Annotated in this window: 58 protein-coding genes and 1 other annotated feature; of the genes, 38 read left to right on the top strand and 20 right to left on the bottom strand. The window is 52.6% G+C overall.

Translation table 11 applies throughout. From position 1 onward, the window contains the following. Window positions 1–15: 15 nt before the first annotated feature. Complete coding sequence (locus A6395_RS05320; protein WP_071398191.1) at window positions 16–459, bottom strand: MerR family transcriptional regulator; 444 nt, start codon at window positions 457–459, stop codon at window positions 16–18. A 314-nt stretch (window positions 460–773) separates the two neighbouring features. Here A6395_RS05320 and A6395_RS05315 point away from each other — a divergent pair, with 314 nt between their 5' ends. From A6395_RS05315 to A6395_RS05290, 7 genes are all read left to right on the top strand, one after another. Next, window positions 774–986, top strand: coding sequence for a hypothetical protein (locus tag A6395_RS05315; RefSeq protein ID WP_071398190.1), 213 nt, complete (start codon window positions 774–776; stop codon window positions 984–986). Between the two features lie 73 nt (window positions 987–1059). Continuing rightward, window positions 1060–1200 (top strand): YvrJ family protein, encoded by a 141-nt coding sequence (locus tag A6395_RS15690; protein ID WP_016510821.1) that lies wholly within the window; start codon window positions 1060–1062, stop codon window positions 1198–1200. A gap of 27 nt (window positions 1201–1227) precedes the next feature. Further along, on the top strand, window positions 1228–1440 hold the full coding sequence (locus tag A6395_RS05310; RefSeq protein ID WP_071398189.1) for a hypothetical protein: 213 nt from the start codon (window positions 1228–1230) through the stop codon (window positions 1438–1440). 30 nt (window positions 1441–1470) lie between these two features. After that, on the top strand, window positions 1471–1683 hold the full coding sequence (locus A6395_RS05305; protein ID WP_071398188.1) for a DUF2922 domain-containing protein: 213 nt from the start codon (window positions 1471–1473) through the stop codon (window positions 1681–1683). Window positions 1684–1804: 121 nt separating this feature from the next. Beyond that, window positions 1805–3643, top strand: a complete 1839-nt coding sequence (locus A6395_RS05300) for a methyl-accepting chemotaxis protein (protein ID WP_071398187.1) — start codon at window positions 1805–1807, stop codon at window positions 3641–3643. Window positions 3644–3834: 191 nt separating this feature from the next. Continuing rightward, the gene (locus tag A6395_RS05295; protein ID WP_084812954.1) at window positions 3835–5538 is read left to right on the top strand and encodes a methyl-accepting chemotaxis protein; all 1704 of its coding nucleotides are present in this window, start codon (window positions 3835–3837) and stop codon (window positions 5536–5538) included. Window positions 5539–5642: 104 nt separating this feature from the next. Next, window positions 5643–6392, top strand: a complete 750-nt coding sequence (locus tag A6395_RS05290; RefSeq protein WP_070328482.1) for an SDR family NAD(P)-dependent oxidoreductase — start codon at window positions 5643–5645, stop codon at window positions 6390–6392. A gap of 68 nt (window positions 6393–6460) precedes the next feature. On the opposite strand, the gene A6395_RS05285 is transcribed toward A6395_RS05290, so the two are convergent. Continuing rightward, window positions 6461–7342: a tetratricopeptide repeat protein gene (locus tag A6395_RS05285; RefSeq protein ID WP_233589648.1), complete on the bottom strand. Its 882-nt coding sequence runs from the start codon at window positions 7340–7342 to the stop codon at window positions 6461–6463. Window positions 7343–7470: 128 nt separating this feature from the next. On the opposite strand from A6395_RS05285, the gene A6395_RS05280 reads away from it, so the two are divergent. Beyond that, the gene (locus A6395_RS05280) at window positions 7471–7695 is read left to right on the top strand and encodes a DUF3221 domain-containing protein (RefSeq protein WP_149038972.1); all 225 of its coding nucleotides are present in this window, start codon (window positions 7471–7473) and stop codon (window positions 7693–7695) included. A 19-nt stretch (window positions 7696–7714) separates the two neighbouring features. Then, window positions 7715–7879, top strand: a complete 165-nt coding sequence (locus tag A6395_RS16070; RefSeq protein ID WP_173647375.1) for a hypothetical protein — start codon at window positions 7715–7717, stop codon at window positions 7877–7879. A 17-nt stretch (window positions 7880–7896) separates the two neighbouring features. Here A6395_RS16070 and A6395_RS05275 read toward each other — a convergent pair whose 3' ends face one another. Then, window positions 7897–9225, bottom strand: coding sequence for a S1 family peptidase (locus tag A6395_RS05275; RefSeq protein WP_149038971.1), 1329 nt, complete (start codon window positions 9223–9225; stop codon window positions 7897–7899). A gap of 155 nt (window positions 9226–9380) precedes the next feature. Between A6395_RS05275 and A6395_RS05270 the strand changes: the two genes are divergently transcribed. Genes A6395_RS05270 through A6395_RS05250 form a run of 5 tightly spaced genes read left to right on the top strand, consistent with a single transcriptional unit; the run spans window position 9381 to window position 14467 of the window. Continuing rightward, complete coding sequence (locus A6395_RS05270) at window positions 9381–10508, top strand: AI-2E family transporter (RefSeq protein ID WP_071398184.1); 1128 nt, start codon at window positions 9381–9383, stop codon at window positions 10506–10508. 1 nt (window position 10509) lies between these two features. Beyond that, on the top strand, window positions 10510–11628 hold the full coding sequence (locus tag A6395_RS05265) for a M20/M25/M40 family metallo-hydrolase (protein ID WP_071398183.1): 1119 nt from the start codon (window positions 10510–10512) through the stop codon (window positions 11626–11628). A gap of 19 nt (window positions 11629–11647) precedes the next feature. Continuing rightward, window positions 11648–12487: a YitT family protein gene (locus tag A6395_RS05260; protein WP_071398182.1), complete on the top strand. Its 840-nt coding sequence runs from the start codon at window positions 11648–11650 to the stop codon at window positions 12485–12487. Window positions 12488–12508: 21 nt separating this feature from the next. Continuing rightward, complete coding sequence (locus A6395_RS05255; RefSeq protein WP_071398181.1) at window positions 12509–13678, top strand: hypothetical protein; 1170 nt, start codon at window positions 12509–12511, stop codon at window positions 13676–13678. Between the two features lie 12 nt (window positions 13679–13690). Next, window positions 13691–14467: a VLRF1 family aeRF1-type release factor gene (locus A6395_RS05250; RefSeq protein ID WP_071398180.1), complete on the top strand. Its 777-nt coding sequence runs from the start codon at window positions 13691–13693 to the stop codon at window positions 14465–14467. 31 nt (window positions 14468–14498) lie between these two features. Here A6395_RS05250 and A6395_RS05245 read toward each other — a convergent pair whose 3' ends face one another. Further along, complete coding sequence (locus A6395_RS05245; protein WP_071398179.1) at window positions 14499–15410, bottom strand: cation diffusion facilitator family transporter; 912 nt, start codon at window positions 15408–15410, stop codon at window positions 14499–14501. A gap of 123 nt (window positions 15411–15533) precedes the next feature. Here A6395_RS05245 and A6395_RS05240 point away from each other — a divergent pair, with 123 nt between their 5' ends. Next, window positions 15534–16094: an AAA family ATPase gene (locus tag A6395_RS05240; RefSeq protein ID WP_070328491.1), complete on the top strand. Its 561-nt coding sequence runs from the start codon at window positions 15534–15536 to the stop codon at window positions 16092–16094. A gap of 114 nt (window positions 16095–16208) precedes the next feature. Continuing rightward, entirely contained in the window at window positions 16209–16460 is a 252-nt protein-coding gene (locus tag A6395_RS05235) for a dihydroxyacetone kinase (protein ID WP_035386313.1), read from the top strand. 55 nt (window positions 16461–16515) lie between these two features. Here A6395_RS05235 and A6395_RS05230 read toward each other — a convergent pair whose 3' ends face one another. From A6395_RS05230 to A6395_RS05210, 5 genes are read right to left on the bottom strand one after another with little or no spacing between them, the layout of a single operon-like run. Beyond that, entirely contained in the window at window positions 16516–17211 is a 696-nt protein-coding gene (locus A6395_RS05230) for a carbohydrate deacetylase (protein ID WP_071398178.1), read from the bottom strand. Continuing rightward, window positions 17204–17500 carry a PTS sugar transporter subunit IIB gene (locus A6395_RS05225; RefSeq protein WP_071398177.1) on the bottom strand — a complete coding sequence of 99 codons (297 nt, stop codon included), beginning with the start codon at window positions 17498–17500 and terminating at the stop codon, window positions 17204–17206. Before A6395_RS05225 ends, A6395_RS05230 begins: the two co-directional genes overlap by 8 nt. Then, entirely contained in the window at window positions 17497–17796 is a 300-nt protein-coding gene (locus A6395_RS05220; RefSeq protein WP_035386318.1) for a PTS sugar transporter subunit IIA, read from the bottom strand. The genes A6395_RS05225 and A6395_RS05220 overlap by 4 nt, the downstream gene beginning before the upstream one ends. A 29-nt stretch (window positions 17797–17825) precedes the next feature. Next, window positions 17826–19145, bottom strand: coding sequence for a PTS cellobiose transporter subunit IIC (gene celB, locus A6395_RS05215; protein WP_071398176.1), 1320 nt, complete (start codon window positions 19143–19145; stop codon window positions 17826–17828). Beyond that, on the bottom strand, window positions 19142–20461 hold the full coding sequence (locus A6395_RS05210) for a 6-phospho-beta-glucosidase (RefSeq protein WP_071398175.1): 1320 nt from the start codon (window positions 20459–20461) through the stop codon (window positions 19142–19144). The genes celB and A6395_RS05210 overlap by 4 nt, the downstream gene beginning before the upstream one ends. A 173-nt stretch (window positions 20462–20634) precedes the next feature. Here A6395_RS05210 and A6395_RS05205 point away from each other — a divergent pair, with 173 nt between their 5' ends. The 5 genes from A6395_RS05205 (at window position 20635) to A6395_RS05185 (ending at window position 23584) form a co-directional block, all read left to right on the top strand. After that, window positions 20635–21351, top strand: coding sequence for a GntR family transcriptional regulator (locus A6395_RS05205; protein WP_071398174.1), 717 nt, complete (start codon window positions 20635–20637; stop codon window positions 21349–21351). Window positions 21352–21495: 144 nt separating this feature from the next. Then, entirely contained in the window at window positions 21496–21717 is a 222-nt protein-coding gene (locus A6395_RS05200) for a DUF6440 family protein (RefSeq protein WP_071398173.1), read from the top strand. Between the two features lie 33 nt (window positions 21718–21750). Next, window positions 21751–22455: an ABC transporter ATP-binding protein gene (locus A6395_RS05195; RefSeq protein WP_071398172.1), complete on the top strand. Its 705-nt coding sequence runs from the start codon at window positions 21751–21753 to the stop codon at window positions 22453–22455. Continuing rightward, a complete protein-coding gene (locus tag A6395_RS05190; protein ID WP_071398171.1) occupies window positions 22452–23225 on the top strand; it encodes an ABC transporter permease in 774 nt (257 codons plus the stop codon). Before A6395_RS05195 ends, A6395_RS05190 begins: the two co-directional genes overlap by 4 nt. Further along, window positions 23222–23584: a VOC family protein gene (locus tag A6395_RS05185; RefSeq protein ID WP_071398170.1), complete on the top strand. Its 363-nt coding sequence runs from the start codon at window positions 23222–23224 to the stop codon at window positions 23582–23584. Before A6395_RS05190 ends, A6395_RS05185 begins: the two co-directional genes overlap by 4 nt. Before the next feature lie 44 nt (window positions 23585–23628). Here the strand turns inward: A6395_RS05185 and A6395_RS05180 are convergent, their stop codons facing one another. Genes A6395_RS05180 through A6395_RS05170 form a run of 3 tightly spaced genes read right to left on the bottom strand, consistent with a single transcriptional unit; the run spans window position 23629 to window position 24849 of the window. Then, window positions 23629–24186, bottom strand: a complete 558-nt coding sequence (locus tag A6395_RS05180; RefSeq protein ID WP_071398169.1) for an isochorismatase family protein — start codon at window positions 24184–24186, stop codon at window positions 23629–23631. After that, a complete protein-coding gene (locus tag A6395_RS05175; protein ID WP_071398168.1) occupies window positions 24183–24527 on the bottom strand; it encodes a DMT family transporter in 345 nt (114 codons plus the stop codon). The genes A6395_RS05180 and A6395_RS05175 overlap by 4 nt, the downstream gene beginning before the upstream one ends. A gap of 13 nt (window positions 24528–24540) precedes the next feature. Continuing rightward, window positions 24541–24849: a DMT family transporter gene (locus A6395_RS05170; protein WP_070328504.1), complete on the bottom strand. Its 309-nt coding sequence runs from the start codon at window positions 24847–24849 to the stop codon at window positions 24541–24543. A gap of 136 nt (window positions 24850–24985) precedes the next feature. Here A6395_RS05170 and A6395_RS05165 point away from each other — a divergent pair, with 136 nt between their 5' ends. The 7 genes from A6395_RS05165 to A6395_RS05135 all read left to right on the top strand — a co-directional run bounded on the left by A6395_RS05165 (window position 24986) and on the right by A6395_RS05135 (window position 30408). Next, window positions 24986–25276 (top strand): hypothetical protein, encoded by a 291-nt coding sequence (locus A6395_RS05165; RefSeq protein ID WP_071398167.1) that lies wholly within the window; start codon window positions 24986–24988, stop codon window positions 25274–25276. Window positions 25277–25305: 29 nt separating this feature from the next. Next, entirely contained in the window at window positions 25306–25563 is a 258-nt protein-coding gene (locus A6395_RS05160) for a hypothetical protein (protein WP_252100514.1), read from the top strand. Window positions 25564–25817: 254 nt separating this feature from the next. Next, window positions 25818–26828 (top strand): siderophore ABC transporter substrate-binding protein, encoded by a 1011-nt coding sequence (locus A6395_RS05155; RefSeq protein ID WP_071398166.1) that lies wholly within the window; start codon window positions 25818–25820, stop codon window positions 26826–26828. Window positions 26829–26840: 12 nt separating this feature from the next. Next, window positions 26841–27845 carry an ABC transporter permease gene (locus A6395_RS05150; protein WP_084812953.1) on the top strand — a complete coding sequence of 335 codons (1005 nt, stop codon included), beginning with the start codon at window positions 26841–26843 and terminating at the stop codon, window positions 27843–27845. Beyond that, the gene (locus tag A6395_RS05145) at window positions 27842–28903 is read left to right on the top strand and encodes an iron chelate uptake ABC transporter family permease subunit (protein ID WP_071398165.1); all 1062 of its coding nucleotides are present in this window, start codon (window positions 27842–27844) and stop codon (window positions 28901–28903) included. Before A6395_RS05150 ends, A6395_RS05145 begins: the two co-directional genes overlap by 4 nt. After that, window positions 28900–29652 (top strand): iron ABC transporter ATP-binding protein, encoded by a 753-nt coding sequence (locus tag A6395_RS05140; RefSeq protein ID WP_071398164.1) that lies wholly within the window; start codon window positions 28900–28902, stop codon window positions 29650–29652. The genes A6395_RS05145 and A6395_RS05140 overlap by 4 nt, the downstream gene beginning before the upstream one ends. Window positions 29653–29673: 21 nt before the next feature. After that, on the top strand, window positions 29674–30408 hold the full coding sequence (locus tag A6395_RS05135; protein WP_071398163.1) for a ferredoxin--NADP reductase: 735 nt from the start codon (window positions 29674–29676) through the stop codon (window positions 30406–30408). A 94-nt stretch (window positions 30409–30502) separates the two neighbouring features. On the opposite strand, the gene A6395_RS05130 is transcribed toward A6395_RS05135, so the two are convergent. The 8 genes from A6395_RS05130 to A6395_RS05095 form a co-directional block, all read right to left on the bottom strand. Further along, window positions 30503–30943 carry a small multi-drug export protein gene (locus tag A6395_RS05130; RefSeq protein WP_071398162.1) on the bottom strand — a complete coding sequence of 147 codons (441 nt, stop codon included), beginning with the start codon at window positions 30941–30943 and terminating at the stop codon, window positions 30503–30505. Window positions 30944–30997: 54 nt separating this feature from the next. Then, complete coding sequence (locus A6395_RS05125; protein WP_071398161.1) at window positions 30998–32041, bottom strand: Fic family protein; 1044 nt, start codon at window positions 32039–32041, stop codon at window positions 30998–31000. A 287-nt stretch (window positions 32042–32328) separates the two neighbouring features. Then, window positions 32329–32907 carry an anthranilate synthase component II gene (locus A6395_RS05120; RefSeq protein ID WP_071398160.1) on the bottom strand — a complete coding sequence of 193 codons (579 nt, stop codon included), beginning with the start codon at window positions 32905–32907 and terminating at the stop codon, window positions 32329–32331. Next, window positions 32904–34235 carry an anthranilate synthase component I gene (gene trpE, locus A6395_RS05115; RefSeq protein WP_071398159.1) on the bottom strand — a complete coding sequence of 444 codons (1332 nt, stop codon included), beginning with the start codon at window positions 34233–34235 and terminating at the stop codon, window positions 32904–32906. Before trpE ends, A6395_RS05120 begins: the two co-directional genes overlap by 4 nt. Before the next feature lie 55 nt (window positions 34236–34290). Further along, window positions 34291–34513, bottom strand: a binding site (T-box leader). A gap of 41 nt (window positions 34514–34554) precedes the next feature. Further along, window positions 34555–34842, bottom strand: a complete 288-nt coding sequence (locus tag A6395_RS05110; protein ID WP_071398158.1) for a hypothetical protein — start codon at window positions 34840–34842, stop codon at window positions 34555–34557. 12 nt (window positions 34843–34854) lie between these two features. Then, window positions 34855–37089, bottom strand: a complete 2235-nt coding sequence (locus A6395_RS05105) for a C40 family peptidase (RefSeq protein WP_071398157.1) — start codon at window positions 37087–37089, stop codon at window positions 34855–34857. Window positions 37090–37268: 179 nt separating this feature from the next. After that, complete coding sequence (locus A6395_RS05100) at window positions 37269–37961, bottom strand: DUF4956 domain-containing protein (RefSeq protein WP_071398156.1); 693 nt, start codon at window positions 37959–37961, stop codon at window positions 37269–37271. Then, window positions 37958–38698: a polyphosphate polymerase domain-containing protein gene (locus A6395_RS05095; RefSeq protein WP_071398155.1), complete on the bottom strand. Its 741-nt coding sequence runs from the start codon at window positions 38696–38698 to the stop codon at window positions 37958–37960. Before A6395_RS05095 ends, A6395_RS05100 begins: the two co-directional genes overlap by 4 nt. Window positions 38699–38815: 117 nt before the next feature. Here A6395_RS05095 and A6395_RS05090 point away from each other — a divergent pair, with 117 nt between their 5' ends. The 10 genes from A6395_RS05090 to A6395_RS16255 all read left to right on the top strand — a co-directional run bounded on the left by A6395_RS05090 (window position 38816) and on the right by A6395_RS16255 (window position 51556). Next, complete coding sequence (locus A6395_RS05090; RefSeq protein ID WP_071398154.1) at window positions 38816–41149, top strand: CotH kinase family protein; 2334 nt, start codon at window positions 38816–38818, stop codon at window positions 41147–41149. Between the two features lie 15 nt (window positions 41150–41164). After that, window positions 41165–41539, top strand: coding sequence for a nuclear transport factor 2 family protein (locus A6395_RS05085; RefSeq protein WP_071398153.1), 375 nt, complete (start codon window positions 41165–41167; stop codon window positions 41537–41539). Window positions 41540–41712: 173 nt separating this feature from the next. Beyond that, complete coding sequence (locus tag A6395_RS05080; protein WP_071398152.1) at window positions 41713–43020, top strand: Ig-like domain-containing protein; 1308 nt, start codon at window positions 41713–41715, stop codon at window positions 43018–43020. A 177-nt stretch (window positions 43021–43197) separates the two neighbouring features. Beyond that, on the top strand, window positions 43198–45852 hold the full coding sequence (locus A6395_RS05075) for a S8 family peptidase (protein WP_071398151.1): 2655 nt from the start codon (window positions 43198–43200) through the stop codon (window positions 45850–45852). Window positions 45853–46656: 804 nt separating this feature from the next. After that, entirely contained in the window at window positions 46657–49395 is a 2739-nt protein-coding gene (locus A6395_RS05070; RefSeq protein ID WP_071398150.1) for a hypothetical protein, read from the top strand. Window positions 49396–49525: 130 nt separating this feature from the next. Beyond that, window positions 49526–49981 (top strand): JAB domain-containing protein, encoded by a 456-nt coding sequence (locus A6395_RS05065; RefSeq protein WP_071398149.1) that lies wholly within the window; start codon window positions 49526–49528, stop codon window positions 49979–49981. After that, window positions 49978–50289 carry a hypothetical protein gene (locus tag A6395_RS05060; protein ID WP_071398148.1) on the top strand — a complete coding sequence of 104 codons (312 nt, stop codon included), beginning with the start codon at window positions 49978–49980 and terminating at the stop codon, window positions 50287–50289. The genes A6395_RS05065 and A6395_RS05060 overlap by 4 nt, the downstream gene beginning before the upstream one ends. A 1-nt stretch (window position 50290) precedes the next feature. Further along, window positions 50291–50551, top strand: a complete 261-nt coding sequence (locus A6395_RS05055; RefSeq protein ID WP_071398147.1) for a hypothetical protein — start codon at window positions 50291–50293, stop codon at window positions 50549–50551. A gap of 322 nt (window positions 50552–50873) precedes the next feature. Continuing rightward, entirely contained in the window at window positions 50874–51266 is a 393-nt protein-coding gene (locus A6395_RS05050) for a phage integrase N-terminal SAM-like domain-containing protein (RefSeq protein WP_071398146.1), read from the top strand. Between the two features lie 29 nt (window positions 51267–51295). Further along, entirely contained in the window at window positions 51296–51556 is a 261-nt protein-coding gene (locus A6395_RS16255) for a site-specific integrase (RefSeq protein WP_159429447.1), read from the top strand. Window positions 51557–51725: the final 169 nt, after the last annotated feature.

The raw sequence follows: 51725 nt of genomic DNA, 5'->3' as shown, positions 1-51725 counted from the left end.
GCTTTTTATGTGCACTCATGCGAGCGAACTTTCTCGCTCGGCTAATTCGTATTGGAGTATGTACGTCAATTCTACATGTACTTGATCTGAAAAGTTAGTCTTTCTGACGTGCGTACGTGGTCGTAATCCACATTCCAAAGCAATATCGATGATTGTCCGGATCTGATTTTCCGTATAAAAACGTTTGCGTCCCATCGTGAACGGGGTCGGCGGTAACACGCCGTCCGTCTCCCATTTGATCAACTGTTGCTGGCTGCGTGGGATGCCGGCAACGGTGAAGGCGCGACTCAATTCTTTAAGCGGATAGACAATTAAATGGCGCCCGTTATATTGAAATGGTTTACCTAGTTCGGGACGATATGCATCCCATTCGGTCGCAAAGAACGTTAAATCGATCGTGTCAACTTCAAATTGAGCGGAAGGAATTGGCGTGGCGAGTGCGATGTCTAAGTTGTTCATCTAGTGTTAGCTCCTTCTTCAAGTCTGCCGGGTAGTAGTACCCTCCCTCGTATAGTACCCTATTTTCAAAAATTTAACTGTTCATTTTTTGAAAGCGTGGCAATGAATTTATGGGACTTTCGATGCGGTTGTAAAATTTACACAACGTCTATAAAAATACCCTAAATGGTATGGTGATGCAAGTCATAGGAATGATTTGAGACAAACATAGCGACTGCTTGGCGATGTGGTTCAAAAGTCACGGTTGGAACATTTACGATTTTTGAGCAAAACGGTTTCTTCATCGGTTAATAAGGGCGAAGGAGGTGAGACATATGGCAGTGTATCGAGAATATGCAAGCGTTTTTTATCTCGACACGAAACGGCTCGTTGACGGCAAGGAAAAACGTCAGCTCGTCCGCTTCGGTCCGCTCGGTGCGCGGATGGAGACCGAGGAGATCAAACAGTTTGGCGACTTGTTGATCCCGTTCCTCGCGGTTGAATCCGCTACGTACGTCGTGTCGCGTGAGTTCCACGTGACGGTCTAAATTGGAGGCTCCCACTTATGCTAATACCCCCTCGTCCCGCCGCTCACAATCGGCACGATGAGCAGGTGGTCACATGAGCTGGCCCGAACTCATCTCAAACCTCGGATTCCCGATTGTCGTCTCGCTCTATCTGCTCCATCGGATCGAGACACGTCTTGAGCGGATGATTCAGCTGCTCGAACGTCTGGATTCCACCTATCCATCTGAATCGTAACCACTCCCCGAAAGGAGCCATCCCCTTATGGCACAGCTGACAGAAAAGAAAGCCACGCTCGTCCTGACGACGCACCATGACCTCGAAAGTTTGAAACCGACGAAGAAGACGCAACGATTCGGTCCGATTCGCGCTGCGCTCACGGCAGATGTTGCCGACTCATACGGTCAGCTCATGCTCGATCTTCTCGAACATGAAGATTTCACCGTATCGGTCGTCCGCGAATACGACTTAGCCTAATCCACTCACATTCTAAGGAGGAAATGAATCATGACTGAGACAAAACTAGAGATTGCCTTTTTGGACACGTTTAACAAAGTTGCCCGCTTCCGTTTGAACAACGTCAAACAACCGGTCGACCCAGCGAAAGTGCAAGCGCTCGCCGACTTCATGGTCGCGAACGACCCTCTCGGCAAAAACGTCGTCAAGTGGACCGAAATCAAGATGATCGAAGGTACGGAGACTGTATTGAACATCCAATAACCGAACCCGGAAGGTGACTGAGTTTTCAGTCATCTTTTTTTATTTTGGTCAATTCACTTTAAACTTCTCGACTTCAAGACGATAAATAATGAAACGTTGTACTTGAGAGGGGAATACATACATGGCATGGAAAGAAAAATGGGCAGCGGCTGTACGCCGATTGAACCTGCGTCGCATCGATGTCCGCCGCTTTACATGGAAACCGAAACAACGGAAACGACAAAAAGTAGAAGTACCCGCGTCTTCGGGGAAAGGCCTGACGATTCGCAAAAAATTATGGGGACTCGTCATCCTCGCACTCGTCATGGTCGCCGGTGTCGGCGGCTACTCGCTGTTGTCACTCGCCGACGCGAACCGTCAAGGCGACGATGTCGTCAACAATTGGAATAAAGGGCTCGACTACGCCCACGAACTGAACACGCTCGCCGCGAACTATCGTGCACTCGAACTCGAGCATATCGTGACCGAGGACGCGGCCGGAAAAGAAGAATTGATGGCGAGACTGAAAGAGATTCGGACCCAAATCAATGAACTCGCTCCGAAATATGAGGCGACAGCGTCAGGTGAGACCGATAAAGAACTGTTCGCCAACTTCGCTCGCCAATGGGAGATGTATCAACGCGTGTCAGACAACATGCTCATTTTTAGTACATCGGGCAACAACGGCATGGCCCGCTCGTACTACGATGCCCAGTCCCGGTCTACATATGATAATTTTACGCAACGCCTGACCGAACTCGTCGATTACAACTCAGAAGGCTCGCGGCAAGTCGGGGCGGACATGGAGCGCGAGTTTCAACAAGCGCTCATCGCCTTGCTGGCCGTGACGGTTGGAGCGATCGTGATCCTCTTGTTCCTTGGGATGAGTCTACTTCGTTCAATCATCAAGCCGATGCGGATGCTTCAGACGAAATTCGATGAACTGGCATCGCAAGGCGGCGATTTGACGGTGTCGATCCCGGTCACGTCGAACGATGAGATCGCGCAAGTGAGCCGTTCATTCAACGTTTTTCTCGCTTCGCTTCGTGAGATTATGATCGATGTCGACGAGACGGCAAAAGTCGTGCTCACATCGTCGCGAGAAGTCGCCGCGGAAGTGACCCAATTGAGCCGTTATATGGAAGAGACGTCAGGTACGGTCGAAGAACTGACGGCCGGGATGGAAGAGACGGCTGCTTCGTCGCAAGAGATGAGTGCCTCGACGACCGAGATGGGCAGCTCGATCGATACGATCGTCGATCTCTCGAACGATAGTGCCAAAACAGCTGGACATGTCGAACAGCGTGCCCACGCGATGCGCACGCAAGCCATCGCCTCGAAGACGGAAGCGAACGCCATCATCCAGAAAAAACGCGTCGAGCTCGATGAGGCGATCAAAGGTGCCCAGTCGGTCGAAGAGATCCGCGTCTTGACGAGTGCGATCCTCACAATCGCCGACCAGACGAACCTGCTCGCCTTGAACGCATCGATCGAGGCGGCCCGGGCCGGTGACGCCGGGCGAGGCTTTGCCGTCGTCGCGTCAGAGATCCGTAAGCTCGCCGAGAACTCGCGTCAAACTGTGAACGAGATTCAAGCGGTGTCGAATACGGTCATCGATTCGGTCGAACGGCTCAATACGAGCTCGGCAGATATGCTCACGTTCTTGAACACGAACGTGCTCGCCGACTACGACCGGCTCGAGGAATCGGCAACGCAGTACGAAGAGGACGCTACCGTATTCGGCAAGACGGCGAATACGTTCGAGACGAACGCGTTGCAGCTCCGCCATATGACTGACAGCATCTTGCACGTCATCCAAGAAGTCGCAACGACCGTGACGGAAGGAGCGGACGGAACGCAGTCAATCTCAGAGAAAGTCCAACTATCCGTCGAGCGGTTCAACGATGTCCAACAACGGATGAACGAGACGGAACAGCGGGCGTCCGAACTATCGAATCGCGTGTCACAGTTCAAATTGTGAGACAGGACCACAGTCAAACGACTGTGGTCTTTTATTGTGACAAAAATTGGAACATAAAACTGTTAAAGGTAGTCAATAAGAAGTCAGACTTCTTTTATTTGGTACATATTAGGTTTTGTTATCCGATATAAGAGTGGCAATACAAAATTAGAGAGAAGTAGAGGTGGGAGAGGACGTGTTCCTCAAAAGAGATGAAACGATTGAAAACACTGTCATTAACGCAAAAATTATTTAGTGGTATCGGACTTATTTTATTGTTCGTCGCGTTCGGCATGGGTTATAACTTATGGACGCTTCAAAATATGACGAATCAGTATGAAGACATGATCAGCCAGGACGTGATGAAGATGAAGGCGGCCGACGACCTGTCGCTCGGCATGACGCGTCAGGCGTATGGACTGCGAGGTTACATACTCGAGCAAGATGACTCGCGTCTCGAAGCAGAGAAACGCGGGTCAGAAGATAAGAAACAGGCGATTCAGACACTCATTGAACTTGCCGAGACGAAAGAAGAGCAGACAGAACTCGAGAATCTTTTAGCCTACGCAACCGGCTATGATGAGTTAGCCACCCAATTGATTGCAGCAATCGATGACGGGGACGAAGAGTCGATCGACCGACTCGCGCTTCGACTCATGCCGGATGTGACAGCGTCAATCACGGAGACGGGCGAGCGGTTACAAGCCGAGTCAGAGGCGGAGATGTTCGAGCAGCAACGAAGACTTGAAAAGTTAGGTGAGAAGGCAGTCTTGTACTCCACAGGAATCGCGATTCTCATCTTGCTCCTGACAATTGGGGCCGGTTACGCCTTGAAACAAATGGTGACCGTTCCGCTCCGGATGTTGTCAGACGAAGTCGCCGTCGTCGCGAATGGCGATTTGACACGCGCCGACTTGGACGCGCTGACGCGTGACGAGATCGGGCAGCTCATGGTCGGATTTAACCAAATGAAAGGCAACTTGCGTGAGTTGATCAATGAAGTGAACCGTAACGCCCAAGAGATCACGGCGCAATCGGAAGAGCTTTACGCCAGTACGGAAGAGATGTCGTCGCAAACTGAAGAGACGACTCGGATGATCGAGGCGGTCGTCGAAGAGACGATTCAACAAGCGAAAGAAGCGACGGGCAGTGCCAAAGCGGTCGCAGCGGCCGATGAAGGCGTCGAACAGATCGCCCGTTCAATCGGTACGATCAGCGAAGACGTCGCGATGAGTCTAAAGCTCGCTGAACAAGGGGACGAGACGATTCAACAAGCGAAACAAGAAGTGCTCGCCCTTGAAACCGAGACAAGAATGACCGGGGAATCGATCGCGGCGTTGAAACATCAGTCAGACGAGATCGCCTTGATCACGGAAGTCATCCAGTCGATCACGGACCAGACAAACTTGCTCGCCTTGAACGCGGCCATCGAAGCGGCCCGGGCCGGTGAACAAGGCAAAGGGTTTGCCGTCGTCGCCGAAGAAGTCCGGAAACTCGCCGAACAGTCGAAACAGTCGGCCGCGCGCATCGCCGGATTGATCGAATCGATCCAAGTCCAATCAAACGCCGTGCTCGCAAGGCACGAACTCAGTGCGAAGCGGGTCGAGGCGAATACAAAACTGTTGGAGAAAGCGACAAACGCGTTCCAGCAAATCGTCGTCCAACTCGAGACGTCGGTTGAGAACACGTTGCATATTCGTGTCGCCTCAAACGAGATCGCTTTGACGACAAAACAAGTCGCCACGGCCGCCCTCGGGATTGCGACCGAGAGCGAACAGATGGCGCAGACGATGCGTTCGGTCGGCGAGACAGCCGATTCACAGCTCGCTATGATCCAAGAGTTGAACGGCGTCGCCGAGTCACTCGGGAACATGACGGGAGATCTGCAGACGTTGATCGGAAAATTCAATACGTGACTTTAGCCGTCCTCGGACGGCTTTTGGACGTTCAAAGGATTGACGATGCTACGTTTCGGGAATGACGGGATAGAACGCATTTTAGATGGAAAAGGGGAATTTGAATGAAATATACGGTCATCACAGGGGCAAGTTCAGGCATCGGCTACGAGGCGGCGAAGCAGCTTGCCAAGCAAGGGAAATCGTTCGTGCTCGTCGCGCGTCGCACGGACGAGCTTCAAAAATTGCGTGACGAGATCAAGTCGATCTCACCAGACAGCGACGTCATCCTCAAAACGAATGACTTGTCATATAGTGAAAACGTCTATGCACTCTATGAGTCGCTCGCCGACCTCGATATCGAGACGTGGATCAATAACGCCGGGTTCGGGGACTCGAATCTTGTGAAAGACGCCGAAGTCGGGAAAATGGAAAATATGATTCGTCTAAACGTCGAGGCGCTGACCGTCTTGTCGAACTTGTACGTCCGGGACTACCACAAGGTCGAAGGGGCGACACTCCTAAACATTGCCTCGGTCGTCGGCTACCGCATCGCGGCGAAAGGGGTCACGTACAGCGCGACGAAGTTCTTCGTCAGCGCCTACACGGAAGGCCTCGCCCAAGAACTTATCCAAAACGGCGACAAGTTGCGGGCGAAAGTGCTCGCACCGGCTGCGACCGAGACCGGATTCGCGAGCCGGGCCCGCGAGGAAGAGAACTTTGATTACAGTGAGAACGTCGCGAAGTACCATACGGCCGAAGAGATGGCCGAGTTTTTAGTTCAATTGCTTGAGAGCGATCAAACTGTCGGCATCGTCAATCACGAGGACTACTCATTTGAACTGCGCGGACCGATTCACCCGTATATGGGGTGAGTTAGACAGCGTTCAATACCATAAGCAGACGACAGCCCGAACTCTTTAAAAGAGTTCGGGCTGTTGTCTTAAGACTGTCGCATCGTATCCGCATAGCCCCCGGTCAGGCGGTGGGTCAGGCGATGATACCAGTAGCGCAGGCGCAGGCGATATACATACGTTCGGGACGTGTTCGGCAAGACGACGTTATCGATATAGTCGGCGAACATGGCGCGAAACATTTTGTCCTCACTGTCGTCGTACGTCGCGCTCCACATGCCGTGCTCTTCGACTTCGAGCAGCGTCGCGATCGTCTCGTCGTCGAGTTGGCCGTCTTCCGGCAAACGCTTGACGAGCATCTCGACGCGGTGGCTGCAAATCGAGGCATAGAGCGAATGGGCCCGTGGGTTTCGCGGATTCGCGTTCAAATAGCCGATTGCGGCTTTGAGCAGCTCGTCGTTCATCTCGAGCGGGATCTCGTCGAACGCTTGGAAGAATTCGAGCAACATCGGCACGGTCTCTTCGCTGAAACCGGCGAGACGGACGTAGTGCATGATGTGTAAGCCCGCTTCCCCGTAGAATTTACGATTGAAGTAATGGATGGCAAGGGCGCGCCGAGTCATCGGCACGTCCGGATAGCGCTCGACGGCGCGGCAATAATGTTGCTCGGCCTCAAACGTAAACCCGGCGTCTTCGCTGAGGGCGCCGTGCAGGCAATGGATGAGGTAATGGTCACCCATCGTACTCGCGGTTTCGAGCACTTGTCTGGCTGTCTTGAAGTCGCCTTCGCGGATGAGCGGATAAGCTCGCATCGCCGGGAAGAACGGGTCGTTCGGGAAAGCCGTCTCGCCGCGGACGATGAGCGTCTCGATGGCCTCGGCGTTATAGTCGTCGATCAACTCTTCAAGGAGCATCATCTCAAGGAAGGTGCGCTGAAAGTCTGGGGTGTGTAAGTCGATGGTGTGTTTCAAATGAGGTCCCTCCCAGCGTTTGTGATTGTCGCTTTATTATACAAGTCAATCGCTTCATGAAGTAACATTTTTTGAAAAAATGGGAAAAGAAAAGAGGGGAAGCGCATTTGGGGGAAGGAGAGATCAATGTGGTCACATTCATGGGCTATATCGTCGAACTCGAGGCAGCGCGAATCCGGGTCGCACCAAATTTGGAGGCTGAACCGTTCGACGGCATCGTGTTTCATCTAGATGAACAGATTGGAGACATATCGACGCTCGCGGTCGGTCAATTCGTGCGGGTCGAGCATAGTGAGATGATGACGAAATCATTGCCACCCCAGGCGGCGGCGCACCGGATTGATGTGCTATGATGGATGCGAGGTGAGTCATATGGGACAGTGGAATTTTCTTTGGCTCGGCGGCGTCATCGCGCTGAGCGCATTTCTCGTCTGGCTCTTGCAAGACGCGATCCCGTTTTGGATGCTATCGATTTTGCTGCTGTTACTCGGGGCCGCGGTAGGTAACGTGCAACGCAAATTGAATAAGAGCGAGTAAAAAGCACGTCTTCCGATTTAGTCGGAAGGCGTGCTTTCTTCGTCTCGCTCTGTGGCAGCCGGTTTAGGCTTTTCTGATTTCTCTTCTTTAGCAGGCTGCTCTTTTTTAACAGGCTTTTCTTGTTTAGCAGGTTGTTCTTTTTTAACGGGCTTTTCTTGTTTGGCGGGTTGTTCTTTTTCAACATGCTTTTCTTGTTTAGCGGGTTGTTCTTCTTGAACCGGTTTTTCTTCTTTGACCGGTTTCTCTTGTTTAGCCGGCGGTTTTTCTTGTGGCTGATCTTTCGGTTTGGTCTCTTGCTTTTTGACTGGTTTCTCCGCTTGAGCCGCTGGTTTTTCAGGAGTCACCGGTTCTGCCGGTTCTGTCACAGGAGGTTCCGGTGTGACCGGTTCTTCTGTGACGGGAGGCGGCGTCGGTTCTTCAGCTGGCACTTCCGGTTCAACGACTTCAGGCTCTGGCGTTTCCTCTGGCGTTGCCGGTGCGTCTTCAATCGGCTCTTCGGCAGGTGCGGCCGGTTCTGGCGCAGCTTCCGGGGCAGGAGCCTCGGCTTCTGGTTGCAGCGCTGGCGCTGGTTCCGTCACAGGCTGCTCATTTCGAGGTGGCGTGATTGGTGCGACCGGTGCTAGTTTAGCTAACGGTGGCGCTGGTGTGTCCGACTCAAGAAACGCGAGCACGTCTTGTTCGAACAGGGCGACCGGGAGTGCTTTTGACTTGAGGTGCATGGCGAGTACCCGTCCATCTGAAGCAACAATCGGACTGCCAATTGCCCGTCTCGGGATATCGAACTCGCGCTCATACCCGGTTTCATTGAACGTCATCTGGCCTTCGATCCGTTTAGACGGCATGAGCGTGATGAGCGTCTCGTCCGCCGCAGCAATCGCGTGGCTGAACATGAACGGCGTCTCTTTCATTTGATTGATCCGGATGACAGCGATGTCGACGGTACGTCCGACGACGGTCCCTTTAATTTTTTTCCCATCGTGGTCGATTGTCATCGTCGTCAAACCTTCAACGTTATGGGCAGCCGTCAAAATGTCTTGCGGGCTGATTAAAAATCCTGTCCCGGCACCGACAGAAAACAGACTTTTCTCGAGCGTCGCCAAATCAATCATCGAAGCGTTATCGGCTGAGACGGTGTCTTCGGCGATGTTCAAGTTGACTTTGTCAGCGAGTGAATCCGTCGAACGAGGGGCTTCTTTCAAATAGGCGACTGTTAAAATAGAGATGAATGCGATAAGTGCAATCACGGTCGAAATGGCAATCCATTTCAAGCGACGGGGGCGATGGCCACACGTCGGACAAGCAGTTGTTTTTGAGCGGGTCTTCGTTCCGCAGCGTGGACAAGTCACGAGGGTGACACCTTCCTTCATATGCATAGATGATTAGCTATACCTTAAATGGAACAGGGATAAACAATATTTTGACGGGGTAAGCAGACAGGGAGGGAATGAACTTCCGAAAATCGGGAAAGAAATAGATATCCTTCAAAAAGGGGGAAACGTCCATGCAGCCCTTTTGGACAACGCGTGCGTTCCGTAACGGTATTTGGATACTGCTCATTTTGACGATCATCTTCATGGCGAAACAAGTCGAATTTTTGTTCTATCCGATCGGTATCTTTTTCGCGACCGTACTGACGCCGTTCTTGTTCGCCGGCATCTTGTTTTATTTGACGGTCGGTCTCGTCGATTTCCTTGAGATCAAATGGAAGCGACGGTCACTTGCGATTTTGAGCGTGCTCCTGTTGCTCCTCACCCTCGTCGTGTTGTTCGTCGTCACGCTCGGACCGCTCATCACCCGGCAGGTGCTCGCCTTGTTTGACGCATTCCCACGTTTCGCTGAAGGAAGCTACCGTCAGTTTTTGTTGCTGTACGGACGGCTCGAGGAATACGCGTGGTTTCGGGACTATGCCGAGCAGAACGCGGCATCGATCGAGACGTGGATTCGTCAGTTGACCGACGCGCTCGGTTCACTCATCGGTACTGTCGCCGGTTCGCTCGGACGCGTGCTCGCGCTGATCGTGTCTGGACTGTTCACGTTGTTTATCGCGCTATTTTTGTACGTGTTCATGCTCATTGACGGGGGCAAGCTCGCGACGGCGATCGTGCGGTGGATCCCTGAGGCGTATGAACAAAACGCCCGCCAAATCTTGCATGACATGCACGAGACGATCAAACGTTACGTCCGGGCCCAGCTCATCGTCTGTACGTTCGTCGGCTTCTTCGCGACAATCGCTCTTTGGCTGCTCGACGTCCCGTTCTTCCTGCCGCTCGGTCTGTTCATTTTCGCGACGAACATCATCCCTTACTTCGGTCCGTTTCTCGGGGCCGCACCCGCCGTTTTGATTGCGTTCATCGATGAGCCGATTAAGGCGCTCTACGTCATCATCGCCATCACCATCGTCCAACAGCTTGATGCCAACGTCATCTCACCGCTCGTCCAAGGCAAGTCACTCCGTGTCCATCCCATCACCATCACTCTTGTCCTGCTCGTCGCGGGACGCCTCGCCGGTATCGTCGGCATGCTGCTCGCCGTCCCGTTCTATGCCGTCTTGAAAGTCACATTCCTCAACTTGCAAAAACTATACGCGTTACGCAAACAGTCGAAGCTTCCGATCGAAAGGAGCGACTAATATGTCCTCGCGCATCACCCACACGTTCATGGAACTCGTCCAAATTGATTCAGAGTCTTATGCCGAAGGTCCATTTTTAGAGTATTTAAAAAAACGATTCGATGGACTTGGTCTTGAACTTGACGAGGATGACTCGACAGCAGAGACCGGTCTCGGTTCGAACAATTTGATCGCCCGTCTAGCCGGCGACGCCTCGATCGCACCGTTATTCCTGTCGGCTCATATCGATACGGTGTCACCTGGTAAAGGCATCGTTCCGGTCATTCGGGATGATGTTGTCTATTCAGAAGGAGAGACGATTTTAGCGGCCGACGACAAGGCCGGGATCGCCATCATGATTGAAGTGGTGGAACGGTTGCGTGAAGGACGAACCCGGCACGGGCCGATCGAACTCGTACTCACACCAGGAGAAGAAGTCGGTTTGCTCGGAGCGAAAGCGCTCGATATGTCAACACTGAAAGCGAAGCACGGGCTCATCCTCGACAACGGCGGACCGGTCGGCGGCATCATCTTAAGTTCGCCGAGTATGTTCAGCCTGAATATCGATATCCACGGGAAGGCGGCCCACGCCGGACTCGAACCGGAGAAAGGCATCTCGGCACTCGTCATCGCGGCCGAGGCGATTCATCAGATGAAACTCGGGCGCATCACTGAACAAACGACCGCGAACATCGGCAAGATCTCGGGAGGGACCGGCAGTAACGTCGTCATGGAACATGCGACGCTCGTCGGGGAGGCCCGGTCGCTCGATCACGACGCCTGCGTCGAACAAGTCGCACACATGATCGAGACGTTCGAACGAGCGGCACAAAACCATGGCGGCACGGTCGACATCAAGCAACAACAGATGATCCGGAGCTATCGGTTCGAGGAAGACGAACCGTTCGTCCGCCACGTCTCGGCAGCGCTAGCGCATACTTCGTTTCCGGTACGCTATGAGCATAGCGGCGGTGGGAGTGATGCCAACGTGTTCAACGAGTTCGGAAAAGTCGCACTCAACGTCTCCATCGGGTACGACGCGATCCATACGGTCGATGAGTCGATCCCGATCAAAGAGCTCGAGGACAGTGTGACGTTCGTGCTCCGGTTGATTGAGACGATGCAGTCGTTCAAAGCATGAGGGAAGGGGATGGGTTGTCGTGCGAAAACGAATCATTGACGTCGGCATCATCCTCGCCTCGATCATCGTCCTCGGGTTGGCGATCAACTTGTTTTTAGGTCCTCACGAGATTGCGGCCGGTGGCGTGACCGGGATCGGAATTTTGTTAGAAGAAGTGCTCGGCGTCGACCGCTCGATCGTCGTCTTTGTCTTGAACGGGGTCATGCTCGTCTTGACGTTCGTCTTTCTCGGGAAGAAAGTGTTTTACAATACGCTGCTCGGCAGCCTGTTCTTGCCGCTCGTTCTCGCCGTCGTCCCGAAATATATGGTCACGACAGACCGGTTCTTCTCGGTCGTGTTTGGCAGTATCTTGTTCGCTGCGGCGGTCGCCATGCTGTACCGAATCGGTGCCTCGAGCGGAGGGACGACGATTCCGCCGCTCATCTTGCACAAATACACCGGGTTGAACACGGCGATCGGCTTCTTTTTGACCGATGCGCTTATCGTCGTCTCAAGCTTGTTCGTCTTCGGGATCGAATCGTTCCTGTTCGCAATCGCCTCGATCATTTTGACGTCGGCGGTCATGGCGTATATCGAGCTCGGCCTCGACCGGAAAAAAGCCATCTTCATCATGAGCGAGTCGCACCTAGACGACATCAAGCAGGCACTCTATCGGGACGTCGACCGGGGAATCACGGTCTTTGACGTGAGAGGAGGGTTTCAAGGAGAAAATCGGGAAATGTTGATGATCGTGTTGACACGTGGCGAATATCAGACGGCACTCAGAACGATCGACGCAATCGATAAACGCTCGTTCATGATCGTCTACAACGTCGCCGATGTGCATGGATTAGGATTCAGCTACCAACCGCGCGTCTAACTTTGGAAAGGGGAGCCCTTCATGAACTCCTTACTCGCCTTCACAATCGTCATGCTCATTTGGACGATCAGTGATTTCGTCGCCAAGAAAACGAAAGCGTTGCTGTCCTCGCTATTTGTCGCGTCTGTCATCTTTCTCGTCGGCTTCAAATCCGGATTGTTCCCGGAAGATTTGTTACCGTCATCATCTTTACTAGCCCTCGGTCAGACGGTCGTCGGACTCGTTATCGTCCATCTCGGGACGCTCATCAGTCTCGACGAGTTCAAGCGGCAATGGAAGACGTTCGTCATCGGTGTCTCCGCCGTGCTCGGCATCGGGATTTTTCTATACGTGATCGGGCAATTTTTCCTCGATACGAACTATATTTTAAGTGCCATCGCAGCCATCAGCGGCGGGACGATCTCGATCATTCTCGTCCAAGACGCCGCCGTCAACGCGGGACTCGTCTCGGTCGCTGTATTCCCGGTCTTGATCGCGGCGACGCAAGGGCTGATTGGTTTTCCGCTCACGTCGATCATCTTACGGAAAGAGGCACTCCGCATCCGGACGGCACATCGGGACGGGACGCTCGTCACGCCTGAACAACATGCCGTCGTCCATGACGAGACAGATGACTCGATTTTGCCGGCGCCGTTCCATACGACGGCCGGGACGTTGTTCGTCATGGGGGTCGTCGTCTTGATTTCGACCGTCATCAGCGGATGGACGAACGGTTACCTGAACACGTTCGTCATCGCCTTGATCCTCGGTATCGTGTTGCGCCGCTTCAAGGTTTTGAAAGCGAACGCGTTGAACGGGATCGATGCGTACGGTCTCATCATGATCGCCATCCTGCTCATCATATTCGGACCACTCGCGACGCTGTCACCGAGTGCGTTGTTCGATTTGATCGTGCCGATCACGATTTCATTCGTTCTCGGCGTGTCCGGACTTTTGTTGTTTGCGCTCCTCGTCGGCCGCTTCCTCGGCTACTCGAAAGAGATGTCGATGGCGATCGGGTTGACGTCGTTATATGGTTTCCCAGGAACACTCATCTTGAGCGAAGAGGCGGCGAAGAATATCGGGGAGACGGAAGAGGAGGTGCATATTATCGAGGATGAAATATTACCGAAAATGATTGTCGCCGGGTTCTCGACGGTCACAATCACATCTGTGTTCATCACAGGGATACTTGCTGCGTTCATTTACTGAGGAGGGAACAAGATGGCATTATCAACAGAACTCGGAAAGATCAAGCAACTGCATAACGCGGAGGCGGGCGTACTGAGTCTCTACTTAAGTACGAAGCCGAGCGAGCGCGACAAATGGGAGATTCATTTGAAGAACGAGCTGCGCCGACTCGAGCAAGAAATCAAGAACGGGGACGAGGCGAAGTTGAAAGCGTTCAAAGGCGTCCGGGAACGGGCCGAGCGTGAGATTATGGGCAACGAGCATAAGCTGTTGCGCAGCATCGTCTTGTTTGCGGAAGGAAATGATGGCTTATTCGAGCTCCACTTCCTGCAGCTTGACGTTGAGAACGACTTCCATTACGGTGACAAACCTAACTTGGACCAAATCGAGAGACTCGACGCCGAATTCCCGAACACGGGCATCTTGCTCGCCCAGCTCGACAGCATCACCGCCTACGATACGCGGCTCGGTGAAGTTGAGGACGTCGTCGTGTTCGATCTTAATTTAGACACCGATCAATGGAGACGGTACCAAGGTCGCGGCAAAGGTGGCGAGGCAGCGTCAAGCAGCCAAATCGACCAATTCGACAGCCGGAAAGAAAAACAAGTCCGACGGTTTTACCGGGATATCGCCGGTGAGATTCGTTCCTTACACAAGAAACATAAATGGAACGAGGTCGTCATCATCGGGCAAGATCGGAGTGCGAACTTATTGAAAGATGAACTCGACATCGACATCGAGCGCGTCGTGAACCGGAACTTAGGAAACGCCGAGGAAGAAGAGATTCTGCGCCGGGCGTTTGAGCAATAAAAAGTAGCGAGTGACGTTATGTCGCTCGCTATTATTCTGCCCAGCGATTGTCTTGTGTGAACGAGATCGTCAGCCATTTCTCATACGGCAAGAAGGCGAGCGCGTCCTCGATCTTTTGACGGATCCGGTCCTGCTCGGCGATTTTGTCATACGGGTAGTCTTTCGCCACGACGAGGTCGATCTCGATGAAGAGAAGATTACCGGACTTCGTCGTCCGGACGTATGTTTTCGAGACTTCGTATTGATGGGCGACTTGGAGGATGGTGAGTGTGATCTGTTTACTGTACGGGGTCTCGGTGTTCATCCCGATCAATTCTTTGATGGCGACCCACATCTCGATGAGCGGCGTCTTGACGAGCCAAAGGGTGATCAGCATGAGCATGACCGGATCGACGTACGGGGAGATGGCGTCAAACGATAGCCAGACGAGCACTTGGGCGATCAAATAGCCGATGAGGGCACCACCGGTCAAGATGAAGCTGAGTCGCCATTGGACGATCTCGGCACTGACGAGACCGGAGCTCGCTTTCATCTGGAACGTCCGTAAGTAGCGGAAGATCCCGTACGTCAATGCGCCGCTGATTGTGAGATAGACGAGCGCCCAACCGAGGACGAGGTCGTTGCCGCCGGCGCGGATATCATCGATCGCACCGAGGAAGGCGTTGACGATGACGAATAAGAGGACACCATATTGGAACAAGATGATGAACGGCTCGATCGTGCTCTTGCCGAACGGGAAGCGCTTGTCCGACGTCAGCATGAACACGCCGGCCCGGAGCGAGATCCAACTCATGATGACGCTCAAGAACGAATAGACGCCATCGAACAGGATGAAAGCGGACGATAACGCGTAACCGACGATGATCCCGGCGATGGCGAAGAATAAAGAACCGAATACTGAGACACGCAAGACGAAGCGTTCGAGTTTGGGGTCTTTTGGCATGAGAATGTCCTCCTTAGAAGCTGAGCAGCCGTTGGTACGTGTTTTCCCGCTTTTCAGTGTTCCTATTCGAGAACTCGAGCCGTATGGTATGCTAGAAAAAAATGGATAAAGGACGGGGGAGGAATGAAGCTTGTCATACTGATCGGTCCACAAGCCGTCGGCAAGATGACGGTCGGCCAGGAGCTAGCGAAACAGACAGGATTGAAGTTACTACATAACCATATGACGATCGATCTCGTCAGCCCGTTCTTTGATTATGGGACAGACGAGGGGCGCCGACTCGTCCAATTATTTCGGCACGAGTTATTCGAAGCGGTCGCGAAAAGCGATCAGCCCGGCTTGATCTTCACGTTCGTCTGGGCGTTTGATATGGAAGAAGACCGGACCTATATCGAAGGAGTGGCGGAACTGTTCGAGTCGCACGGGGCCGACGTCTACTACGTCGAGCTCGAAGCGGACATCGAGGAGCGGCTCGCCCGGAACACGACCGAGAACCGGCTGGCGCATAAGCCGACGAAACGGGATATCGCTTGGTCCGAGGCTGAATTGAAGCAGACGGCGACGCTGTACCGCTTGAACTCGCGTGATGGAGAGATCGATGTCGACAACTATTTGCGGATCAATAACACGGACCTTGATGCCGAAACGGTCGCGCGACAGATCCAACGCCAATTCAACCTTTAGAAGTTTGAAGAGCGACGGCTGATTTGCCAATCGGTACGAAAAGAGATAATCTAGCACTAGATGGTAATCATTACACTCTGTCTAGTCTATCCTTTGAAATTGGAGGTGAACAAGATGATAGAATTCAAGTATGATACACAACTGTTGATCGAAGGGGAGCAACTGTCCGAAGATGCGATATTTGAGTACATCAACACAAGCTTCGCGGGAGATTGTTTGTTGGCAGTCGGGGACGAAAATCTAATCAAGATTCATTTTCACACGAACGAACCGTGGGATCTCGTTAAATATTGTGCGTCGCTAGGTGAGATCTATGACATTGTGATTGAAGACATGAGTAGACAAGAAAGAGGTCTACCTGGTTAATCTACGAACAGAAAAGAGAGGTATTCGCCGGTAAACGGTGAACACCTCTCTTTTTCTACACCCACCAATCAGGGCGCTCATAGTCGATCAATAGCTGCTTTTCCAGTAAGCGTTGCACGAGGTAAGACGTGACGCTTGGTAAAATCTCATCGATGTCGGCCGGGTGGACCATGACTTCGATCGAGTCGCCTGGTTGAATTGCGTCGAGCGTTGCCCGGGACACACCATCGCCGTAGAACTGGTCACTGAACCGCTCGGTCACCCACAAGTCCCGTCGTGCATCGAGTGTCGTTAAGGCCCGAAACGTCGTGTCGTATTCTTCGGCGAGGCGTACGATGACGTCTTGTATCGCCGGCCAGCCATGGACGTGATGGTGGCTGTCGAGGTGATGGAGCGACAGTCCCGTCGCGCGGAACGCCTCGATTTGCGCTTTCCACTCGAGGTAGACGAGCTCAGGGTCGGGTGCCGCTTCCGTCAGAAACCGGTTCGTGTAGCGGAACGTCCCGTCTTCTTTCGTGAGCGGTGTACTCGTCTTTGCGAGCGGCCGTCCCCACGTCAAGGCGAGATGCACGCCGACACGTAAGCCGGGATGGAGTTTTGCGAGCGTGACGGCCTCATCGACGGCATAGCCGTTCATCATCATCGTTGCCGAATTGACGATCCCTTTGAGGTGACTGTCGAGGATTCCGGTATTCACACCAGATGTCAGTCCAAAGTCGTCGGCGTTGATCAAGACGTGCGTTTTATGCATTTTGTACGAGACCGAGCGCTTGGTCGAGCACTTGGTCGCCTTTCATGAGCCCGTAAGCCATATTGTCGATGACAGCGACCGGTACCGTGACGGATGCTTTGATTTTACCTTCGAGGTAGCGGACTTGTGGTCCAATCAAGATGACGTCGACGTTCGTTTGTTCTTTCAAGCGTGATTCCGGGATAGCTTCGATTGTCGCGTCCAAGCCACGTGAGGCAGCCTCGGTGCGCATTTTTTCAACAAGGATCGATGTCGACATACCGGCCGAGCAGACAAGTAAGATGTTCATTTCAATTCCTCCAATTGGTTGAGTCGAGTGATCATATCGACCATCTCGATCGCAAGTTCTTTGACGGTCATTGCCGTCATCAAGTGATCTTGGGCGTGGACGAGCAAAACGCTCATGTCGCTCGTCGCCCCGCGTGCCTCTTCTTGCAACAGTTCGGTTTGAAGCTTGTGGGCTTCTAGAAACGCCTCATCCGCTTCTTTCATTTTCGCTTCAGCAAGTTCACCTTCGCCGCGTTTGGCGGCGGCGATCGCCTCGAACGCCGATGAGCGGGCGTTTCCGGCGTGTAAGATGATCATGAACGATAATTGTTGGATGCTTTCTGTCTTCAACTGATTTTCTCTCCTTCGTTGACTTCTGCTTTATTTTTATTGATTTCGGCCGTCATCGCTTTCGCTCCTGCCATGACGAACGGGATATACATCGCCGTCGCAATCGTCAAGTTGACGATTTGGAGCAAGACGCCGCGGACGCTACCGCCGGTGACGAGGTAACCGCTGATGATTGGTGGCGTCGTCCATGGCACGATGGCGACCGTCTTCGGTACCATGCCCGTTGAGAGGGCGACGTACGATACGATCGTGAGCGTGACCGGCACCAAGATGAACGGGATCAACATGACCGGGTTCAAGACGATTGGGAGACCGAAGATGACCGGTTCGTTAATGTTGAACAGTCCGGCCGGAGCCGACAGTTTCGCAACTTGGTGGTACGGGTGGTTGCGCTGTTTGCGGACGACGATGAAGATGGCGAGAAGCAGGGCGAACGTCGTACCTGATCCGCCCATGAAGACGAACGAGTCGAGGAACGGTTTAGTCACCGTGTACGGCACGTCATACGCCGACACGCCTGCTTGGAACGCGGCCAAGTTTTGCTCGATGAGCGGGAGATAGATCGGCTCGATGACCGAACCGATGATGTTCGTGCCGTGCAGTCCGAAGAACCAAAGGATGTGGTTCAAGAAAGCGATGACGAGACCGGCTGCGAGCGAGTCGCCGAACCCTTGAAGCGGTTGCTGGATGACTTTAAAGATGACTTCAAAAATGCTGAGCTCGACTTGGAGTGTCATGAACAGTTGAACTCCGGCGACGAGCGTCAAGATGAGCATCGACGGGATGAGTGCTTGGAACGAACGGGTGACCCCACCCGGCACGCCTTCCGGCATCTTGATCGTCAATTTCGTGTTGATGAGGTAACGGAACAGTTCGGTGACTGCGATCGAGACGATGATGGCGACGAATAATCCTTGGGCACCGAGCCAAGCGAAGTTAAGCCCCCAGTCTTCTGTGACCGGCACGAGCATGATGTATGATGCGACCGATAAAATACCGGCGGCGAGCCCATCGACTCCATATGACCGGGCCAAGTTATACCCGATCGAGAAAGCGACCAAAAGGCCTAATATGGCAAACGAGGCCGTCCAAATGTTGCCGCCAAGTCCTTGCCAGTTACCTTCGCCGAACGCATTGTTCATCATGCCGACGAAGTCGAGCGAGAGGCCACCTAAATTGATGGCCGGGAAGTTGTTAATGAGGACAGCGAGCGAACCGACGATGATGAGCGGCATGACCGAGACGAATCCATCACGGATGGCGACTAAGTGTCGCTGGGAACCGATGCGCCCAGCGATTTCGATAAACTTGTTCATGAGTAAACCTCCTTCTTAAATTGTGGTAAGTACGCTTCGTGCGCATCGAACAGCTCACGGAGGAGCGGATCGATTTTCTTCTCGTCTTGGATTAGCGGGTTCATCAGGCAGGCGAGATAGGCATCGTTGTATGAGCCGGACATCGCTGCACGGATGGCGAGCTGTTCAAACGTCTTCAAATTGGTGATAAGTCCTTTGATCGGGAGCGGTAACGCGCCGATTGAAATCGGACGTGGACCAGACTTCGTAATGACGGCGTTCACTTCGATGACGGCGTTGTCCGGTAAATCGCGAATCGTGCCGCGGTTCAGTGTGTTCACCGTCTGGATATCGCCGCGATCGTTGTAGATCGAGTCCATCAAATTGCAGGCGGCGTCGGAATAATAGGCGCCGCCGCGCTGTTCGAGCTCAACAGGCTTCACATCGAGATCGACGTCTTTGTATTTCTCGAACAGTTGCGCCTCGACTTGTTGGACGACCTCGGCGCGCGTCCCGTTCTGTTCATAAGCCGCTAGATCTTTCGCGAGTACGTCCGCCGTTTGGAAATAGTATTGATGGTACGGGTTCGGCAACATGCGGAGCGATTTCAAGAACGATTCGCTCCAACCGAGTCCGACGATGTTCGCCGGCGAGTAGTCGGTGCCGGCGTTCAGTGACGCGAGCACGTCGTCCGTGCGATCGACCCCGTCGACCCAGACGTGGCGGCCGAACACGAAATGGTTGAGTCCGATGAATTCGATGGCGACACGTTCGACCGGCGTGTCTAAAATCTCCGCGACCGAGTTGCGCATGTTGAACGGGATGTTGCAGACGCCGATGACTTTTTTGTGGGCCGAGTGCTGCAAGACGGCCTCGGTGACGATACCGGCCGGGTTCGTGAAGTTGACGAGCCACGCGTCCGGGCAAATCTCCGCCATCTCATTAGCGAGCTCAATCAACACTGGAATCGTCCGGAACGCTTTGAACAGGCCGCCGGCACCGTTCGTCTCTTGACCGATGAAGCCGTGCTTGAGCGGGATGCGTTCATCCAAGGCGCGGGCTTTCAGACCCCCGACGCGGATCTGCGTCGAGACGAAGTCGGCGCCAACAAGTGCTGCTTTCCGGTCGAGCGTCCAACTGAGTCTGATGTCAGCGCCTGCCTTTTGAATCATCCGTTCGGCGAGACGGCCGACGATGTCTAATTTGTCCCTCCCTTCCTCGATGTCGACAAGAACGATCTCCCGAACCGGAAACGTCGCTTGCCGCTGGATTAAACCTTCAATGATTTCGGGGGTATAACTCGAACCTCCACCGATGATGACGACCTTGACTGCCATAGTGCCAACTCCTCCTTGTGAAAGCGATTTCTTTTTGTTGTAACAAATATAACAAATAGTACAACTTGCTGCAATATAAAAAGTACAAATAATACAAATTGTTTTTTGTATTTGCATTTGTATGTTTCCTGTATCACAATAAAGGAAAGAAGGATGACAGAAGGGGTGACAGCATGTCGCAATCGACGCTTCAAACCGCCATTAAAGAAGAGTTATTGTCCCGCATCAAGAGCGGACATTATACAGAAGGCGAGAAATTCCCGACCGAGTACGCGTTATGCGAAGAGTTCGATGTCAGCCGGACGACGGTCCGCGGCGCGCTCAACCAGTTGACGACGGAAGGCTATCTTGTCCGCCAGCAAGGGCGCGGCACGTTCGTCGCCGGGAAGAAAGTCCGGCAGACGTTATCGCATACGCCGAACAATTATGCGGCCCAGCTCGCCGTCCAAGGCAAGCGCGGCCAAGTGTCGCTCATCGACTTGTCCGTCGTCTCGGCGAATGCCCAGCTCGCGGACGTGTTCACAGTCGACGAGCAGGCGCCGATCCAAAAGATCGAGCGCATCCGTCACGCCGACGGGGAGCCGACGCAATACGAGGTCTCGTTCATCCCGTGGCACATCGCGCCGGGTATCACGAAAGACCAGGCCGAGCATTCTCTGTTCCAAACGCTAGCGGAAGTCCACGACGTCCACGTCGCCAAGACGACCGAGGCGCTCGAGATCGCGCTCGCCGACGAACGGATAAGCGATCTTCTCGACTGTCCGCTCGGGACGCCGTGCTTTTATATCGAGACGGTGACCGAGGACGCGTCAGGAAAAACGATCGAGTACTCACGTTCATATTTCCGAGGGGACAAGACAAGTTTTGTCATCGAACGGAGCTACGCTTGAAAACACGCCGAAACCTGGCGTGTTTTTTTGTAGTCATATTAAACAAAAATGAACGGGTTAAGGATTTGTCAGCCTTGGAGATATCGCATTCATTGAAACCAAGGGTCATGTTGCGTACAGTTAACAGTAGGAAGGCGGGATGTCATGTTATTCAAGAAAAAAACAGACGAGGAAGTGACAGGGGCGACGCGTTTCCAAGTCAAATTGACGGAACAGTTGCCGGAACTTGGCCAAGTTATGGTACTCGTCGACACAGCGACCGGTGTCAACTACATCCAGACATGGGTCGGGACGGGTGGTGGCATCACGCCGTTACTTGATTCAAACGGTGACGTCGTGGTCGACGACGTGTCTAACTTTCAGTAAATAGGGATCGGATCGAGAAAGGATTGAAGGCACATGCACATTATCGAATTCATTGGGGTCAGTCATAACGACATCCTACATAACATCACCGGCTACTTCCGCGAAGGCCGGATCACGACGTTCGTCGGACCGAGCGGCGCCGGCAAGACGACGTGCCTGAAGCATATTAACGGGCTACTATCGCCGGACGCGGGCGACATTTATTTCAAAGGCGAGAACATCCGCGACATCGATGTCATCGCGCTCCGGAAACAAATCGGCATGGCGTTCCAAAGCGCCCCGATGATCGACGGGACGGTGTACGACAATTTGAATTTGCCGAAAGCGATTTTCGGCGAGACGCTCGACCGGGATAAAGCGACAGAACTGCTCGGAAAAGTCGACTTGGACGGCATCTCGCTCGACCAACCGATCAAGACGTTGTCGGGCGGGGAGCGGAGCCGTGTCGCCATCGCCCGGACGCTCGTCAATAAACCGGACGTCTTGCTGTTAGATGAGATCACGTCGAGCCTCGACTACCGGACGGTGAAAGAGATCGAGCATTTGATCGTGCGGCTTCAAAAAGATTTCGGGGTGACCGTCATTTGGATTACCCACGACCTCGATCAAGCGAGACGGGTCAGTGATGACATGTGGTTTTTACGGAACGGGGAATTGATCGAGTTCGGGGACGCGTCGTTCATCGACGAGTCAGACAATCCGATGATCGGGCGTTTCGTCAGGGGGGAAGAGCTATGACGTTCATCGAACTGATGACTTCCTTGATTTTTGTGGCGATCCCGCTCGGATTGGCGTTGTTCTTGAAGCTTGGTCTTGAACGTGACATCGTCATCGCGACGGTACGCTCGATCATTCAACTGTTGTTGATTGGCTACATTTTGACGTTCGTCTTCGAGAGTGATAACCCGGTGTTCATGCTACTCATGATCCTCCTCATGATTGGGGCGGCGACGCAAAACATCATCAAAAAAGGGGACGGCATCCCGGGCATCACCTGGATGATCGTCCTCACGCTCGTCACGGTCGAATCGGTGACGATGGGGCTCATGCTCGGGCTCGGCATCATCCCGTTCGAGCCGGAGAAAGTCATCCCGATCAGCGGTATGGTCATCGGTAACTGTATGGTGTTATCGCTCCTGTTTTTGAACAAGTTCAAAGACGAGGTCGAACGGAGCGACGAGGTCATCGAGCTCATCCTGTCGATGGGCGGGGCACCGAAAATCGCAATCGAGCGGAGCTTGAAGAACGCCATCCGGACGAGTATGATCCCGACCGTCGAGGCGCAAAAAACGATGGGGCTCGTCCAGCTTCCGGGCATGATGAGCGGCCTTATCATCGGCGGCGCCGACCCGATGGAGGCGGTGTTGTACCAACTGCTCATCTTGTTCCTCATTTTGACGACGGCGACGATCTCAGCCGTCATGGTCGGCTATATGTCGTACCCGCGCTTGTTTAACCAAAAACTACAGTTCATCGGATTGACGTATCGGAAGGGGAAAACGACATGATCACAGGCATCCATCACGTCCAAATCACGATCCCAAAAGGTGAAGAAGCAACAGCACGCGCGTTTTATTGCGATGTGCTCGGCTTGAATGAAATCGACAAACCGGAGTCGCTTCAAGGACGAGGCGGGTTTTGGCTTCAAGTCGGCGACCAAAGCGTCCATGTCGGCACCGAGGACGGGGGCGACCGGCTGAAAACGAAAGCACATGTCGCCTATACGGTGACCGGTTTAGCGGAGTGGGGACGGAAACTCGAAGCAGAAGGAATCGAGCGGATTGAAGGGATTCCAATCCCTGGATTTGACCGGTTCGAGTTCCGTGATCCGTTCGGCAATCGGGTCGAGATGATTCAGGCGATCTAGTAACAAATGAAACCCGTCTGACTCGTATGAGTCAAACGGGTTTTTTAGCGATACGTGTCATGCGTCGGGCTAAAGACGTCTTCGGTTGATGGGCGCGCGATCGCAAAGTGTTCGACGTTATAGTGTCCATGCAGCACTTGATTGTGATGATCGATAATTTGTTCAGGCGTCAATACGTCTGACCCGTTCGTTGTGTGGCCATCAGAGACAAGGGTCACGTCAAAACCGCTTACCGTAGCGGTCCGGACAGACGTATCGATACAATGCTCCGTCTTGGCACCGGTGATGACGAGATGTTGAACGGCATGAGTTCGTAAGTAAGACAATAACGGTGTCCCGTGAAATGCGTTCGTTGCTTGTTTGTCGAATAGGACGGAATCGTCAGGGACAATGATGGACCGATGGACGGCAAACCCGTCGCCTCTTCCGTCGGCGACGTCTAAGTCACGAACGAAAATAACTGGTACTTGCTTTGAACTAGCTTGTTGAATGAGATTGTTGATGACGGCGGCGACTTCGGGACCTCGTTCGACTCCGCGTTCAACATCATTTCCGTCGACGAGCTCTTGTTGAAAATCGATGACGAGCAGTGCTTGTTTCATGATGTGACCTCCTGATTTGTAGTATTCCCTCCAAAGTTCATGACGACGACACCGAGCACGATGACGATGAGCCCGATGCTATTCAGTGTCGAGAGCACCTCACCGTAAACGAATACCCCAATCAATCCGGTTGCGACCGTGCCAAGACCGGCCCAGACGCTATAGGCAATGCTGAGCGGGATCGTCTTCAAAACGAAGCCCATGAGCGTGAACGAAACAGCGATACTCGCAAGCAGTATTACGCTCGGTAACAAATTTGTGAAGCCGTCCGACAGCTTCAGCATCGATGTGCCGAGCACCTCGAACGAAATCGAGACCAGTAATAACATATACCCTTTCACACGTTTCCCTCCTTCATATTTTCATCAAGACGAGCCCGACGATGACGAGTCCGATGCCGATGACGGTCTGTTTTCGAACTTGTTCCTTGAACACGAGAAAGCCTATCAATGCCGTCGCGGCAGTCCCGACCCCGCTCCAAAACGCGTAGGCGAAACTGAGAGGGATGGATAAGAGCGCGAGCGACAACAGATAAAACGCGGTCACGTATCCGAGCGCGACACCGAGGATCGGCAGTCGGTTCGTCGACGTTGCGTTCAGTTTTAACATACTTGAGCCGAACACTTCCGCGATAATCGCGGCAACTAGATAAGCAAAACCCATATAACCGTGACCTCCAACAATGTCAGTAGTGAATTCAATGTCATCACTTCATGTACGTTGCTGTGAATGTAGCAAAATCTATAAGGGTTGTCGATAGAATAAGTGAATGGGATAATTAGGAAAAGGAGATGGTTGTATGAATCAACGCCAATACGCACCGCTCTATATGACGCTCGCACTCTTTTTGTTGACGTTCTTAACACTGTTTACGTTGAACGGCCGCGTCTTTCCGAATTTAGACTTGCTGACCGCCATCTGGGTGTATCTCGCCTTGGATATCGCGTTGCTTGCCACACTCATCTGGGGACTTTTCTCGAAGGAGAAGATGGTGAGATTATTCAGCCTCTTCGCGAACATCGGATTGATTGTACCGTTATCGATTTGGATTTTCCTGTTATTACTCGCGAACGGAATTTCGGAAGCATAAATCATCAGAAACAAGACGTACCATTTCTGATGCGACCGATCCCATTCTTCATCTTGTTTGCTTTGTGCGGACCGCTCGCGTTAGCACTCGTCGTGATATACTGGCGCGATTTGCCGGAGGATATCCGGGGTCCTCATCTGATTATTGCCATCATCTTTTCGCTGTTTTTTATCGTGAAACTGCTTCCGGACGGCCTCCTGCAAATCATCCTCTTTTCATTCACGTACACGTTCATTCTGTTTCTCACCTACAGCATTCTCAAACGAAAACGAGACAAGCAAAACTGAATTCTAACCCTTCAGAAAGTGGTCGAGTACCACTTTCTTTTTATTTTGCATTAATAGTAGGAAAAAGATTTCCAATCCCTTTTTGTAAATTTGGCATTGCGCATCCTTTTTTTGTTTGCTATGCTTCTCAATGAAAACGACAATGATAATCATTATCAGTGAGGACAGGTGTCTGTTGCCTACATAGACAAGATCGACAACAGGAATGCCGTTCGACTGAGAAGGTTGTCAGCGTACTCAATACATATAGGGAGATGGAAAGAATGGGGAAATTGAAAGCATCAATCATGGTGACATCACTCGTCTTGTTGCTCGCGGCGTGCGGGAACGAGGATGAGGCGAAAAATACGGGCAACGCGGAAGCGGAAGCGAAACCGAAGACGGTCGAGATCACGGACGCCCACGGCAAGATCGAAGTACCAATCAACCCGGAGACGGTCGTCGCGCTCGACAACCGGACGTTCGAGACGCTCGCAGAGTGGAACGTCGAACTCGCGGCTGCGCCGGTCGGCTTGATGCCGGCTGAGTCACCATACGTCAAAGACGAGGACATCGTCGACGTCGGCATGCACTTCGAGCCGAACTTAGAAGCGATCGCCGGAGTCGATCCGGACGTCGTCATCGTCGGTCAACGTTTCGCCGACTACTATGAGGACATCAAAAAGTTGGTCCCGAATGCGGCCGTCATCGACTTGAACATCGAACTTCCGGAAGATTCAGGCACACCGGGTGAGATTTTAGTCCAAGGACTTGAAGACACGACGCTCACGCTCGGCCAAATCTTCGACAAGACCGAAGAAGCGGAAGACATGGTCGCTGACCTCGACAAGTCAATCGAAGACGCGAAAACGGCTTACGACGGTAAAGAGTCAATCATGTCGGTCATCGTCTCGGGCGGAGACATCGGGTTCTCAGCGCCGATCAGCGGCCGTGTGTTCGGACCGATGTACGACATCTTCGGCTGGGTGCCAGCGCTAGAAGTTGAGAAGACGACAGGTGACCATGAAGGGGACGAAGTCTCGGTCGAAGCAATCGCCGAGAGTAACCCGGACTGGTTGTTCGTGCTCGACCGCGACGCACCGCTCGCTGACGCAGAAGGCGCAGTCCCGGCTGAAGACGTCATCGACAACGCACCGGCGCTTCAAAAGACGACGGCCGTCAAGGAAGATCAAATCGTCTACGCACCAAAAGACACGTACTTAAACGAATCGATTCAAACGTACTCGGAGTTCTTCGACGGCGTTGCAGCAGCGCTCGCGAAGTAACGAGGCCACGTTGTGCAAAATCCAATACTAAACAGGGTTGGGACGAGTGCTCAACCCTCCTTTTCTAAAATTTGGACGAAGTCGTTCATCTTTGCATTGCTCGTCGTCCTGATGCTTGCGATCTTGTCGCTGTTCACCGGTGTATACGACATCAGTAAAGCGGACGGCTTCGATATGTTTTGGATCACGCGGGTCCCGCGGACGGTCGCGCTCATGTTGACCGGTGCCGCAATGGCGATGGCGGGGCTCGTTATGCAGTTGATCACACAAAACCGATTGGTTGAACCGACGACGACCGGCACGATTGAATGGGCCGGTCTCGGGTTGTTGGCAGTCTACTTGTTAGTCCCGGCACCGTCGCTCATGATGCGGATGACGGGAGCAATCGTATTCTCGTTTATCGGGACGATGGTATTCTTTTGGTTTTTACGGTCGGTCAAACTCCGTTCGTCCTTAATCGTCCCGATTATCGGACTCATGCTCGGGGCGGTCGTCTCGGCCGTGTCGACGTTTCTTGGATTGTTCTTCCGGGCCAGCCAGACGCTAGAAGGCTGGTTCGTCGGCTCGTTCGCCTCGGTCCAAGTCGGACGTTATGAATACTTATGGCTCATCATCATCGCTACGTTCTTCATTTTCTTACTCGCGAACCGATTGACGCTCGTCGGACTCGGGGAAGATATTGCGACGAGCCTTGGCGTCAACTACAACTTATTGATGTTGATCGCAACCGGCTTGATTGCGTTATCCGTCGGGGTCGTCGCGACCGTCATCGGTAACTTGCCATTCCTTGGCTTGATCGTCCCGAACCTCGTTTCGATGTTCCGTGGGGACGACCTCCGCAACAACTTGCCGTGGGTGTGTGTCATCGGGATGGGCGCGATTCTCGTCAGTGACTTGATCTCACGGACGATCATCATGCCGTTCGAGTTGCCCGTGTCGCTCATTCTCGGGACGGTCGGCTCGGTCGTGTTCATCGCGATTCTGTTACGGCAGCGGAAGACGGGAGGGGTACGATGAGTACGGTCATGGAAAAAGAAGCTTACGAAGTGGACGTTCATCCGCTTAACGGGAAAGAACGGAGTGCGTCTGCGTTTCGCTCGAAAAAAGAAGAGCGCCGCTATTGGCTGTTCCTCATCGCTTTCATCATCGGGGGGCTATTATGCGCGTTCGGTCTTCTCGTCTACAACAATCCGGTCCCGTTCGACTCCCCGTCGTTCGTGCCGGTCGTCGAGCGCCGTGTCGTAGCCGTCGTCACGATGGCAATTGCGGCACTTTGTCAAAGTCTCGCGACCGTCGCGTTTCACTCGGTGACGAACAACCGCATCATCACCCCGTCCTTGCTCGGTTTTGACGCGCTCTATTCAACGATTCAAACGAGTATGATCTTCTTCTTCGGCGCTGGGGCTTTGGTCGGCTTCAGCGGGACGGGAGCGTTCTTGAGTCAAGTCGCTGTCATGGTCCTGATGAGTCTTCTGTTGTACGGCTGGCTGTTATCGGGAAAATATGCCAACCTTCAACTGATGCTCCTCATCGGGATTATCATCGGGACCGGGTTGAACTCGGTGTCGACGTTCATGCGCCGCATGCTCGCACCGTCCGAGTTTGACCTCTTACAGGCGCGCCTGTTCGGTTCGGTGACGAACGCGGACGCCGCCTACTTCCCAATCGTCATCCCGATCGTTGTGGTCGTCGGTGTCTTGCTTTACCTGTTCTCGAACCAGTTGAACATCGTCGCGCTCGGGAAAGACGTGGCGACGTCGTTCGGGGTGAACCATCGCCGAAGCGTCATCTATACGCTCATACTCATCTCGCTCTTAATGTCGGTATCGACGGCCTTGATCGGACCGCTGACGTTCTTCGGCTTCTTGGTCGCGACGCTCAGTTATCAGGTCGCGGCGACGTATGACCATAAATACGTCTTCCCGATGGCGTTCGCCCTTGGCTTCTTCGTACTGACGAGCGCATATTTCTTTATGTATCACATTTTCAATACACCGAGTGTCGTGTCCGTCATCATTGAGCTGTTCGGCGGCGTGATTTTCTTAGCGGTGATTTTAAGGAAGAGGTCGCTATGATACAAATCGAGCAAGTGAAAAAATCGTATACGGACGACGTCCAGATCGGACCGCTCGACCTCCACATCCCGAAGGCCGGGTTCACGTCGTTGATTGGTCCGAACGGGGCCGGGAAGTCGACGACGCTCATGATGATCGGCCGTCTGCTCAACTTGGACGAAGGACAGATCCAAGTCGCCGGGATGGACGTGTCGAGCACGAAGTCGAAAGACTTGGCGAAGATCATCACGATCTTACGCCAGGAGAACCATTTCGTGACCCGACTCACCGTGCGGCAGCTCGCCGGGTTCGGCCGTTTCCCGTATTCGAAAGGGCGGTTGACGAAAGAAGACGAAGCAATCATCTCGAAATATATCGACTTCCTCGACTTGACGAGTTTAGAGCATCGTTATCTCGATGAACTGTCGGGCGGGCAGCGTCAACGGGCTTATGTTGCGATGGTACTTTGTCAGGAGACGGAATACGTGTTGCTTGACGAGCCGCTCAACAACTTGGACATCGCCCGCTCGGTCCAGATGATGGAATATTTGCGTCACGTCGCCGACGAGTTCGGACGGACGATCGTCACCGTGCTCCACGATATCAACTTCGCGGCGAAGTATTCGGACCGGATTTGTGCGATGAAAGACGGCAAGATCGCCGCCTTCGGTACGGTCGATGAGATCATGGACGCAAACATCTTATCAGATATTTTCGAGACGAAGCTTGAAATCATTCAAGGACCATACGGACCGATCGCGGTCTATTAATAGAAGGAAGGAGTGACGACGATGCACATTTACTGGACACCAATTCAACAAGTTGTACAGGAAGCGCCAGATACATACACGTTCCAACTCGAACTGCCGGACGGCTTCACGTGGGACGAGGGGGCGCATACCCACTTCGCCCTTGAAGGGTTCAACAAAGAAGACAAACCGAACCGGAGCTTGATTCGCCACATGTCGATCTCGACGCTACCGCGTGAAGGCGCGATCGGCATCACGACCCGGGTCAAACGAGAGTGCTCCGAGTTCAAGTCGATCTTACGTGACATGAAGATCGGGGAGAAGGTCGCCATCTTCAAGACGCATTCGAACGTGCCGCTCCAGCGTGACGGGAAGAACGTCTACCTGCTGTCGGCTGGCGTCGGGCTCGCGACGTTCCGTCCGATCGTACTTGACTATTTGGCGAACGGGGAAGGTATCCCGCATCTCCATTCCTTGAACGTCGACTCGTCGACAGACTATTTGTTCGGCGATGTATTTAAGTCGTCAAACAGTTTCACGGCCGAGTTCGTCGCCAATCGTTCAGATTATTACGCGGCGGTCGAGACGCTCGCACAGGATATGGAAGGTTTGTATTACATCGTCGGCAGCGATGACTTCTTACGGGAGACAATCGCGATGCTACGTGAGCGGGGCATCAACCGCGAACAAATCGTGCTTGATAAGCATGACTTTCAGTTGGATGAGTTTTTAGGGGAAAGAAGCGACAACGCAATCTCTTCTTCAGGCAAAGGATAACGAGTGAGCAATCTAAATTAAAAAAGGTATCTGATTCATTCAAAACAGAATGAATCAGATACCTTTTTCAGTTGCTACGGACGTCAGACGTACCTCAGAATGTGAACTCGATTCCTTTAGAAGTGAGCCAAGCAATTAACACCCCATACCCAAATATGCTGATTGCTGAATAGGTGAGAAGTGTAGAGCGTCTCATCCCGATCGAATGACCAATCACGCCAACGACCCATGACCCTAGTAGGGGCGTGACGAGGATGATTGACCAACTGCCATGTTCGCGCATCAAATGACTAAATCGATGTTGCTCTAAGCGATCGAGCCAGCCGCTGAGACGTTTGAATCGATGCAACCAATCGTAAAAATAAGCGAGCAGAGGAACCGGCAAGAAGTTGCCAAGTCCGGCCCAGAGGACGGCAGAGACGCCGTCGAGACCAAGTAACATCGTACTCGGGATGGCCAAATAGATTTCGAACATAGGGAAGAAGCCCATAAACCATGCGGTTGCAGATAGACTGATATATTCCAATAAATTCATGTTGGTTCTCCTCTGAGGTTTGGGATTCTCGTGTTCCATAGAATAAGTCGTGAATTATTGCTTAATCCATTTCGCACTCCGGCCGAGTCCAGACGGAGCGATTTCCCCTTTATCCCGTAATTCCCGAAGGACACGGTTGATGGTCGCCTCGCTGATGTCGGGACAGGCATTCCGAACATCCGACTTGGTAAACGGTACGATTCTCCCTTCTACGAATCGTCTAATCCGGCTACTCTTACTTTGACTTCCTGACGTGACGAGTCCTACGCGATCTTCTAACTCTTTATATGCGGCAAGGATCACGCTCAACAGATAGTTGATCCATGGGAGCGGGTCTTGTCGGTTCTCATGCCAATGAATCGATGATAACCGCAGGGATTCATAGTAATCCTCTTTCCGTTCCTCGACAATCTTCTCGAGACTGATATAGCGACCGACCTCAAAGCCGAATTGATAAAGCATCAACAAGGTTAAAAGACGGGCGATTCGTCCGTTCCCGTCATTGAACGGATGGATCGATAAAAAGTCGAGGACGAACATACTGGTCAAGATGAGCGAATCGACGTCTTCGTTTTGGCGACGCTCTTTTACACTGTCACATAAGGCCTGGACAGCCGCTGGGGTCTCAAAGGCTGGGACTGGTACGAAACGCGTCCGGCGCGTGCCATCAGGGAAGGTCACACTAATCTCGTTATCGACATTCTTCCATCTCCCGCCCTCAATCGGAACAAACTTGTAGAGCTCTTTATGGAGCTGAAGCAAGATGTTCGGGTTGATTGGGATGTCCTGGGCTGAGGCATGAATCAAGTTCAATACATCCCGGTATCCGACAATTTCAGCTTCCGAGCGGTCGGCCGGGTCAGAGGTCTTCGACATGATGGTGTGTAGGCGGCTCTCGGTCACGACGATTCCCTCGATTGCATTGGAAGCCTTGGTCGATTGGATGACAGCCACGTCACGTAATGTGTTCAAGATTTGAGGTGCCTGTTGTTTATACAGGTCTTGTTTGCCTTTGTATTCATTGATGTGGCCGATCAATCGTACGGTCTCCATCGGCAAGGAGAGATTTCTTAAATACTGATAATCGTAATTTCGCATAAGAATCATCCTCATTCATTATCAAAATTGATTAAACATGTTCATTTCATCAATTTTTGACTATGTTTATCTATAATATAACCTATTTATGATGTGTTTAAAATATTAAACATACTCATTCTTTTAATGGATGACTATGTTTAGGGATAGATGAGTTATATTTCAAATGATGAACGTGAGTGACATGAGAAAGCGCATCTCCGATTTCCACGAAGACGCGCTTGGTTCATATGATCCATCGTATGTGTAGCATCAGACTTCTTCATCATTGTACGGAAGTTCGACATTCAGACCGGGGACACGTTCTTCGGTCTTTTTGTGTGACAAATCGCGACGAACCGTTCAAATAGGTCCCGTCCGTCCGGTGTCCCGATCGACTCGGGGTGGAACTGGACGCCGTACGTCGGGTGTTCGGGATGCTCGAGCGCCATGATGACGCCGTCCGCAGTCGTGGCTGTCACGGTGAGTTCCGTCGCTTGGACGATGAGCGAATGATAACGCATGACGTCCATCGGCTTCCCGTCGAAGAAGACGCCAGGTACGGTCTCGATCACGGACGTCTTCCCATGCATGACTTCGCGTGCTCGTCCGACCGTCCCGCCGAACGCTTCGGCGATGACTTGATGGCCGAGACAGACGCCGAGAATCGGGATGACGCCGGACAGCTTCCGGACGACATCGAGGGAGACACCGGCGTCACGTGGACCACCGGGACCCGGGGAGATGATGATGCCAGTCGGATTGAGGTCACGAATGTCGTCAACCGTCAGTTCGTCGTTGCGGACGACTTTCACATCGCTGAACCGGGCGACGTCTTGATAGACGTTATACGTGAACGAGTCGTAGTTATCGATCAGTAAAATCATGCGAACACCTCCAACAGGGATTTGGCTTTGTGCAACGTCTCTTCATATTCCGATACCGGGTCCGAGTCGAAGACGATGCCGGCCCCGGCTTGGACGTACGCCGTATCATTTTGGACGACCATCGTCCGGATGGCGAGGGCGAAGTCGAAGCCGCCCCGGACGTCGAGATAGCCGACGGCCCCGGCGTACACTTCGCGTTTCACCGTCTCGAGCTCGTCGATCAGCTGCATCGCCCGGATTTTCGGTGCCCCGGAGACGGTGCCGGCCGGGAGACAGGCCCGTAGCGCGTCGATCGGGTTCAAGTCGTCACGGAGCTCGCCTTCGACTTCGGAGACGAGATGCATGACGTTTTTGAAACGCTCGACTTCCATCTGTTTCGGGATCGTGACGGTGCCGACTTTGGCGACGCGTCCGATATCGTTCCGGCCGAGGTCGAGCAGCATCCGATGTTCGGCCAGTTCTTTCTCGTCTTGAACCAGGTCTTCGGCGTGGCGCATATCTTCTTCGACGGTCTTGCCGCGCGGGCGCGTACCGGCGATTGGATTCGTCGAGACGCGGTTCCCCTCGACACGGACGAGACTCTCAGGCGACGCCCCGAGGATGATCGCTTCGCCTAGGTCGATATAGAATAAGTACGGGCTCGGGTTCTGTTTTCGGAGCGTCCGGTAGAAGTGGAACGGGTCACCGGTGAACGTCGCGTCAATCCGTTGCGACAAGACGAGCTGGAACACCTCGCCGGCGAGGATTGCTTCTTTCGCCTTCAAGACACGCTCGATAAATGCGTCCTTGTCGGTCAAGATGCGTTCGCTCGTCCGGACGACCGGCGCGAGTTCGTGCGTCTTCGCCGTCTCGAGCTCCATTTTCAACTGTTCGAGACGGACAGAACCGTCGCTGTCACCCGTGTCGATCAAGATGACGCGCTCCTCGAGATGGTCATACAGGACGACCGTCTCATAGCGTTGGAACAACGCGTCCGGCAAGTCACGCGTCTCGGTCGGCGTGTTCGGGATCGGCTCGTACGTCCGCAACAGGTCGTAGCCGATATACCCGACGGCGCCGCCGATGAACGGGTAGGGGGCGTCTTCCGTGTCCCGTTCGATCAATGTGGATAAGACGGCGAGCGGGTCGTTCGCTTGAATCGTGCCTGTCGCATCGGTCACGGTGTTACCGTCGACACGAATCGTCTCGACCGGGTTTGCCGCGATGATCGAGTAACGTCCGTGCTTGCCTTCAGCCCGGCTTTCGAGCAAGACTTTCCGCTCGCCTTGCAACCGGTGGAAGATGGCCACCGGGGTCAGTTCGTCGCCGTTGATGATCAGTTGTTCCATGTAATCTCCTCCTTCAAATTAAAAAAATCCCCCGCCCGACATGTCTAAAAAAGACATGAAGGACGGGGGACCCGTGGTGCCACCTTCGTTGGGGGAGTTCCCCCCACTCATCACGAACAATCATTCGCTATCCTCGGTAACGGGAGGACCCGTCAGAGCCTACGTATCGGTCTGAACGCTCAAAAGCCCATTCACGCAAGACACGTCACCGGTTCGCATCGACCACCGGCTTTCTGGAGACGTCCCTTCGCGCTACTCTTCTTTCTCATCGCGAGTTCGTATAATGTTATCGTTACTTTAACGGGATGCAGTGAGATTGTCAAGGTCTATCCGAGAGTTGCCGCTCCGTCTGTCGCTTCTCGATGAATGTATAGGCAATCAAGAACGAGATGACAGGGAAGATCAAGTTCCAAGAACTTAAGCTGACCATACTCCATTCATAATAAGTCGTCATCGTCACAACTTCGATGAGCGCATTGAAGAGAAACGTCACGATTGGTGCGATGTAGATCTTGTTCGTCTTGAGGGCGGCGTAGACACCGACTCCGATCGTGAGAACGGGAACGATGACGAGTTGCCATAAAAACGGGTCCATCCATTCAAACATCGTCGTTACCTCCTAAAGTGATTTGTAGCCGAGGAAGTTCGAGCGCCACATCGGGTCATGAATCGAGTTGATTTGGAGCATCTCACCACCGGCATGGATGAAGAATTCGTTGTCGAGCATGATGCCGATATGCGACGGACCACTTCGATACGTGCCGGCGAAGAAGACGATATCACCGCGGCGTCCGCTCGTGATGCCAGTCCGTTTATTTTTAAAGTGACCGCTGTGCCAATAGCCGGAGACGTTCGTTCGACCGCCAATCTTGCCGGCCTGGTTGGTCGCGTAGTGAATCAAGCCTGAACAGTCGAAGCCACCGTTCAGTGGGGACTGCGAGCCCCACGTGTACGGTGTGCCGAGATGGCGTGCCGCTGCTGCGATCATCCGTTCTTGTTGCGAGTTGCTTCGTTTCGTCAAGAGCGGATCTTGCTTGATCCGGATATCTTTCATTTTGACGTACACCGGGCGCCAACTATACTGAATCAAATACGAGTCACCGCTCTTGCCGCGCGGATAGACGCGTTGGCTCGCATCGAGATAGCCGATGGGGCGGGTATCGTTCGGATTGGCATAATACGGTGTCTGTTTCGTCGTCGCATAATGGGCGACCGGGTTCACGTTCGTCGGCTGGATCGCTTTCGGTTTCGTCTCGGCGATATACGGGTTCAAGACATAAACACGTTTCCCAGACGGAAGACGCACGTGCCAGAAGTCGGCATCGATCGAGCGCAGTCCGATGAGCTTCGTCCCGCGGGCGAGCGTGCCGGCTGGTCGGCTGTAAGCGACGTCGGCTGAAAAATATGGCGTGCCGTTGAACTGGGCATAGAAGACAGTGCCGACTTTCGGTTTCGCAAGCGGTTTCGTCAAGCTGAGGTAGCCCGTCGCGACGAAGCGATACGCCCCGTTCACACGGACGCGAGTGTAGTAGCCGCTCGTTCCGTATGTCTCGACGACGAGTCCACGCTTGAGTTCGGCGACTTGTTTGACGGTCGAGGCCGAGGCGTACACTTCGACCTCGTCATGACGGACGTAACGTTTGCCGCTCGAGTCATAGAGCGGTGGTTTTTTCGTACTTGTCAGATTCGTCGGGACGAAGTAAAACTTTCCGTTTGACGAGACGCGCGTATAGTTGCCGGATGTTCCATACACGTTGACGAGCTGTCCGCGTTTGAGTTTAAAACTCGTTTTTGTCGAGAGGGATGCCCCTGTATAGAGGGGTGTCTCTTTTTGAATATAACGCTGGCCCGTCTTCAAGAACGGTGGGGGCGTCGTCTTTAACCATTTCGACTCGACGAACAAGAACTGACCGTTCGTAAAGATGCGTGTGAACTCTCCGTCGCTGCCATAAATGCTGACGATTTGTGACCGCTTTAGCTTCCCGACGACGTCGGTCTTCTCGACATCACGATAAAGCGAAGCCTCGCCTTGCGCATAGCGCGAGCCGGTCTTTGCATACGTCGGCATCTTTTCGGCGAGCGCTGCCGTCTGGACGTAGACGAACATCCCGCCCTTGTAGAGACGGGTATAGTCGCCGCTTGTACCGTACACGCTCGAGCGAGTGCCCCGGACGAGCTGGCCGACGGCTGTCATCCCGAGATCGCTAAAAGTCATCGTGCCCGTGACAGCGACTTGGGTGCCAGTCTTGACTGGGGACGGACTCATCATCGTCGCCGGCACGAATCCATAGCCGTTTTCGAGTTTGATGCGGAAGTGGTCGTCTTGTATCCCATGAACGGTCAGCATCGCGCCTGGTTCGAGCGTCAAGGCGACGTTTCCGCCTGGCGTGGCGAGCACGTTTGCCCCGGGTTTCGCATAACGGGTCGACGTTTCGAGTGTTTCGGCGAGCGCCTCACGCGCTACATATGCACCGTCTGTCATCAACAGACGGTCGCCTTCAAGATCGAACACTTTGACGACCGTTCCGTATGACAATGGTGTGATCGGATTGCCCGCTGCATCGACCGCGTTCGTGTCGGTCCGGATATAGCGGTCGACAGGGTAGGCTAAGACATCGTTCCGGACATAACCTTCCGTCTCGCCGATGGTTATACGAGAATGCGTGGCCGCCGTTTCGATGACATCGACCTGTTCATGTGGCGCGAGTGTGATCAAGACGACCGATTCGTCGATCGCCTCGTAAAGCGACGCCTCGATTCGGATGACGGCCTCGTTCTCGTTCGCCTGAACGGTCGCGGTCCAGAAAAAGCTACAGATGAAGAGCAAACTAAGTAATCGTTTCAGAATAAACACCTCGACTATTTTTTGATTTACAATTTTTAGTATACGCAATGTGGACGAAGAGAAGTCGGACGGTTTTGAAAAAGAGGGGAATCATAATCGTGGCTTGAAGCACATATGCGTACGAGGCGAGGTAAAAAGTAAAAAACCGTCCCCGGGGCGCGCCGAAGAGCGCGATCGAGGACGGAATATTAAAAAATTTCAGTATTCAAATAGTTGACCGACACTTTCAAGTTGCCGTTCATCTTGCGGAGCTCGTCAATCACCTGCTTGTCTTTGACGCCGTCCTTGTTTTGGACGATGTAGACGAGCTGGATCATCGTGCCGAGGTTCGTCGTCTCGACCGAGCGGAGCGCGTAATACTTATAGTGGGCCGAGAGCACCCCGTCAAACGCCGTCTCGTCATGGAGATTTTCCGGGACGGTGATTGATAGCCGCTTCTTGTCCGAGCCACCGCGGCCGAAGTCGAACATATACAATACGATGATGATGACCGACAAGCTGACCGTGAACAGGATGGCAAGTATGTAGAAGCCGAGCCCGCACGAGATACCGGCGGCCATCCCGAAAAAGATGAAGGCGATGTCTTTCGGGTCGCTCATTGCGCTGCGGAAGCGGATGATCGAGAACGCACCGACGAGACCGAAAGCGACGGCGACGTTGTTACCGATGACGATCATGACGACCGACACGGTGACACCCATGATGATGATCGTCTGGACGAACGATTGCGAGTAACGGGCACCCGTATGCGTCTTCTTATATAAGTAGGCGATACAGAGCGTCAAGATGAAGCTAAGGAAAATGGCGGCGGCCGCCTCGAGCACGGTCAGCCGGGACGTGACGTCGGCGAGCTGGCGGACTTCGTTGAAAATGTTCGTCATGACAGAATCCTACCTTCGCTTAAGTTTTCTTGGTCCAACAGTTCAACGCTCGTACAAAACTTCGAGACGCTCTGCTTGTTGCATTCGAGGTCAGAGAGAAGCCGTGCGAGCCAGAACGGCACGACCTCGGACACTTTCACTTCGAGGACGACGAGACCGGGGTCAATGAAATGGTGCCCCTCCGGTCCGTGTTCGATGCGGAGGTCGTCGTTGCGGCACATGAGGTTATAGTCGAAGGTGACGCGCAAGTCTTGCTCGAACGTGCCGGAGAACGCTTGGCGGTCGTAACTGACGACGGTGTGCGGCAATAAGTTGTACGTGTGCTGGAAATGAAGCGCTTCTTTCAAAATTTGCGGGTTTGACGCCGCGACCGACGCGATCGGTTTGTCCGGGTCGCGCAAGATATCGTACGCCTCATGGAGCGGCAAAATCGTCCGGCGCTTGTTGACGACGTTTTTGAACTTCTGCTTCACCTCGATGAACGACATACTGCCAAGATCGGCCTGATCATAAATACGGAGGCGCAACTTTTGGCGGAACGGGAGCTTATTGCGTGTCTCGTAATAGATCGCCTTGTCACTTGAGTCGAAATAGAGACTGACGATATTGTATTTGCCTTCTGGGTTGCCGTACGTGTCGTAATGCATGTACGGCATGATGAGTTCACGCAGCTCGAGGTATTTGGCAAAGGGGATTAAATATTTGATCTCGTATCGCTTGAATATCTCTTGGGCCACGGTGTCACTCCTTTTTAGGCATTGTTAATTATTTGTTAAGGTGTGTGTTAGAATTCAAGTATACTGTTACAACACACGAGACGCAAACGAAGATATAGACCAGGAGGCCTGTACTATATGAAGAGTTTAAAAGTTGGGATGTTGGCCGTGCTCCTCGCTGGGACGTGGGGCGGGATGTATTACGTCGCTGAAGAACAAGCGACCGCGGGCGCAGCGTTCGAGCAAGCGCTCGCCGAACAATTGAATATCCCGGTCGGCTCGTTCAACCAAAACAAAGTGCGCGGTGTCACCGAGCTCGACTTGTCGGGCTACGGCTTGATCGACTTGACCGGCCTCGAGCATTTTCAGTCGCTCGAGACGCTCGACTTGTCGGGTAACCGGTTGACCGACGTCACGGTGCTCGAGAGCCTCCGTTACTTAAAGACGCTCGATCTCAGCTTCAACCAGCTCGAGCAAATACCGAAGTTGCCGGAGACGCTCGAGTCACTCGATCTCGAAGGGAACGACGTCAGCGATTTGACGTTCTTGCCGGAGTCAGACACGCTGACGACGCTGAACGTACGGGACAACGACATCGATTCACTCGACGTATTGCCAGAGCGGACGCCAAACGTGACCCATCTCAACATCCGTGGGAACGCCGTCGCCTCGGTCGAGCCTCTCCGCGACATGACTTCGCTTCAAGACGTCAACTTGCGTGACAACCGTATCACCGACATGTCACCGCTTGAAGCGTTAGCCATCACGGAGCGACTGTACGTGACCGGCAACGCGACGCACGACTACGCCGCGCTCGATTCGATCGCCGAACAAATTATTGACCGTGACTTCGAGAGGTTGCCGGACGGTCCTGCGTTCTCGGTCGACGGTGGTGTGATCGCTCCGGGCACTGAGCTCGCGCTCGAAGCAGCACCGGGGAGTGCGGTTTATTACACGATCGACGGAAGCGAGCCGACACCGGAGTCGAATCGATACAAGGGACCGATCCAACTCGATCAGGCGTTGACGCGTGACGTCGCCGTGCTATCGAACAACCGGTCGGCGACGAACTGGCCGACGCCGTCATTTGTGCGAGAAGACGTCGAGCGCGCCTTGATCATCCGAGCGATCGCCGTCCAGGACGGGGCGACGAGCAAACCGTCGACGGCGACGTATGTGTTCGACGACAGCGTGTTCGCCTCCGATCTCCCGGTCGTCTCGCTCACGACTGACGCAACGAACTTGTTTGACCCGTCGATCGGCATTTATACGCCGGGCGACTTGCCGGACGGGCCGCTCGAGATCGGCCGTGGCAACTTCTTCGAGACGGGACAAGAGTGGGAGCGCCCGGCCCAAGTCGACTACTTTGAGAAGGGCGAGCTTGCCTTCTCGCAAGACGTCGGCATCCGTATCCACGGCGGCTTCTCGCGCGGGCTCGCCCAGAAGAGTCTGCGTCTCTACGCCCGGAGCGAGTATGGGCAGAGCCGGTTCTATCATCCGTTCTTCCCGGACAACGAGGAAGAGGAGTTCAACCGGTTACTGTTGCGGAACGCCGGCAACGACTGGCAAGGGGCGATGCTTCGGGACGCGTTCATGCAAGAACTCCTCCGTGAACGCTCGCTCGATTTTCAAGACTATCAGCCGGTCGTCGTCCTGATGAACGGGGAGTACTGGGGGATGCACAACTTGCGTGAGCTATACTCCCCGGAATACTTTGAAGTGAAATATGATATCGCTGAGACAGAGCTCGCCATCCTCGAGGCCGACCTCGATGCGCCGGACGGGTTCGCTATCGAGACGGGACAAGACGCCGACCTCATCCACTACCAGGAGATGGTCCGTTTCGCCGAGACGAACGATTTGAACGACCCGGCGGCGTTCGAAGAACTCGAACGCCGCATCGATGTCGACAACTTCCTCGAGTATGTGGTCTATCAAGCGTTTTACGGCAACCTCGACAGTATGTTCAACAACTACGCCGTCTGGCGCAAGTCGGCCGACCCGGTCGCAGACGTCTATGGACACGACGGTCGCTGGCGCTGGATCGTCTTCGACCTCGATCAAGGCTTTGCCGGACGATCGCCGATTGACGAGAGCGTCGACTACGACATGTTCGCTTATTTGACGGGACCGGGTCCCGAGCACGCCTTGTTCCGGTCACTCATCGCGAGTGATGAAGGAGAAGCGCGTTTTCTGCGCCTGTTTGACGAATTGCTCGCCGGACCGTTCGAGACAGAGACGATGCTAGCGCTACTGGACGATATGGCGGACGGCATCGCCCCGGAGATGGAAAACCAATTCGCGCGTTGGGGGAACGCCCCGTCGGTCAAAGCGTGGGAAGGGCGGGTCGAGAAGATGCGCGTCTTCGCCGAGCGGCGTCCGGACGTCGTCAAGCGGCAACTGATTGAGCGGTTTGGGACCGATGCAATCGGCTCGGTCGAAGAAACGAAATTATGCTATGATGTACGGTGAAAGGAAGGTACAGCTATGGAAACACTCAACATGAAACAACTTTCTGACAACCGGTCCGCGTCTCAAACGGCAGGCGACCTTGAGGCGATGCGGAGCATCATGCACGATGAATTCCGCTACGTCGACTCGAGCGGGCGTCAGTTCGATAAAGAGACATTTTTAGACCAGTTCGTCGACCCGGCCGCCGTCCAATGGATCTCGCAAGAGACGGTGACGTTCGACGAGACGGTCAAAGGCGACATCGCCGTCGTCCAGCTGCTGCTCGAGGAGCGGTTCATCCTCGGGACGAACGCGTACGAAGGCCGATTCTGGGCGTTGCATCTTTACGCCAAAGATAAGGATACGTGGCTCTGGCAAGGCGGGCAGGCGACGATGATTCACGAGACGTGAGCGCTAGGCATCTCCATATTGGAGGTGCTTTTTGTTTTGTCTGAAAATAAGGGGAATCAGTTTTTGAAAAAATATATACTGAAATTAGAAAAATATGTACCTCTTTTTAAAATAATCCAGTAAACTGAACTTGTTGGCTATCGACATACTTATTTTAGGAGGACTTATAAATTATGAAACAACCGAAACATTTAGCTCTTTTCCTTGCCGGGACGCTCGTCTTCGGCGGCTTCACGCCTGCCTACGTCTCGGCTGCGACGACGGTCGACGTGACGGCGCCGACAGCGCCGGTCGTATCGGCCCCGCTCCACACGTCGACGGAACTTGTCATTTCAGGTGAAGTCGGTGCGAAAGCCGAAATCATGATCAACAGTAAGACATACGTCCGGACTATTTTAGAGTCAGGTACGGCGACGTTCAAGATGTCACCGCAATCGGTCGGCAAAGTCATCGACGTCCGTCTCGTCGACGCGAGCGGCAACGCGAGCGAAACGACGCGTGTCATCGTCGCCGAAGACGCATCGGCACGTCCGGCAGCACCGGTCGTCAAACCGGTCACGAACTCGTCACGCGTCATGACCGTACTCGGTGAGCCTGGACTCAGCCTCATCGTGACGGTCGGCGGCTCGACGTATTCAGGCAAGTTCGACGCGAACGGCACGTACCGTCGCACGCTCAGCCTCCAAAAAGTCGGAACACCGATCTCGGCTCAGGCGAAGTCGAATAAAGGCGCACTCAGTGACCTCGTTAAGACGAAAGTCGTGACGGACCGCTACGCACCGAAACCAGCCCGCGTCACGCAAGCGATCACGGCGATGTCAAGCGGTGTGTCGGGTACGGCAGAAGCTTACGCGACGGCATTTGTCACAATCGGCACGAAGACGTACTCGGCTCCGGTCATGTCGACCGGCAAGTTCATCGTCAAGATCCCGAAACAGAAGATCGGCCAAAAGATGTCGCTCGTCATCCGTGACGGTGCCGGCAACAAGAGCACGCCGTCTGTTTTGACGGTCCAGCACGCGTTCTACAACAACTTCCACCGGGTCACGTCTGATGGGACGCGTTTGACGCTCCATAAGGAAGTCTTCTGGTCGGACGCGTCGACACGTTATAGCGAGACGTTCGCGCCGGTCTTCCTCGGGCACCCGTCGAAGTCGAACATGAACTTCCTGCTCAGCTACTACGCGGAAGACGGCGAGCCGATCGAGTTCGAAAAGCTTCGCATCCGCGTCGGTTCGGCGACATACACGCAAAACATCTCGTTCGATGACGTCGGCTATACCGAATATGAAGACGGCACGATTGAAGAGTCGTACTTCTTCAAGCCGAACGCAAAACTCGTCAGCTTCGTCAAACAGCACGTCCGTCCGGAAAACCGGATCGTCGTGACGGTCGAAGGTTACGAGTACGACCTCGAGTTCGCACTTGCGGGTGCCGAGAAGCGCGCCTTCATTCAATCACTTCAATACGCAGGATATTAACAAACGGCCGGTGGCGACACCGGTCTTTCTAATGGGAAAAAGCGAGATCTATTCACAAAATGGGTATATCGACACATTTCCGAAATCTTTTCGTAATATTTTTGAAACATATTCCGATAGTATACGTAGAAAGCACTGGCAGCATAGCCGACAGAAACCATGAAATGAGGGGAAAACATGAAACACACGTACTACCGCCTATTGGCCATCCTAACGATCTTTGCACTCGTCATCTCGCTCGTCCCACCGAGCGTCTCGGCCGATCAAGGAGCAGGCATGACCGAGGCGACATTACTTACACCGGGGGAAGCCGTCGAATTCACGACGGGTACCGACAAGGTGAACACGTACTGGTTCAAGATGGAGCGTCAAGCGACATCGATGACACATATGGAAGTCACGCTCGACGCAACGAAACTGACGAACATCTCGATCTACCCGAGCGCCGATATGGCCGCGAAAGATGAGACGTTCGACCGGTATCGCTCGAGCGCGACACAAGAAGAACAAAAACAGACAGCGAAAATCGCGTTCCCGTACGCATGGGAAGGACCTTACTACATCAAGGTCGAGTATATGCCGATGGAAATCATCGAAGACATCCCAGTCATGGACGGGGAAGAGGCACCAGAGTTTGATTTGTCACAGCTCGCTTCTGACATCAAGCTCGTCTACAACCCGGTCAAGCTACCGGTGAAGTATGAAGAGATGAGCGGTGACATGTGCGCCGTCGAATCGGTCTTACAGCCGGAAGCGGATCGCGATACTCTGCTCAAACTCATCCGCCGTGTTCAGACGGAAGTATTGAACACGTCCGAGCAAGGCCGTGAACTCGCATCGCTCTACTACCGGGCGTCACCGTATATCGTCAAGGCGGTCACGTTCGACAAGACGAAGCGCCAGGCGGCCTATGCTGACTTGGTAACGCTCCGTCCGCTTCTTTCGGCACTCGTCGATGGGAAGAGCTATACGCTCACGAACGGGGATGCTGCGGCGATCAATCGCATGCACGCCCTCGTCAAATCGAGCGTACCGGGCGTACTCGCTGCGGATATCGAGGCGATTGCCGGTAAGATTGGGATGAATGGTCTCGCTGGGACACCGCTAAGTGATGTGTTCGGTAAAGTCGGTGTGACGGTGAAAACCGTCGACGCGCCACGCTACATCATCAAATACAAATCATCACCGACGAAGTCGATCGGTAAGATGAACGCGTTGCAAGACGTCTCGGCCGAGCGGCTCGACATCGGGCGACCGGGCGACCACTTCGCTCTCGTCGACGTCGAGACGGCGAGCTCGAAAATGCAGGCGACGGCGAAGTCGACGTTGTCGGCCGACCCGAACGTCGAATACATCGAGCCGGTCCAGTCGTATGAAGCGTTCGCGACCGACGCGAGCTTCGACTACCAATGGTCGATCAACCAGAGCTCTCTCCTGAAGCCGTTCGCCAACTCTGGCTTCGGACTTGACCGTTATGAGGCGCTGAAGCTCCCGTCACGGGCTATCAAAGTCGCCGTCCTCGATACGGGCGTCGACTATCGTCTGCTCGACTTGAAAGGGAAAGTCGATATTCAAAACGAGAAAAACTTCGTCGACCCGAACGGGGAAGGCGATGCGATCGATGACCACGGGCACGGCACGCACGTCGCCGGCGTCATCGGGGCGGCTCGTGACAACGGCGTCTCGATGCGCGGCATCATGCCGAACGTATCGATCCTGCCGGTGAAAGTGCTCGACGCGGGCGGTTCGGGTGAGACCGACCACATCGCGCTTGGCATCAAGTATGCGGTCGATGCCGGGGCCAAAGTCATCAACTTGAGTCTCGGTGGCGGCGAGAGCCGAACGATGGGCTACATGTTGAAGTATGCGTATGACCGTGGGGTCGTCGTCGTCGCGGCGACAGGCAACGACGGCGATTCGTCTGTCTCGTACCCGGGCTCGTCAAAATATACGATCTCGGTCGGGGCGACGAACACGTTCGGCCTCGTCTCAGACTACTCGAACTTCGGTCTCGGACTCGACGTCGTCGCACCGGGATCGAAAGTCGCAAGTCTTGTCCCGGACGGCAACGTCGTCTACATGGACGGCACGAGCATGGCGACACCGCACGTCGCGGCCGTCGTCGCACTCCTCAAGTCGCAGCACCCGGACTTGACCGTCGAACAAGTGCGTTCACTCTTGCAACGGACGGCGGACTCGATCGCCTTCTCTGGTGGTGACGCAGCAGAGACAGACGAGGAAGGCTACTCTGATATCGACTTTGAAGAATACGGTTTGAATCTTCCGAAGTATTATGACATCGTCAGCGGGTACGGGAAAGTGAACGTCCACCGCGCCGAGTCGATGCTTAAAATTAACGCGAACAATGCGAAAGCGACCGACAACGCTGCCGTCTTCAACGTGAAGGCGAAGTCGGGCACGATCGTCAAAGTGTATAACGATACGAAGCTAATCGGCAAAGGCACGGCCAAACAGGCGACAGCGGCCTTCAAGCTGAGTCCGCAAAAGGCAGGGACGGTGCTCCGTGTCGTCTATGAGAACGGTAACCTCGCCACTGGGGAACGCATCGTCGTCAGCGCAGGCAAGCGTCCAGGCCAACCGGTCGTGACGCGTCCTGTGAACGGGGCGAAGGCCGTGAGCGGGAAAGCGGAAGCGGGGATGACCGTCATCGTCCGCAATGCGAAGTATCAACTCCTCGGTAAGACAACGATCGGTGTTGACGGCAAGTTCACCGTCAAGACGCGCGCTTTGAAGCGCGGCGAGAAAATCGTAGTCCACGTCGTCGATACGAAAAATCGTGCTGGTAAGATGGCACAGTTGACAGTACGTTAATGAATGAGACAGGCGCATCCGGAGTTCCGGGTGCGCCTGTCGTGCGTTTTAAAGGACAAAACGTCGACTTCCTTCCATATAGATAGCAAATAAGCCAGCCATGTCGAGTGGTCGACTTTAACGTGAGCGCCTGGCGTGATTGTGGCGCGTGATGGTTTAGGTAGAAAGACCTTTTGGCTTCGAGCACTGGGGAAGAGGTCATAGATGTGTCTAGATACATCGCAGGAGGGTCACCATTTCAGAATTGAAGGACTGAACAAGCGACACAATGGATAACGAAGGACAATATGGATAATTGTGGTTTTAATAAAGAGGTCAATGTTTTTCGAGTTGGGAATAAAAAAGTTAAAAGATGTATGTTTAAAATCGATATTGTTAAATAAAACAAATAGTAATTAAATGGTAAAATAATGAGGTTAACCTCCAAAAACTCTAAAAAAGGCTTGAAATCAACAAAATACGACGTCTTTCGACATTTACAAAAAAGGGTAATTGAAAAATGAATTAAACTAAAATCTCCAAAATTCAAAAACGTTACCATTTTTGCGAAAAAAAACGCTTGTGTCGTTTGGAAGTGTTATGTATATTATGGATGTAAGGTTTTCCAAGAACAGTCTTGGTAAATTGTTCAAGATTCATTTCTTGAAAAAGCTTCTACCGGGGGAGAACGCTCGGTCTTTGGAAGGGTCAGTTACATAAACATTAGTACTTTATTCTCTCGTTATGGATACTCGACACGGCACGGAGATCAGCTGGCAAGGACGGTAGAAAAACCTATCTACCTTAAGGGAGGATTTACATCAGATGGCTAAAAAGAAACAATTCGTTACAGCGGCGGCAGCGTTCGCAGTAGCAGCATCAGCAGTAGCGCCTGCAATCACAGCAGACGCAGCAACACAAACGGTACGTCTTTCTTCAGACTACGTACGCTCAGGTAACCTTGACGCGACACTCGACAAGGAATACAAAGGCAGCGAGATCCACTGGTACAAATCTTCAGTCGACATGAACAAACTCGGCGTCTTCCAAACTGCTAAAGGCTTTGTAAAAGGCAAAGGCATTAAAGTTGAGAAGAGCGTTCGCGTCTTGAACTTCGCACAAGACATCCAACCTTCTGAAGAAATCGTTCTTGAGCAAGGTGTTCCTGCTTCTGGTCTTCGCATCCAACCGGTCCTCTTCGCAGACGGCAACCTCTACAACAAACCTGTATCGGTTTCAGGCTTCGAAACAGACAAAGTTGGCGAATTCGAAGGACGTTTCACATACGCAAACAAAGCGTACGGATCAGTTACTAAAACTGTTAAGTACAAAGTTGTTGCAACTAAAGTAGAACTTACTGAAGTGAAGAGCGAAGTTATGGACGACGTTCTCTCAGTAACTGCTGACGTTAAAAACCTCAAAGATGGCGAGAAAGTTGAACTCGTAATCTATGCAGGTCGCGACATGAATGCTGCACTTCCTGCAGTCGAAGCTGAAGTCAAAGACGGCAAGCTCACTGTTAAATCTGGTAAACTTCCAGCAGGTAACCACTCATTCATCCTTCGTTCTGGCGAAGTGAAGACTGAAGTTATGAACTTCGTTGTTGAAGCACCAATGGTTAAAGAAGTTAAGGCGATTAACGCTACACAACTTGAGGTTGCATTCAACAAAGCTATCGACAAGTCAACAGTCATTTCTTCAGGCAACGTTATTAACGCTAACTTCAAAGTTAACGGTGTTGCATTGTCAGGAACAAATGCTGCTGAACTCAGTGCAGATGGAAAAACACTAACAATCACACGTGGTACTGGAACTTGGGAAGGGACATATATGTTCTCAACCTTGAAAGATGCAATTAAAACTGTTCAAGGGAAAGAAGTTGCTGAATACAACCACGTTGTCAGCTACGAAGATACAGTAGCACCTACTCTTGTAGGAACTAAACAAGTTAACTCTAGCACAGTTAACCTTCAGTTCTCTGAACCACTTAAAACTAAGGGGACTGTAATTGCTAAGCTTGCTGATGGAAAAGATATCTCAAGCTACGTGACTTCAAGCGTAGTAGGATCAAATATCGAATTAGGCTTGTCTAACGTTAACGTCCCGGCAAACCAAACAATCTACATCACAGTAGTCGGAGCGACTGACTTCTCTGATAACTTGCTTGCAGTGAACCCTACTACTGCATCAGTAGTTAAAGGGAACAAAGATGGCGTTGCACCAACAGTAGCATCTGTAACACCAGTTAACGCGAAGAAATTTGAAATCAAGTTCAGCGAAGAAGTACAAAACTTGGCTGTTGGTGATATCAAAGTGAACGGCGTAGCATTAACTGCACCTGCTACACTTACACAAGACGAAACAGACAAAACGAAGTATGTTGTATCATTAGCAACAGCGGCTTCTGGTTTGACTACAATTTCTATCGACGCTTTAGCATTCACTGATTTGAGCGGAGAAGACAACGCAGCATACTCGAAGATTGTTAACTTTGTTGCTGATGAAGTAGCTCCTACTTTAACTTCTACAGTAGTTAAAACTGATGCAAACGGTAAAGAGTTCCTTCACTTCGTATTCAGCGAAGATGTTGTTAAGCTCCCTACAGGAAACGTTTCAATGAACGCATCTGAAGTCAACAACTTCGTAACTACACCAGCTACATTGGTATTTGCAGCAGGCGATCTTACTGCAGTTTCTGGCAAGTCAAATGAATTCACATTGGCTCTTGATAAACTTAAAAAATCAGGATCTGTTGACCTCGTTCAGGGAGCATCTTACACTGTCGATCTTCCAGGTGCGCTTGTAGAAGATACGGCTGGTAACGATAACGTGGCTAAGGCTTCGGCGTTCGGATTCAAACGTGGAACAGATGTTAACTCTTCTAAGCCAGAGTTAGATAAGTCTATCGATTCTGCTGAAGGCGGTAACTTAGTTAAAGATAACGGAATTCTTGTTGTGAGCAACAACACACTTAAAGTTAAGTTCAGTGGTGATATCGACGGCGCATCTGCTACAAACGTAGCTAACTACCAAGTAAACGGTGCTACTGTTAAATCTGCGACACTTAACGCTTCAAACGAAGTGACACTTACTCTTGAAGCTAACTCTAACCAATACACTGGAGTGCGTTCTGTAAAAGTTGCTGGCGTTAAGACTAAAGCTGGTGTCGTCATGAACGACTATGTTACTACAGAATACTTGAATGAAAACGTCAAACCTGTAGTTACAAAAGTAGCATTGACTTCAGTAACTCAAGACGAAGCATCAACAGTTGGTGTTGATGAATCAGCAACAACAGTTGCATTGTCATTCAGTGAAGCTGTCACTGTTGGAGCAGGTACTGATTTCGAACTCTTCATTGCTGGCGAAAAAGTATCTGGAGCTGTAATCACAACAGCTTTAGCTTCTGGTTCTTCAGATAAAGTAGTAGTTACAATTGCAGGTAAAGCTGTTTCAGCTTCTGATATCAATAAAGGCGCTGAGCTTCGTGCGGCATCTACAATTGACATTCAAGATGCTGTCGGCAACATCACTGCTACAGACAAAGCGGTAATTACTTTGTAATTCGCATTCGAAAAAAGTCACTCCTCCTTTATGGTGGAGTGACTTTTACTTTCAAATATATATTATTCCTCTGATACACCCTGACCATCACGGCTCAGGGTGCTTTTTTATATTCAAAGGAGGAGAAACGATGAAACCGAGTCAATCTGCAAAGCGTGTCGATATCGTCAGCATCAAACTCGTCAAAGAAGGGAGTGTCCGCTATAAGGGTCGGACCATCCACCGACCGGATGACGGCTATACGCTCATGAAAGAATTTTTAGATGGGCTCGACCGGGAGCATTTCCTCGTTGTCAGTCTCGACACGAAGAACCAGCCGGTCTCCGTAAACGTGTGCCATATTGGGAGCCTGAATGCGAGCCTCGTCCATCCGAGAGAGGTGTTGAAGGTCGCGATCCTATCGAACGCGGCCGCCGTGATGGTCGGGCATAATCATCCGAGTGGGAACACGGAACCGTCACGAGAAGACATCGAGGTAACGAAACGTCTGAAAGAGGCGTGTGAGCTTATGGGCATCCATCTACTCGACCATCTAATTATCGGCGATGAGACATATCGTTCACTCCGGGAGGGTGGTCATCTATGAACCCATCGGAAGAAGTACGAGACTGGTTATTCGAAGCGATACAGGAGTCTGGTAATCGACCGATGCCAGATACATGGTCGACGGAGGCGTTTACGCTCGACCTCGACGAGATTGACGAGGTATATGTGCCCCTGTCACTTCGAGAAGGGTTACCCGACCGCTTGTTGTTTGAGACGCACGTCGTGACGGACGAGACAGGAGAAGAGTGGACCGGATTTTTCGGAAGAAGGGTCTCGGACAAACAAGTTGTCTTACGTGTGTTGAGGTGCGGCGAAAAGAAGCTACTGGCGAAACGAGAGGAGGGGTGACATGACGACATTTCATCGATTGATCATCGACGGGGAGACGTACTATCGAGAGGTGAACGAGGCGGCAGACACCTATCACGGCGAGCTACTCGAACAGGAGGAGGTGATCGAGATACTGCTTGCCGAACACGTCTCACAAGAAATCGATGTGGACGGGGAGAAGGTGCGACGCTACATCGAATCAATCCCGACACCGCTATACCGACAGGTGGCCCGTGACTACCTCGACCATCTCGAGCGCATGGTCGAGTCGTATAACTGAGCTCACGACAAAAGTGCCACAGGAAGACCAAAAACTCACGACAGAAGTCATCGGAAAATGAGCTCTTCTGGAAACATGATGGGCCCGAAGGGAACTGGATGCGTTCTCACCATGGTAGCTCACGACAGAACAATAGAACTGTCGTCAGTGGGAAAGGGGGTGAGGCGTCGATGTGGGAACGTATCTTGGTCCCGGTGCTCGTCACGGTCATCACGGAGTTGGCAAAAGAGGCGGTCGAGGGCGACTGGGCGAAACGATTCAAATGACGATATGGACGCGGGGCTTTCGTGCCCCTCCGTCCGTGAAAGGGGGATATCATCAGATGATTGAAGACTTTATGCCATGGCTCGTCAATCGAGGTCTGGCCGAGAAGACGATCGAATCATACACAAGAGACGTAAGGGGATACTATCGGTTCTTGAAAGGTAAAACATTTAATGAAGCACAAGGTCATGAGCTCACACGTTTCCACTTTCTCCGCTATCGGGACGCGCTCGTCGAGGAACGATGGGCGGTCGCCACGATCAACAAGAAAATCAACAGTCTAAAAGTGTACAACGACTACTTGAACGAGAAAGGGATTGTCGAGGAAGCGTGTGTTGACTTGAGACGTGACCGGATACGAGTGGCATCGGGAAGTGACCATCAAGTGACGGCACTCAGCGAGAGAGAAGTCGAGCGTCTCCTTTTTTCCTCGAGGACACTAAAAAAGTAAGCATCCGGAACAAACTTGCCGTCTATCTATTGCTCTATACGGGAGTCCGTGTGACGGAATTAGTCAATATCCGTCTGAGCGATATCGACGGCTTGACCCAAGCCTTGATTGTGCGTAGGAAAAGCAACTCACTGCGGAAAAGCTATAATCCATGTGACAGAAAAAAACTGAAGAGAGAGTTACAGATACAATGTTCCTCTTACAATATGACGAGTATTGTCGAACGATTTATCGCTAAAATTAAGAAACAAATTTTCTTATATATGAAAATTGATTGTTCGGTCTATTAGTGTTTCGTTACAATTAGTTATGTGATTTTATTTAAAGGAGAATCAGAAAGACAGTAATAACTATAGTAATCTCAGGATTTAAAACATAATGACGAATTTCAAATGATTTTTTAATATTTAGTAACAAAAAAATGTGGAGGGAAGTTTAATGTATAAATTAGATGATATG

The sequence above is a fragment of the Exiguobacterium sp. SH31 genome (assembly GCF_001816105.1).
GTDB lineage: Bacteria > Bacillota > Bacilli > Exiguobacteriales > Exiguobacteriaceae > Exiguobacterium > Exiguobacterium aurantiacum_A.
This window is presented reverse-complemented; position numbering and strand designations above follow the sequence as displayed.

Excerpts from the sequence above, each read along its gene's own strand:
- A6395_RS05320 (WP_071398191.1), bottom strand. The coding sequence starts at position 459 with ATGAACAACTTAGACATCGCACTCGCCACGCCAATTCCTTCCGCTCAA.
- A6395_RS05315 (WP_071398190.1), top strand. The coding sequence starts at position 774 with ATGGCAGTGTATCGAGAATATGCAAGCGTTTTTTATCTCGACACGAAA.
- A6395_RS15690 (WP_016510821.1), top strand. The coding sequence starts at position 1,060 with ATGAGCTGGCCCGAACTCATCTCAAACCTCGGATTCCCGATTGTCGTC.
- A6395_RS05310 (WP_071398189.1), top strand. The coding sequence starts at position 1,228 with ATGGCACAGCTGACAGAAAAGAAAGCCACGCTCGTCCTGACGACGCAC.
- A6395_RS05305 (WP_071398188.1), top strand. The coding sequence starts at position 1,471 with ATGACTGAGACAAAACTAGAGATTGCCTTTTTGGACACGTTTAACAAA.
- A6395_RS05300 (WP_071398187.1), top strand. The coding sequence starts at position 1,805 with ATGGCATGGAAAGAAAAATGGGCAGCGGCTGTACGCCGATTGAACCTG.
- A6395_RS05295 (WP_084812954.1), top strand. The coding sequence starts at position 3,835 with ATGAAACGATTGAAAACACTGTCATTAACGCAAAAATTATTTAGTGGT.
- A6395_RS05290 (WP_070328482.1), top strand. The coding sequence starts at position 5,643 with ATGAAATATACGGTCATCACAGGGGCAAGTTCAGGCATCGGCTACGAG.
- A6395_RS16070 (WP_173647375.1), top strand. The coding sequence starts at position 7,715 with ATGGGACAGTGGAATTTTCTTTGGCTCGGCGGCGTCATCGCGCTGAGC.
- A6395_RS05270 (WP_071398184.1), top strand. The coding sequence starts at position 9,381 with ATGCAGCCCTTTTGGACAACGCGTGCGTTCCGTAACGGTATTTGGATA.
- A6395_RS05265 (WP_071398183.1), top strand. The coding sequence starts at position 10,510 with ATGTCCTCGCGCATCACCCACACGTTCATGGAACTCGTCCAAATTGAT.
- A6395_RS05255 (WP_071398181.1), top strand. The coding sequence starts at position 12,509 with ATGAACTCCTTACTCGCCTTCACAATCGTCATGCTCATTTGGACGATC.
- A6395_RS05250 (WP_071398180.1), top strand. The coding sequence starts at position 13,691 with ATGGCATTATCAACAGAACTCGGAAAGATCAAGCAACTGCATAACGCG.
- A6395_RS05245 (WP_071398179.1), bottom strand. The coding sequence starts at position 15,410 with ATGCCAAAAGACCCCAAACTCGAACGCTTCGTCTTGCGTGTCTCAGTA.
- A6395_RS05240 (WP_070328491.1), top strand. The coding sequence starts at position 15,534 with ATGAAGCTTGTCATACTGATCGGTCCACAAGCCGTCGGCAAGATGACG.
- A6395_RS05235 (WP_035386313.1), top strand. The coding sequence starts at position 16,209 with ATGATAGAATTCAAGTATGATACACAACTGTTGATCGAAGGGGAGCAA.
- A6395_RS05230 (WP_071398178.1), bottom strand. The coding sequence starts at position 17,211 with ATGCATAAAACGCACGTCTTGATCAACGCCGACGACTTTGGACTGACA.
- A6395_RS05225 (WP_071398177.1), bottom strand. The coding sequence starts at position 17,500 with ATGAACATCTTACTTGTCTGCTCGGCCGGTATGTCGACATCGATCCTT.
- A6395_RS05220 (WP_035386318.1), bottom strand. The coding sequence starts at position 17,796 with ATGATCATCTTACACGCCGGAAACGCCCGCTCATCGGCGTTCGAGGCG.
- celB (WP_071398176.1), bottom strand. The coding sequence starts at position 19,145 with ATGAACAAGTTTATCGAAATCGCTGGGCGCATCGGTTCCCAGCGACAC.
- A6395_RS05210 (WP_071398175.1), bottom strand. The coding sequence starts at position 20,461 with ATGGCAGTCAAGGTCGTCATCATCGGTGGAGGTTCGAGTTATACCCCC.
- A6395_RS05205 (WP_071398174.1), top strand. The coding sequence starts at position 20,635 with ATGTCGCAATCGACGCTTCAAACCGCCATTAAAGAAGAGTTATTGTCC.
- A6395_RS05200 (WP_071398173.1), top strand. The coding sequence starts at position 21,496 with ATGTTATTCAAGAAAAAAACAGACGAGGAAGTGACAGGGGCGACGCGT.
- A6395_RS05195 (WP_071398172.1), top strand. The coding sequence starts at position 21,751 with ATGCACATTATCGAATTCATTGGGGTCAGTCATAACGACATCCTACAT.
- A6395_RS05190 (WP_071398171.1), top strand. The coding sequence starts at position 22,452 with ATGACGTTCATCGAACTGATGACTTCCTTGATTTTTGTGGCGATCCCG.
- A6395_RS05185 (WP_071398170.1), top strand. The coding sequence starts at position 23,222 with ATGATCACAGGCATCCATCACGTCCAAATCACGATCCCAAAAGGTGAA.
- A6395_RS05180 (WP_071398169.1), bottom strand. The coding sequence starts at position 24,186 with ATGAAACAAGCACTGCTCGTCATCGATTTTCAACAAGAGCTCGTCGAC.
- A6395_RS05170 (WP_070328504.1), bottom strand. The coding sequence starts at position 24,849 with ATGGGTTTTGCTTATCTAGTTGCCGCGATTATCGCGGAAGTGTTCGGC.
- A6395_RS05165 (WP_071398167.1), top strand. The coding sequence starts at position 24,986 with ATGAATCAACGCCAATACGCACCGCTCTATATGACGCTCGCACTCTTT.
- A6395_RS05160 (WP_252100514.1), top strand. The coding sequence starts at position 25,306 with ATGCGACCGATCCCATTCTTCATCTTGTTTGCTTTGTGCGGACCGCTC.
- A6395_RS05155 (WP_071398166.1), top strand. The coding sequence starts at position 25,818 with ATGGAAAGAATGGGGAAATTGAAAGCATCAATCATGGTGACATCACTC.
- A6395_RS05145 (WP_071398165.1), top strand. The coding sequence starts at position 27,842 with ATGAGTACGGTCATGGAAAAAGAAGCTTACGAAGTGGACGTTCATCCG.
- A6395_RS05140 (WP_071398164.1), top strand. The coding sequence starts at position 28,900 with ATGATACAAATCGAGCAAGTGAAAAAATCGTATACGGACGACGTCCAG.
- A6395_RS05135 (WP_071398163.1), top strand. The coding sequence starts at position 29,674 with ATGCACATTTACTGGACACCAATTCAACAAGTTGTACAGGAAGCGCCA.
- A6395_RS05130 (WP_071398162.1), bottom strand. The coding sequence starts at position 30,943 with ATGAATTTATTGGAATATATCAGTCTATCTGCAACCGCATGGTTTATG.
- A6395_RS05125 (WP_071398161.1), bottom strand. The coding sequence starts at position 32,041 with ATGCGAAATTACGATTATCAGTATTTAAGAAATCTCTCCTTGCCGATG.
- A6395_RS05120 (WP_071398160.1), bottom strand. The coding sequence starts at position 32,907 with ATGATTTTACTGATCGATAACTACGACTCGTTCACGTATAACGTCTAT.
- trpE (WP_071398159.1), bottom strand. The coding sequence starts at position 34,235 with ATGGAACAACTGATCATCAACGGCGACGAACTGACCCCGGTGGCCATC.
- A6395_RS05110 (WP_071398158.1), bottom strand. The coding sequence starts at position 34,842 with ATGTTTGAATGGATGGACCCGTTTTTATGGCAACTCGTCATCGTTCCC.
- A6395_RS05100 (WP_071398156.1), bottom strand. The coding sequence starts at position 37,961 with ATGACGAACATTTTCAACGAAGTCCGCCAGCTCGCCGACGTCACGTCC.
- A6395_RS05090 (WP_071398154.1), top strand. The coding sequence starts at position 38,816 with ATGAAGAGTTTAAAAGTTGGGATGTTGGCCGTGCTCCTCGCTGGGACG.
- A6395_RS05085 (WP_071398153.1), top strand. The coding sequence starts at position 41,165 with ATGGAAACACTCAACATGAAACAACTTTCTGACAACCGGTCCGCGTCT.
- A6395_RS05080 (WP_071398152.1), top strand. The coding sequence starts at position 41,713 with ATGAAACAACCGAAACATTTAGCTCTTTTCCTTGCCGGGACGCTCGTC.
- A6395_RS05075 (WP_071398151.1), top strand. The coding sequence starts at position 43,198 with ATGAAACACACGTACTACCGCCTATTGGCCATCCTAACGATCTTTGCA.
- A6395_RS05070 (WP_071398150.1), top strand. The coding sequence starts at position 46,657 with ATGGCTAAAAAGAAACAATTCGTTACAGCGGCGGCAGCGTTCGCAGTA.
- A6395_RS05065 (WP_071398149.1), top strand. The coding sequence starts at position 49,526 with ATGAAACCGAGTCAATCTGCAAAGCGTGTCGATATCGTCAGCATCAAA.
- A6395_RS05060 (WP_071398148.1), top strand. The coding sequence starts at position 49,978 with ATGAACCCATCGGAAGAAGTACGAGACTGGTTATTCGAAGCGATACAG.
- A6395_RS05055 (WP_071398147.1), top strand. The coding sequence starts at position 50,291 with ATGACGACATTTCATCGATTGATCATCGACGGGGAGACGTACTATCGA.
- A6395_RS05050 (WP_071398146.1), top strand. The coding sequence starts at position 50,874 with ATGATTGAAGACTTTATGCCATGGCTCGTCAATCGAGGTCTGGCCGAG.